Annotated in this window: 48 protein-coding genes and 2 other annotated features (1 of these 50 running past the window's edge); all 48 genes read left to right on the plus strand. The window is 48.6% G+C overall.

Translation table 11 applies throughout. The annotated features are described in order from the left end of the window. Nucleotides 1–1,059 precede the first annotated feature (1,059 nt). Nucleotides 1,060–1,800 carry a VanZ family protein gene (locus ACFWUL_RS00005; protein WP_416177410.1) on the plus strand — a complete coding sequence of 247 codons (741 nt, stop codon included), beginning with the start codon at nucleotides 1,060–1,062 and terminating at the stop codon, nucleotides 1,798–1,800. Between the two features lie 126 nt (nucleotides 1,801–1,926). After that, a complete protein-coding gene (locus ACFWUL_RS00010) occupies nucleotides 1,927–2,721 on the plus strand; it encodes a tyrosine-protein phosphatase (protein ID WP_416177411.1) in 795 nt (264 codons plus the stop codon). 1,083 nt (nucleotides 2,722–3,804) lie between these two features. Further along, a complete protein-coding gene (locus tag ACFWUL_RS00015; protein ID WP_416177412.1) occupies nucleotides 3,805–5,322 on the plus strand; it encodes a capsule assembly Wzi family protein in 1,518 nt (505 codons plus the stop codon). A 921-nt stretch (nucleotides 5,323–6,243) separates the two neighbouring features. Next, on the plus strand, nucleotides 6,244–7,566 hold the full coding sequence (locus ACFWUL_RS00020) for an IS4 family transposase (protein ID WP_416176962.1): 1,323 nt from the start codon (nucleotides 6,244–6,246) through the stop codon (nucleotides 7,564–7,566). Nucleotides 7,567–8,745: 1,179 nt separating this feature from the next. Next, nucleotides 8,746–9,381, plus strand: a complete 636-nt coding sequence (locus ACFWUL_RS00025) for a polysaccharide biosynthesis/export family protein (RefSeq protein WP_416178129.1) — start codon at nucleotides 8,746–8,748, stop codon at nucleotides 9,379–9,381. A 144-nt stretch (nucleotides 9,382–9,525) separates the two neighbouring features. Continuing rightward, complete coding sequence (locus ACFWUL_RS00030) at nucleotides 9,526–9,936, plus strand: four helix bundle protein (protein WP_416177413.1); 411 nt, start codon at nucleotides 9,526–9,528, stop codon at nucleotides 9,934–9,936. A gap of 66 nt (nucleotides 9,937–10,002) precedes the next feature. Beyond that, on the plus strand, nucleotides 10,003–11,463 hold the full coding sequence (locus ACFWUL_RS00035) for a GumC family protein (RefSeq protein ID WP_416177414.1): 1,461 nt from the start codon (nucleotides 10,003–10,005) through the stop codon (nucleotides 11,461–11,463). Continuing rightward, nucleotides 11,460–12,329, plus strand: a complete 870-nt coding sequence (locus ACFWUL_RS00040) for a CpsD/CapB family tyrosine-protein kinase (RefSeq protein WP_416177415.1) — start codon at nucleotides 11,460–11,462, stop codon at nucleotides 12,327–12,329. The genes ACFWUL_RS00035 and ACFWUL_RS00040 overlap by 4 nt, the downstream gene beginning before the upstream one ends. A 509-nt stretch (nucleotides 12,330–12,838) precedes the next feature. Beyond that, nucleotides 12,839–13,228, plus strand: coding sequence for an endonuclease domain-containing protein (locus ACFWUL_RS00045; RefSeq protein WP_416177416.1), 390 nt, complete (start codon nucleotides 12,839–12,841; stop codon nucleotides 13,226–13,228). Between the two features lie 269 nt (nucleotides 13,229–13,497). Then, nucleotides 13,498–13,887 carry an endonuclease domain-containing protein gene (locus ACFWUL_RS00050; protein WP_416177416.1) on the plus strand — a complete coding sequence of 130 codons (390 nt, stop codon included), beginning with the start codon at nucleotides 13,498–13,500 and terminating at the stop codon, nucleotides 13,885–13,887. Between the two features lie 752 nt (nucleotides 13,888–14,639). Then, the gene (locus tag ACFWUL_RS00055; RefSeq protein WP_416177417.1) at nucleotides 14,640–16,013 is read left to right on the plus strand and encodes an exopolysaccharide biosynthesis polyprenyl glycosylphosphotransferase; all 1,374 of its coding nucleotides are present in this window, start codon (nucleotides 14,640–14,642) and stop codon (nucleotides 16,011–16,013) included. 256 nt (nucleotides 16,014–16,269) lie between these two features. Continuing rightward, complete coding sequence (locus ACFWUL_RS00060) at nucleotides 16,270–17,454, plus strand: glycosyltransferase family 4 protein (protein WP_416177418.1); 1,185 nt, start codon at nucleotides 16,270–16,272, stop codon at nucleotides 17,452–17,454. A 25-nt stretch (nucleotides 17,455–17,479) separates the two neighbouring features. Next, entirely contained in the window at nucleotides 17,480–18,526 is a 1,047-nt protein-coding gene (locus tag ACFWUL_RS00065) for a polysaccharide biosynthesis protein (protein WP_416177419.1), read from the plus strand. After that, on the plus strand, nucleotides 18,519–19,085 hold the full coding sequence (locus ACFWUL_RS00070) for a hypothetical protein (protein ID WP_416177420.1): 567 nt from the start codon (nucleotides 18,519–18,521) through the stop codon (nucleotides 19,083–19,085). The genes ACFWUL_RS00065 and ACFWUL_RS00070 overlap by 8 nt, the downstream gene beginning before the upstream one ends. A gap of 13 nt (nucleotides 19,086–19,098) precedes the next feature. Further along, nucleotides 19,099–20,295: an NAD-dependent epimerase/dehydratase family protein gene (locus tag ACFWUL_RS00075; RefSeq protein WP_416177421.1), complete on the plus strand. Its 1,197-nt coding sequence runs from the start codon at nucleotides 19,099–19,101 to the stop codon at nucleotides 20,293–20,295. Between the two features lie 190 nt (nucleotides 20,296–20,485). Next, entirely contained in the window at nucleotides 20,486–21,661 is a 1,176-nt protein-coding gene (wecB, locus tag ACFWUL_RS00080) for a non-hydrolyzing UDP-N-acetylglucosamine 2-epimerase (RefSeq protein WP_416177422.1), read from the plus strand. Between the two features lie 123 nt (nucleotides 21,662–21,784). Further along, a complete protein-coding gene (locus tag ACFWUL_RS00085) occupies nucleotides 21,785–22,804 on the plus strand; it encodes a glycosyltransferase (protein WP_416177423.1) in 1,020 nt (339 codons plus the stop codon). A gap of 152 nt (nucleotides 22,805–22,956) precedes the next feature. Then, the gene (locus ACFWUL_RS00090; protein ID WP_416177424.1) at nucleotides 22,957–23,961 is read left to right on the plus strand and encodes a glycosyltransferase; all 1,005 of its coding nucleotides are present in this window, start codon (nucleotides 22,957–22,959) and stop codon (nucleotides 23,959–23,961) included. Between the two features lie 28 nt (nucleotides 23,962–23,989). Further along, complete coding sequence (locus tag ACFWUL_RS00095) at nucleotides 23,990–25,078, plus strand: hypothetical protein (protein WP_416177425.1); 1,089 nt, start codon at nucleotides 23,990–23,992, stop codon at nucleotides 25,076–25,078. A gap of 699 nt (nucleotides 25,079–25,777) precedes the next feature. Next, nucleotides 25,778–26,113, plus strand: a complete 336-nt coding sequence (locus ACFWUL_RS00100) for a hypothetical protein (protein WP_416178130.1) — start codon at nucleotides 25,778–25,780, stop codon at nucleotides 26,111–26,113. A gap of 26 nt (nucleotides 26,114–26,139) precedes the next feature. Next, nucleotides 26,140–26,937, plus strand: a complete 798-nt coding sequence (locus ACFWUL_RS00105; protein WP_416177427.1) for a LicD family protein — start codon at nucleotides 26,140–26,142, stop codon at nucleotides 26,935–26,937. A gap of 4 nt (nucleotides 26,938–26,941) precedes the next feature. After that, nucleotides 26,942–27,664, plus strand: coding sequence for an IspD/TarI family cytidylyltransferase (locus tag ACFWUL_RS00110; RefSeq protein ID WP_416177428.1), 723 nt, complete (start codon nucleotides 26,942–26,944; stop codon nucleotides 27,662–27,664). Then, complete coding sequence (locus ACFWUL_RS00115; protein WP_416177429.1) at nucleotides 27,654–28,721, plus strand: NAD-dependent epimerase/dehydratase family protein; 1,068 nt, start codon at nucleotides 27,654–27,656, stop codon at nucleotides 28,719–28,721. Before ACFWUL_RS00110 ends, ACFWUL_RS00115 begins: the two co-directional genes overlap by 11 nt. A gap of 42 nt (nucleotides 28,722–28,763) precedes the next feature. After that, entirely contained in the window at nucleotides 28,764–29,687 is a 924-nt protein-coding gene (locus ACFWUL_RS00120) for a glycosyltransferase family 2 protein (protein WP_416177430.1), read from the plus strand. Nucleotides 29,688–29,810: 123 nt separating this feature from the next. Beyond that, nucleotides 29,811–30,941 (plus strand): glycosyltransferase family 4 protein, encoded by a 1,131-nt coding sequence (locus ACFWUL_RS00125; RefSeq protein WP_416177431.1) that lies wholly within the window; start codon nucleotides 29,811–29,813, stop codon nucleotides 30,939–30,941. 54 nt (nucleotides 30,942–30,995) lie between these two features. Further along, nucleotides 30,996–31,970 carry a glycosyltransferase gene (locus tag ACFWUL_RS00130; protein ID WP_416177432.1) on the plus strand — a complete coding sequence of 325 codons (975 nt, stop codon included), beginning with the start codon at nucleotides 30,996–30,998 and terminating at the stop codon, nucleotides 31,968–31,970. 51 nt (nucleotides 31,971–32,021) lie between these two features. Continuing rightward, entirely contained in the window at nucleotides 32,022–32,975 is a 954-nt protein-coding gene (locus tag ACFWUL_RS00135; RefSeq protein WP_416177433.1) for a glycosyltransferase family 2 protein, read from the plus strand. A gap of 78 nt (nucleotides 32,976–33,053) precedes the next feature. Beyond that, nucleotides 33,054–33,575: a glycosyltransferase family 2 protein gene (locus ACFWUL_RS00140; RefSeq protein ID WP_416177434.1), complete on the plus strand. Its 522-nt coding sequence runs from the start codon at nucleotides 33,054–33,056 to the stop codon at nucleotides 33,573–33,575. After that, on the plus strand, nucleotides 33,499–34,353 hold the full coding sequence (locus tag ACFWUL_RS00145) for an O-antigen ligase family protein (protein ID WP_416177435.1): 855 nt from the start codon (nucleotides 33,499–33,501) through the stop codon (nucleotides 34,351–34,353). The genes ACFWUL_RS00140 and ACFWUL_RS00145 overlap by 77 nt, the downstream gene beginning before the upstream one ends. After that, nucleotides 34,346–35,857, plus strand: coding sequence for an oligosaccharide flippase family protein (locus tag ACFWUL_RS00150; protein ID WP_416177436.1), 1,512 nt, complete (start codon nucleotides 34,346–34,348; stop codon nucleotides 35,855–35,857). Before ACFWUL_RS00145 ends, ACFWUL_RS00150 begins: the two co-directional genes overlap by 8 nt. A gap of 14 nt (nucleotides 35,858–35,871) precedes the next feature. After that, a complete protein-coding gene (locus ACFWUL_RS00155; protein ID WP_416177437.1) occupies nucleotides 35,872–36,192 on the plus strand; it encodes an acyltransferase family protein in 321 nt (106 codons plus the stop codon). Between the two features lie 680 nt (nucleotides 36,193–36,872). Beyond that, nucleotides 36,873–38,267, plus strand: coding sequence for an AAA family ATPase (locus ACFWUL_RS00160; RefSeq protein WP_416178131.1), 1,395 nt, complete (start codon nucleotides 36,873–36,875; stop codon nucleotides 38,265–38,267). Further along, nucleotides 38,254–39,003 (plus strand): hypothetical protein, encoded by a 750-nt coding sequence (locus ACFWUL_RS00165; RefSeq protein ID WP_416177438.1) that lies wholly within the window; start codon nucleotides 38,254–38,256, stop codon nucleotides 39,001–39,003. Before ACFWUL_RS00160 ends, ACFWUL_RS00165 begins: the two co-directional genes overlap by 14 nt. Before the next feature lie 876 nt (nucleotides 39,004–39,879). Next, entirely contained in the window at nucleotides 39,880–41,343 is a 1,464-nt protein-coding gene (locus tag ACFWUL_RS00170; protein WP_416177439.1) for an ISLre2 family transposase, read from the plus strand. Nucleotides 41,344–41,763: 420 nt separating this feature from the next. Next, nucleotides 41,764–42,708, plus strand: a complete 945-nt coding sequence (locus ACFWUL_RS00175; protein WP_416177440.1) for a homoserine O-succinyltransferase — start codon at nucleotides 41,764–41,766, stop codon at nucleotides 42,706–42,708. A gap of 174 nt (nucleotides 42,709–42,882) precedes the next feature. Then, nucleotides 42,883–43,659 (plus strand): basic amino acid ABC transporter substrate-binding protein, encoded by a 777-nt coding sequence (locus tag ACFWUL_RS00180; RefSeq protein ID WP_416177441.1) that lies wholly within the window; start codon nucleotides 42,883–42,885, stop codon nucleotides 43,657–43,659. 1,033 nt (nucleotides 43,660–44,692) lie between these two features. Next, nucleotides 44,693–45,634 carry a homocysteine S-methyltransferase gene (gene mmuM, locus ACFWUL_RS00185; RefSeq protein ID WP_416177442.1) on the plus strand — a complete coding sequence of 314 codons (942 nt, stop codon included), beginning with the start codon at nucleotides 44,693–44,695 and terminating at the stop codon, nucleotides 45,632–45,634. Between the two features lie 732 nt (nucleotides 45,635–46,366). Continuing rightward, nucleotides 46,367–46,669, plus strand: coding sequence for a hypothetical protein (locus tag ACFWUL_RS00190; protein ID WP_008860572.1), 303 nt, complete (start codon nucleotides 46,367–46,369; stop codon nucleotides 46,667–46,669). Nucleotides 46,670–46,721: 52 nt separating this feature from the next. Beyond that, nucleotides 46,722–46,962 (plus strand) — a binding site (T-box leader). 58 nt (nucleotides 46,963–47,020) lie between these two features. Further along, nucleotides 47,021–47,845, plus strand: coding sequence for a MetQ/NlpA family ABC transporter substrate-binding protein (locus ACFWUL_RS00195; RefSeq protein ID WP_008860573.1), 825 nt, complete (start codon nucleotides 47,021–47,023; stop codon nucleotides 47,843–47,845). A 405-nt stretch (nucleotides 47,846–48,250) separates the two neighbouring features. After that, nucleotides 48,251–48,883, plus strand: coding sequence for a YigZ family protein (locus ACFWUL_RS00200; RefSeq protein ID WP_416177443.1), 633 nt, complete (start codon nucleotides 48,251–48,253; stop codon nucleotides 48,881–48,883). A 379-nt stretch (nucleotides 48,884–49,262) separates the two neighbouring features. Further along, nucleotides 49,263–49,802: a hypothetical protein gene (locus tag ACFWUL_RS00205; RefSeq protein WP_297023665.1), complete on the plus strand. Its 540-nt coding sequence runs from the start codon at nucleotides 49,263–49,265 to the stop codon at nucleotides 49,800–49,802. 180 nt (nucleotides 49,803–49,982) lie between these two features. Beyond that, nucleotides 49,983–50,209 (plus strand) — a binding site (T-box leader). Between the two features lie 78 nt (nucleotides 50,210–50,287). Next, nucleotides 50,288–51,469, plus strand: a complete 1,182-nt coding sequence (locus ACFWUL_RS00210; RefSeq protein ID WP_416177444.1) for a hypothetical protein — start codon at nucleotides 50,288–50,290, stop codon at nucleotides 51,467–51,469. A 279-nt stretch (nucleotides 51,470–51,748) separates the two neighbouring features. Further along, nucleotides 51,749–53,650 carry an NADH-quinone oxidoreductase subunit L gene (locus ACFWUL_RS00215; RefSeq protein WP_416177445.1) on the plus strand — a complete coding sequence of 634 codons (1,902 nt, stop codon included), beginning with the start codon at nucleotides 51,749–51,751 and terminating at the stop codon, nucleotides 53,648–53,650. Further along, nucleotides 53,643–54,518 (plus strand): respiratory chain complex I subunit 1 family protein, encoded by an 876-nt coding sequence (locus tag ACFWUL_RS00220; protein ID WP_297023671.1) that lies wholly within the window; start codon nucleotides 53,643–53,645, stop codon nucleotides 54,516–54,518. The genes ACFWUL_RS00215 and ACFWUL_RS00220 overlap by 8 nt, the downstream gene beginning before the upstream one ends. A gap of 10 nt (nucleotides 54,519–54,528) precedes the next feature. Continuing rightward, nucleotides 54,529–55,029: an NADH-quinone oxidoreductase subunit B family protein gene (locus ACFWUL_RS00225; protein ID WP_297023673.1), complete on the plus strand. Its 501-nt coding sequence runs from the start codon at nucleotides 54,529–54,531 to the stop codon at nucleotides 55,027–55,029. Then, nucleotides 55,026–55,466 (plus strand): hydrogenase, encoded by a 441-nt coding sequence (locus ACFWUL_RS00230; RefSeq protein WP_297023677.1) that lies wholly within the window; start codon nucleotides 55,026–55,028, stop codon nucleotides 55,464–55,466. Before ACFWUL_RS00225 ends, ACFWUL_RS00230 begins: the two co-directional genes overlap by 4 nt. Further along, complete coding sequence (locus tag ACFWUL_RS00235) at nucleotides 55,466–56,551, plus strand: nickel-dependent hydrogenase large subunit (protein ID WP_297023680.1); 1,086 nt, start codon at nucleotides 55,466–55,468, stop codon at nucleotides 56,549–56,551. Before ACFWUL_RS00230 ends, ACFWUL_RS00235 begins: the two co-directional genes overlap by 1 nt. A 352-nt stretch (nucleotides 56,552–56,903) precedes the next feature. Further along, a protein-coding gene (locus tag ACFWUL_RS00240; RefSeq protein WP_416177446.1) for a 4Fe-4S binding protein crosses the window boundary here: on the plus strand, nucleotides 56,904–57,671 show its 5' portion. The gene runs 1,257 nt beyond the window's last position; 768 of the gene's 2,025 nt are visible here — the first part of the coding sequence; the start codon lies at nucleotides 56,904–56,906; its stop codon lies beyond the right edge, outside the window.

The following is a 57,671-nucleotide window of genomic DNA, read 5'->3' on the forward strand; positions in this document are numbered from 1 at the left end:
CCCCCCGCTCGCGGGGGGAGGGGGACCACGAAGTGGTGGAAGGGGGTTTCTCCAAGCGGTCGATGCCTGCGAAGCGGGCATAAGAACTCTGTCAAAGGAAAGGGTGCCATCAAACATAAAGGGGTACCCACCATCATTTACCATTGCACTGATGCCCCCTTCCGTCTCGCTGCGCTCGCCACCCACCCCCTAAATGGGGGTGGGCAAGAAAAAGATGGATTCCCCCTTCCGTCTCGCTCCGCTCGCCACCCACCCCCAAGTGGGGGTGGGCAAGAAAAAGATGGATTCCCCCTTCCGTCTCGCTCCGCTCGCCACCCACCCCCTAAGTGGGGGTGGGCAAGAAAAATGGAGGAGAGGAACGGTTAACTCAAACCCTTGCTTTCCTTAAGCTTGCGGGGTGGTGAGGTGAACCACGTTCCCAAAACTTGCCTCCCCCTGCTTGCAGGGGGAGGGGGACCACGAAGTGGTGGAAGGGGGTGCCTTAAAGCGGTCGATGCCTGCGAAGCGGGCATAAGAACTCTGTCAAAGGAAAGGGGGCCATCAAACATAAAGGGGCACCCACCATCATTTACCATTGCACTGATTCCCCCTTCCGTCTCGCTCCGCTCGCCACCCACCCCCAAGTGGGGGTGGGCAAGAAAAAGATGGATTCCCCCTTCCGTCTCGCTCCGCTCGCCACCCACCCTAAGTGGGGGTGGGCAAGAAAAAGATGGATGCCCCCTTCCGTCTCGCTCCGCTCGCCACCCACCCCCTAAGTGGGGGTGGGCAAGAAAAATGGAGGAGAGGAACGGTTAACTCAAACCCTTGCTTTCCTTAAGCTTGCGGGGTGGTGAGGTGAACCATGTTCCCAAAACTTGCCTCCCCCCGCTCGCGGGGGGAGGGGGACCACGAAGTGGTGGAAGGGGGTTGCTCCAAGCGGTCGATGCCTGCGAAGCGGGCATAAGAACTCTGTCAAAGGAAAGGGTGCCATCAAACATAAAGGGGTACCCACCATCATTTACCATTGCACTGATGCCCCCTTCCGTCTCGCTGCGCTCGCCACCCACCCCCTAAATGGGGGTGGGCAAGAAAAAGATGGATGCCCCCTTCCGTCTCGCTCTGCTCGCCACCCACCCCCAAGTGGGGGTGGGCAAGAAAAAGATGGATGCCCCCTTCCGCGCCACCCACCCCCCTAAATGGGGGTGGGCAAGAAAAAGATGGATGCCCCTTTCCATCTCGCACTGCTCGCCACCCATCCCCCGAAGCGGGAATGGGCAGGTAAAATCAGGAGGAGACTTCCCAGGGAGGCCGGTGGCCGCAAAGCGGACACAATATGAGCTCATCAGTACTCACCATAGCCTTCCTTTGTCCTTACTCATACACATGAAAAAATATTTACTTACAGTTCTTTCTCTTTTTATTATTTGTTTTATATGGCATAATTCTATGGCAGATGCGCCCCATTCCAGCAGGGAAAGCATATATGTTCTTCATCTGATTCAGCATTATCTGTATATGCTTCCTGACGTAGGGCATTTAACCAATGGCGTTTTGCGGAAACTGGCACATCTTACAGAATACTCCTGGCTGGGGATCGCTTTATACAGCGCTTTCAGAGTGTTTCGTATTTCCCATGGGGGAAAATGTACGCTGGTGATTTCTTTTCTTGTCGCATCTGTAGACGAATGTATCCAGCTCTTTTCTCCTGGAAGAAGTGCGGAGTTTAAAGATGTACTGATTGATACCACCGGTGCAGGTCTTGGAATCCTTTTAGTGGCTGTTTTGACAGGGATATGGAATCGATTTGTTTTGAGCAGGTAAAATGCGAAGATCCTTTCTGTTTCGCTGCTCTTGTCCCCCCTTCCTGTGCCCGTAAGGGAAGACAGGAAAAAATCAGAACAAAGAGCTAAGAACCATAAAACATAACCTTGAAAAGGAGAATCGCCTATGATCGATATACATTCTCACATACTTTATGATATAGAAGGGGATGACGGCTCCCGATCCGAGACCATGTCCCTGGGCATGCTCAGGCAGGCAGCTGCATCCGGCACTACCCATATTTTTGCTACTCCCCATATGCATCGCCATGAGGTGGTGCCTTCCTGGTCTTCCATTGAGGAGAGAGTGGCGGAGCTGCAGCAAAAGGCTGATGCAGAGGGGATTCCCATCACCATTCATACCGGGGCAGAAGTCAGTCTCGATTACGATACGCTGCAGTACTTGCCTGGCGGAGAGAATACAGATTACTGCCTGGGTGGTACCCATTATCTGCTAGTAGAACTCACGCCACAGAGCGAACCGGAAATGGTGTCTAAGCTTTTTTATGAGCTCCAGCTTCGAGGATATATATTGATACTGGCTCATCCGGAGAGGTACCACCGTATTATGCGTCATCCGGAAACGGTTTTTCGCTGGATGCAGGATGGGCTTCTCACGCAGAGCAATGTAGGAAGCTTTGACGGACTTTTTGGCGAAGATGCGCAGAAAAATGTAGAGAATCTATACCGCCATCATATGATCTGTTTTCTGGGAAGTGATGGGCATAGGACAGATTGGAGAAATCCTGATACTCGCAAGGCCCATGAGGCGATTAACCGATTCACCGGAAGCGGAGAATTTTGGGAAACCTGCAGCAGGAATGCTGAAATGATTTTAAAAAATCGCGTTTTTTATCCGAAAATTCCTGATGCCTATGAAATGAAAAAGAAGGGATTCTTTGCCCGCCTTTTTGGGAAATAATTGGAATAAAGGACGAGCTTGGAATGGGGGCTGTGAAAAATGCATGAATGACACAGTGACCACTATCATTTCGGCACGTACCCCCCGTTCGAGATGACCCGGGGGCTTCAGCTTTCCGTCAGGAAAAACATAGAAAAAGGGCTATGAAGAAATGATGACCATTTTTTCACAGCCCTTTTTATGTAATCTTTATTTCATGCCATCTATCCTTTGCATCCCCAATCATGAAAAATCAGAATCCGGAGTATAGAAAACAGGCAGTGCTTCTATAAAACGGATGGCATCCATATATTTTTGGCATAATGTTAAATCTGTGCTTTAACATAAGCTATAGGGTGCTATAATATGAATATAAAAAAATCTTCAATAACAGCGAGTAAAGAAAGGGCATCCCGAATAGAAAGGGGCACCATTGCACTGATGCCCCCTTCCGTCTCGCTCCGCTCGCCACCCACCCCCTAAGTGGGGGTGGGCAAGAAAAAGATGGATGCCCCCTTCCGTCTCGCTCCGCTCGCCACCCACCCCCCAAGTGGGGGTGGGCAAGAAAACATGGAGGCCCCCTTCCGTCTCGCTGCGCTCGCCACTCACCCCCTAAGTGGGGGTGGGCAAGAAAAACATGGAGGAGAGGGGCGATTAACCCAAAACCTTGCCTCCCCCTGCTTGCAGGGGGAGGGGGGACCACGTCTCTACCTCAAATCTTGCCTCCCCCCCTGCTCGCGGTGGCAAGGGACCACGTTCCCAAAACCTTGCCTCCCCCCGCTCGCGGGGGGAGGGGGACCGCGTTCCCAAAACCTTGCCTCCCCCCGCTCGCGGGGGGAGGGGGACCACGAAGTGGTGGAAGGGGGTGGCCGCTCCAAGCGGTCGATGCCTGCGAAGCGGGCATAAGAACTCTGTCAAAGGAAAGGGTGCCATCAAACATAAAGGGGCAGGTGAATCAGACCACTCATCTTGCGGGAAGACAGCCTGCGGCTTCTTGTCCGATGCAGATATAGAGTCTGCCTTTTTAAGAATCCTCATGCACTGCTGCGTCATGGGGCTCGACATGAATGAATCATCACTTGCCTAAGGAGGAAAAGATAGAATATGCAAATCGTAAAGAAAACCCTTGCTGCGGCGGTTATACTGGCATTAACCGGCCCGGCTTTTGTTATGGCCGCAGACAGAACCACTGCCAACGTGTCCGTAGACAGTGTTTACTATTCCTATATTGATAAATTATCCGGCATGGGATACCTGAAGACGCTTCCGAATGGCGCCCGCCCCTACAGCCGTATGCAGATGGCCCGCTGGTGCCTGGAAGCTGAAGAAAAATCAGCAGAAAAACCTATGCCGGCCTATCTGGCTGATGAGCTGAAAGCACTGGAAAACTACCTGGCCCCGGAAATGGCCTCCCTTAAGGGCAATCCCACGGAAGACACTCTGCGCCTTAGAAGCGTGGCAGTCGAAGGGGACTACCTGAAAGCTGACCGGTTCAGCTACAGCGATGCCACCGATTCCGGCAGCTGGGCTCCCTTTGGAGCAAACAGGAATGGTCACAAGTATGGAAGAAATGGAAATCTGGCCCTTTCGGCTGAAGTATCCGGTAACATTGGGCATGAAACGGCTATTTCCATCAAAGGGCGCACATCCTGGGATAAGGATAACGACGGCACTGCTTCCCTGGAAGAAGCCTACATCAAGACCAGGGCAGGTTCTTTTGCCTTCGAAGCAGGCCGACAGGCTCTCACCTGGGGCGAAGGGTACAGCGGACATCTCCTTCTGGGAAATCAGATGAAACCTCTTACCACACTGCAGGCCCACCTTGCCAATCCGGTCAAAATCGGCGGTTTCTTCCATTTTCTGGGAGACTTTGATTTCCATGCCTTCTACGGGCAGCTGGATAAAGATAGAGCGTCCGATGCGCAGGGCAGAGGCGTCACCGATTATGATCATCCCGGTATCCTGGGCCTTCGCGTCGACCTGACACCGGCAGACTGGGTCACCCTTGGCGCTTCCCGCGTATCCATGATGGGCGGGAAACACCACAGTCTGGACCGGTCAGACTGGCGGAAATGGACATTTGGATCCAATGAAGACAATAACGACAAATGGGATGACATCGGCGGCTTTGATTTCAAACTCCGCTTCCCCGCATTTCAGCTCTATGGTGAATTCATGGGCGAAGACCAGGCCGGAGGCCTCCCAAGCAAATGGGGCTGGCGCCTGGGCACCTATATCCCGAAATTGAATGCGGATGGATCCTGGGACATGATTCTGGAAACCGCTAAAACCACAGACGTATGGTACAGCCACTGGGTATTCCAGAATGGATGGACCTACAGCGGAGACATTATGGGCGATGATATGGGAAATGATGCAAGAAAGTACTACGCCCGCATTAACCATTACCTGCCTGGAGAAAAAACACTCTCTTTCTACGGCCTTCGCACAGAACGTCAGAAAAACCGGGACGGCGCCACCGTGAATGAAGCCGGAATTACAGGCCGCATGAAACTTCATGGCAATATGTACCTTGACGGCACCCTGGGCTATGCCGGAGTTAAAAACCACGGCACTGACCATGACTACTTCGGCGGAGTCAAAGTGGAGTGGGATTTTTGAGAAGTTCTACTTTCTGATGCCCCCTTCCGTCTCGCTCCGCTCGCCACCCACCCCCTAAGTGGGGGTGGGCAAGAAACATGGAGGAGAGGGGCGATTAACCCAAAACCTTGCCTCCCCCTGCTTGCAGGGGGAGGGGGACCGCGTCTCTACCTTAAATCTTGCCTCCCCCCTGCTCGCGGTGGCAAGGGACCACGTTCCCAAACCCTTGCCTCCCCCCGCTCGCGGGGGGAGGGGGACCGTGTTTCCAAAAACTTGCCTCCCCCTGCTTGCAGGGGGAGGGGGACCGTGTTTCCAAAAACTTGCCTCCCCCCGCTCGCGGGGGGAGGGGGACCGCGAAGTGGTGGAGGGGGTTGCTCCAAGCGGTCGATGCCTGCGAAGCGGGCATAAGAACTCTGTCAAAGGAAAGGGGGCCATCAAACATAAAGGGGCACCCACCATCATTTACCATTGCACTGATGCCCCCTTCCGTTTCGCTCCGCTCGCCACCCACCCCCAAAATGGGGGTGGGCAAGAAAAACATGGATGCCCCCTTCCGTCTCGCTCCGCTCGCCACCCACCCCCCTAAGTGGGGTGGGCAAGAAAAATGGAGGAGAGGAACAGTTAACTCAAACCCTTGCTTTCCTTAAGCTTGCGGGGTGGTGAGGTGCACCACGTTCCCAAAACTTGCCTCCCCCCTGCTCGCGGTGGCAAGGGACCACGTTCCCAAAACTTGCCTCCCCCCGCTCGCGGGCAATGCTATTCAGTTAAGCGTTTTACACAAGCATACGTTATAACGACGTGTGCTTTTTTTGTGTCTAAAAAAAGCTTAGGTTTACAAAAAAATATAAAAACATCAAAAAAAGGCTTGACAAATCCTCAAAAATTTGAGGCTCCGCCTGTTAGTAAGGGAACCACCCCAATTGTTAACAAGGAGGATTTGTTATGATCAATTTTGAAAAGCAAGTCAGAAAAATTTTTAGGAGCCACGTTCAACATGTTATTGACAATCCCAAGTTGTATGGGATTAACCCCAGATTTTTTACCCGGGTACGGAAATGGCCTATTGCACGTATTCTTTTAGTTATGTATAAGATGCAGACCGGCACCTTGCCAGATATCCTTTTCAAGAATTTCATTGAGATGGATGAATTTGGTGACTCAACTCCTTCTGCGTTCATTCAGCAGCGGCAGAAACTCACGACGGAAGTTTTTACCACCATTTTCAGGAATGTCCTCAAGGACCTGCACCGGTTACTTGAGCTTAAGAGATACCATGGCAAATTCCTTATCGCCTGCGATGGCTCAGATTCGCCCATGCCTACTCCAGTGTTACCTGTTCCAGATGACTGCAGTCCATTTGGGAGGCCACAGTACCATATGGATCATGTAAATGCTTTTTATGACGTTCTAAACCATCTCTATCTGGCAATTACGACTAAACCAAAGCTGTCATGCAATGAGCAGCGCGAACTTCTGGAGCTGGCCCAAATACTGTCCCAAGAGCATCCTATCTATAAACCCGAGGATACGGTCATCATCAGTGACCGTGGTTATGAAGGCTATCAGGTCCTGTGTCTGCTTACTCAAATGGGTTTTGGATACGTCATCCGGGCAAAAGGTCCGAGTGCAGGCATTCTTTCAGCCAAAGGGCTTAATCTCCCGGATGGCATCACCAACAAAGAAATAACAATCACTGTCCATGTAAGGCGCAGTGCCAAAGGAATCTATCATAAGGAATCCAGTGAAAAGTTCCGGCCTGAGACAGATATGATGCTGAGAATCCGCATCGTGTCCTCGGTTTCGCCAAGTGGGGATGTCCAGTATTACCTTACCAACCTGGATATCCGGTCATTTTCTGCCTCAGAGATTGGATGTATTTACAGAAAGCGCTGGCAGGTTGAAACAGCTTTCCGCCATTTGAAATATGGAGTAGGAGCCATCGTATTTCACTCCAAGTTCCTGCTCTATCAGGAAATGGAACTGTATGCGGCACTTACGTTGTATAACTGTGTTGCAGCCATCATAAACCATATTCCTATTCAGGAAATTGATGCACACCACAAGTACCGGTACAAGGTTAATTTCAAAGCAGGAGTTCTGCCCTGCCTGCACTATTTATTCTGTACGGAAGAGCAGGCGAATTCTTTCAATTTGACTAAGCGACTCGAGGCCTACAAAGTAGCTATCATTCACAACAGGCATTACGACCGTGGAAGAATTGAAAAGAAGGTCCATGCCTTCGAGGGAAAACCTACCGGATTCTAAGGAATATTGTCAACTAAGATATCCAAGCTATTAACACGGATAAATCCGAAAAAAATCTGCAATTTTCGGTTCTTTTCGCATGCAATAATCTAACTTGTAAAAATAACTGATGTAAAAAAGATTGTTTAGGCAAAGCAAAAATGGCGAATTTATGGCAAGTTCACAATAATATTGCATCCCTAAAAGACATATTTTGCTCGTTTTTCTCTTAACTTAATAGCATTGCGCTCGCGGGGGGAGGGGGGACCACGTCCTCTACCTCAAATCTTGCCTCCCCCTGCTTGCAGGGGGAGGGGGACCACGAAGTGGTGGAAGGGGGCCGCTCCAAGCGGTCGATGCCTGCGAAGCGGGCATAAGAACTCTGTCAAAGGAAAGGGTGCCATCAAACATAAAGGGGCACCCACCATCATTTACCATTGCACTGATGCCCCCTTCCGTCTCGCTCCGCTCGCCACCCACCCCCAAAATGGGGGTGGGCAAGAAAAACATGGATGCCCCCTTCCGTCTCGCTCCGCTCGCCACCCACCCCCCTAAGTGGGGTGGGCGAGAAAAACATGGAGGAGAGGGGCGATTAACCCAGAACCTTGCCTCCCCCCGCTTGCAGGGGGGAGGGGACCGTGTTTTCCAAAAACTTGCCTCCCCCCGCTCGCGGGGGGAGGGGGACCACGAAGTGGTGGAAGGGGGGTGCCTTAAAGCGGTCGATGCCTGCGAAGCGGGCATAAGAACTCTGTCAAAGGAAAGGGGGCCATCAAACATAAAGGGGCACCCACCATCATTTACCATTGCACTGATGCCCCCTTCCGTCTCGCTTTGCTCGCCACCCATCCACTAAGTGGGGGTGGGCAAGAAAAACATGGAGGAGAGGGGCGATTAACCCAAAACCTTGCCTCCCCCTGCTTGTCAGGCGGACATTCTGCATAGGATGTCCGAGTCAGCCTAAGTTGGCCTCTAGACTGCCCATTAAGAGGCCTTCCTTTTGCAAGGCTGACCGGTGGAGGGGAGACCACGAAGTGGTGGAAGGGGTGGCCGTAGGCCACTATGACAAGAACCAAGAAACTTTTATTTCTTTCCTTTTATCTGATATAATAGAATTAACATTTAGTTATAAGTTTTAACCTATAGTTATACATGAACGGAAGTTTTCACGGGGGATTACAAATGAAAAAGACACTCCTTGTTATGGCAGCTGCTTTGGGGCTGGCGGGCGGACTGGTCCTGTCAGCTCAAGCGGAGGACTATACCCTTCGCTCCGGAGACCAGCTGTCTATTATTGTGGCGCAGGACGAAACCATCAGCACCAGCCCTACTGCCAATTTCACGCCCTACGTTGTACGCCCTGACGGGAAGGTGGCCATCCCCTATGTGGGAGAAATCTATGCCAGCGGCATGACCGTAGCCCAGTTCACCGACACCGTTAAAGCAGGACTTTCCAAATACATCGTTGATCCCGACGTAGCGGTGAACATCGTCAAATGGGGCTCCGTCCGCGTCTACGTATTCGGCGAAGTCCACAAGCCCGGTGCCTATGAACTCACCAAAGGTCACACTGTCATGGACGCCATCGGTGCCGCGGAAGGCTTTACATGGGATACGGCCAAGAAGAAAATTTTCCTTATCCATCAGGACGACACAAATAAGGCCATTCCTGTCCACCTGAACGACATGCTGAAAACAGGCAATATGAAAGAAAACTATACCCTGCGGGAAGGCGACATTCTCTACCTTACCAAGAACAGCAAGATTAACTTCGCCAGAGACATAGCTCCATTCCTTAGCGGTGCCTACATGGTTTCTGAAATTAAGGATAATAACTGATAGAGTTTCTGGTTTCTAGTTTCTGGTTTCTAGTTTCTGGTTTCTAGTTTTTAGTTTTTAGTTTCTGATTCGTGTGGGTTCGTGAACCGGAAAATCAGATAGGAATCTACAAAGAAAGTGTATTTTATAGATGGGAGCCATGCTATGCAGAGCTATAAAGATTTGTGGATATGGCAGGAATCAAAAAGGCTGGTCAAGGCTGTCTATGTTCTTACTGCTTCATTTCCTCCCGCAGAAATATATGCCATGACATCTCAGCTTCGGCGGGCGGCTGTTTCTATCAGCTCAAATATTGCTGAGGGAGCCGGCCGTGGGACATTAAAGGAATATATTCATTTTCTCTATAATGCACGAGGTTCTGCTTATGAAGTAGAAACACAACTGCTCATCTGCATGGATTTGGGGCTTGCACCTAAAGAGAAAATAGAGCCTCTGCTGCAAATGGAAGCAAATACAGCCGGAGGAATCAATCGATTGATTGACCGGCTTGAATCTTCATTACAAATATCAAAAAAGCAAATATCAAGAAACAAGAAGCAAGAAACTAGAAACTAGAAACTATTCCCCTTCTAACCCTCCCATATGATTCAAAAGTAATCCCTCACATAAAGGAGCAAACAATTGCAAGATCAGGAAATTGACTTGAAAGAGCTATGGCAGATCATAGATGACAACAAGAAGACCATAGCAAAGGTGACAGCTGGATTTCTTGCTGTGGCTGCGGCGTACCTGATCGTGGTGCCGCCCACGTACCAGTCCACCTCACTTCTCCGCATAAAGCAGGATAAGGGACTGTCCAGTTCTATTCTGAGTGCCCTGCCTACCGGAAGCGACCAGATGATCAAACAGGAAATGAATACCGATGCGGAAATCCTCAAAAGCCGCAACGTAGTCATTCCTGTGATTAAACAGACGGAAGAACTGAAAGACGGAAAATATCCGGACTACGAAGGCTACGTGAAAGGCCGTATTACCACCAAGCCCTACAAGGATACCCAGATACTGGAAGTCGATGTGACAGGCAGGACACCGGAAAAAGCACAGGAAGCCAATTCCCTTCTGGTGAAAGGATTTCTGAACCGTTTGACCGAGCTCTCCCATGCTGAATCTCAGGCCACCAGGAAATTTCTGGAACAGCGTGTCGCTTCCGCCAAAACAGAACTGGCAGGAGCAGAAGATCGGCTGAAAGCCTACCAGGTAGCCCACAAGATTTACTCCACCACGGACCAGATGAAAGGCCTGGCGGACCAGCTCACCGAACTTGACAAAGCGAAAGCCCAGAACCAGCTGGATCTGGAAACGGCGCAGGCAGCTTTGGGAAGCATCAAAGGACAGCTCTCCGACGCCGGAGCAGGAATCGCCGACAGCCCGGCTATTCAGCAGTACAAGACACAGCTGGCCCAGCTGGAAGCCACCAAAGCATCCTACACCGGCAAATATACCGATGAACATCCGAAAATGCAGGAAATCAACCAGCAGATTGCCCAGACCAGACAGGCCCTCAATGATGAAATTTCCAAAATCGTAGCCCAGCAGGCCCCATCCTCCAGTGCCGTTCAGCAGAAACTGCTGTCCGATAAATTCTCCAGCGAAGCAGCCATTGCCGTAGCCCAGAGCAAAAATGCAGCCATTGCTGCCCTGGAAAAGAAAAACGATGCAGAAATCGCCAAGCTGCCGGAAGACCAGCAGGGATACATCCGCGTGAAACGAGACGCCGACGTGGCCCAGGAAATCTACGTCATGCTGGCCAAGAGACTGGAAGAAGCGAAAGTTGCCGAAGTCATGGTACCGAATGAAGTCCAGGTCATCGACGAAGCCACACTTCCGGAGCGTCCTATCAAGCCGAGAAAAGCGCTGACCCTTGCCCTCGCGGCCATCCTCGGCATCCTTGCCGGATCCGGCTACACTGTGGCGAAAGCCCTCATGTACCGTAAAATCCGCTCCTCCGAAGACGTGGAACAGTACCTTCAGCTCCCCGTACTGGGATCTATTCCTGATGCAGACAGCCTGAAAGAGCAGGACAATCAAAAAGAAACAGGATTCAAAGCACTCATTCACAGCCTGCGGGGAGGTAAAAAATGAACGAAGACATCCAACTGATTACAGAAATTGACAAACGCTCTCCCATAGCGGAAGCCTACCGCTCCATCCGCACCAACCTTCAATTTGCCGGAGCCCTGCCGGTAAGGAACACCGTTGAGTGTCATATCAGTAGCCGCTCCATCCGCACCAACCTTCAATTTGCCGGAGCCGGTAAAGAACTGAAATACATCAGCTTCACCTCCGCCATCCCCAGCGAAGGGAAATCCACCACCATCTCCAACGTGGCGATCACCATGGGACAGGACGGGAAAAAAGTCCTCCTCATTGACTGCGATATGAGAAAACCGGTGCAGCATAAGATCTTTGGCCTCCGGAACATCGGCCTTTCCAATATCATCGCTATGGGAAAAACCTTTGACGAAGTGGTGCAGAAAGACGTCTACCACAACCTGGACGTCCTTGTCTGCGGTCCTATTCCGCCCAACCCCTCCGAACTTCTGGGCTCCAAACGAATGCAGGACCTGCTGGATGAAGTCAAAGACAAATACGACTACATCCTTCTGGATATGCCTCCTATCCTTGCCGTCACCGATGCCGCCGTCATGGCCAGCAAAGTGGACGGAGTGGTCTTAATTATCCGCTCCGGATTCGTTTCTCCTGAAGAAGCCAAAGAAGCTAAAAAGAGACTCCTCCAGGGCAGAGCCAACATCCTTGGCGTCATCCTCAACGCCGTTCCCCAGGCCAGACACAATGGCTACGGCTATGGATATTACTATTACTACTACGATAATGACCATGTAAAACACAAAAAAGAAGGCTACCACCAGGGAAAACAGAACCCCATAGAGATGGTAAGACAAGGAGCAGAAAAACTCGTCCTCCACCTCAAGAGCATGAGAGGATAAAAGCAGTGCCATAACCCTTGCCTCCCCCTGCTTGCAGGGGGAGGGGGACCGCGTTCCCCAAAACTTGCCTCCCCCCGCTCGCGGGGGGAGGGGGACCACGAAGTGGTGGAAGGGGGCTGCTCCAAGCGGCCGATGCCTGCGAAGCGGGCATAAGAACTCTGTCAAAGGAAAGGGTGCCATCAAACATAAAGGGGCACCCACCATCATTTACCATTGCACTGATGCCCCCTTCCGTCTCGCTCCGCTCGCCACCCACCCCCTAAGTGGGGGTGGGCAAGAAAAATGGAGGAGAGGAACAGTTAACTCAAACCCTTGCTTTCCTTAAGCTTGCGGGGTGGTGAGGTGAACCATGTTCCCAAACCCTTGCCTCCCCCTGCTTGCAGGGGGAGGGGGACCACGAAGTGGTGGAAGGGGGTTGCTCCGAAGGGGGCTGCTCCAGCTGTTAACTGCTATTATCTCTACACTGCAGAGTTCCCCCTTACTTTCTCGTTGCTATTCCGGAGGCCCCTATGGACAGGAAATACATGATGCCCGAAGACTGCACCCTATTGGAAAGGGCGAAAGAACTTCGAAGAAACATGACACAGGAAGAAAGAAAACTGTGGTACCTCTTCCTTCGAAAACACCGCTTCCGCTTCTACCGGCAGAAAATCATAGGCCACTATATCTGCGATTTCTACTGTCCGCAGGTCCGCCTGGTTATAGAACTGGACGGCAGCCAGCATTACACCGAAAAAGAAGAAGCTTACGACAGGAAGAGGACAGTCTTTCTCGAAAGCTATCACATCCAGGTCATCCGCTTCTATAATGGTAAGATCAACCTCCACTTCAAAGAAGTCTGTATGGAAATCGAAAGGGTTATAGATGAGAGGATAAAGCAGCTGGAAACCGACTCCTAGAGGCCCCCTTCCGTCTCGCTCCGCTCGCCACCCACCCCCTAAGTGGGGGTGGGCAAGAAAAATGGAGGAGAGGAACAGTTAACTCAAACCCTTGCCTCCCCCCGCTCGCGGGGGGAGGGGAGCCACGTTCCCAAAATCTTGCCTCCCCCCGCTCGCGGGGGGAGGGGGACCACGAAGTGGTGGAAGGGGGCTGCTCCAACTGTTAACTGCTATTATCTCTACGCTGCAGAGTTCCCCCTTACTTTCTCGCTGTTATTCCGGAGGCCCCTATGGACAGGAAATACATGATGCCCGAAGACTGCACCCTATTGGAAAGGGCGAAAGAACTTCGAAGAAACATGACACAGGAAGAAAGAAAACTGTGGTACCTCTTCCTTCGAAAACACCGCTTCCGCTTCTACCGGCAGAAAATCATAGGCCACTATATCTGCGATTTCTACTGTCCGCAGGTCCGCCTGGTTATAGAACTGGACGGCAGCCAGCATTACACCGAAAAAGAAGAAGCTTACGACAGGAAGAGGACAGTCTTTCTCGAAAGCTATCACATCCAGGTCATCCGCTTCTATAATGGTAAGATCAACCTCCACTTCAAAGAAGTCTGTATGGAAATCGAAAGGGTTATAGATGAGAGGATAAAGCAGCTGGAAACCGACTCCTAGATGCCCCCTTCCGTCTCGCTCCGCTCGCCACCCACCCCCTAAGTGGGGGTGGGCAAGAAAAACATGGAGGAGAGGAACAGTTAACCCAAAACCTTGCCTCCCCCTGCTTGCAGGGGGAGGGGGACCGCGTCTCTACCTCAAACCTTGCCTCTTCTGCTTGTCAGGGGCGGGGGACCGCGTTCCCCAAAACTTGCCTCCCTCCGCTTGCAGGGGGGAGGGGGACCACGTCTCTAACCCAAAACTTGCCTCCCCCTGCTTGCAGGGGGAGGGGGACCACGTCTCTACCTCAAATCTTGCCTCCCCCTGCTTGCAGGGGGAGGGGGACCACGAAGTGGTGGAAGGGGGCCTTAAAGCGGTCGATGCCTGCGAAGCGGGCATAAGAACTCTGTCAAAGGAAAGGGTGCCATCAAACATAAAGGGGCACCCACCATCATTTACCATTGCACTGATTCCCCCTTCCGTCTCGCTCCGCTCGCCACCCACCCCCTAAGTGGGGGTGGGCAAGAAAAACGTGGATTCCCCCTTCCGTCTCGCTCCGCTTGCCACCCACCCCCCCAAGTGGGGGTGGGCAAGAAAAAGATGGACGCCCCCTTCCGTCTCGCTCCGCTCGCCACCCACCCCCTAAGTGGGGGTGGGCAAGAAAAACATGGAGGCAAGGAAGAATTAACGCAAACCCTTGTCTCCCCCGCTGAGCTGTAAAACGGATTCTTGGTTCACAATTTTCATTATTCATATGCAAAGAAGGTACATTCATGATTTTAGACAGCAATACACACCAGCGACTGAACATCCGCATCGTGAAGCTCTTTGACCTGCTCCTGCTGACTGCGGTATTTTCCTTGACCTGGGGACTGTACTATGCTGACAAAATGACCTATCCCTTTTATAATTTGGGCAATTATATGATGGTAGGTCTCTTCTTTATCATCGATTACCTGATTACCCGACTCTATCGCGGTTATGCCATCCACCTTTTCCGGGTATCCGATCTGGTATACAGCCAGGCATTGGCCGTTTTCATCACCGATGGTCTTCTCTATATAGTGATGACCATGGTAAACCGTCATTTCATGAATCCCCTTCCCCTGATAGGGGCTTTTGTAGTACAGAATCTCATCATAGTCGCTTGGTCCATCGCTGCCCACCGCTGGTATCTCCATACCCATCCGCCGGTGCCGGCAGTACTGGTATGCGATGAATATCGCATGAACGTGGATCATATCATGAAAAACTATGACATGGACGCCCACTTCAAAGTGACCGATATCATCCTGGCAAAAGACGTCGTAGAAGACATTCCCTCATCCATTATTAAAGATGCCGGCGTCGTTTTCATCTGCGGTCTCCACAGCCATGAAAGAAATATCATTGTGAAATACTGCCTGGCCCATAACATCCCCAGTTATGTCATTCCCCGGGTAGGGGATATCATCATGAGCGGTGCAGAGAAGATACACCTTTTCCATCTGCCCATGCTCATGGTTCATCGTTACGATCCTACACCGGAGTATCTTTTCCTCAAACGGCTCATGGACATTGTTCTCTCCCTTATCGCTGTAGTTATATTTTCGCCTTTCATGATTGTTACTGCTATTGCCATCAAGGCTACCGACGGCGGCAGCATCTTCTACCGCCAGCGGCGGCTGACCAAGGATGGGAAAGAGTTTGACGTACTGAAATTCAGAAGCATGCGCATGGATGCTGAAAAAGACGGCGTGGCCCGCCTCTCCACAGGAGAAAACGACCCCCGCATTACAAAAGTGGGGCGCATTATCAGGGCCATCCGCTTCGACGAACTTCCCCAGCTTCTGAACATTCTCCAGGGAGACATGACCATTGTAGGTCCCCGGCCGGAACGTCCGGAAATCTCTGCCCAGTATGAAAAAGACATCCCCGAATGGCCCCTCCGCCTTCAATGTAAATGCGGCCTTACCGGCTATGCCCAGGTCTATGGCCAGTACAACACCACCCCCTATGACAAACTCCTGATGGATCTCATGTATATAGCCAGACCCAGCCTGGTCGAAGATATCAAAATCATCTTCGCAACCGTGAAGATCCTTTTCATGAAGGAGAGCACCGCCGGCGTAGCCGAAGGCCAGACCACCGCCATGGGGAAGAAATGACTGGGATCGGGGCCGGGATCGGGATTGGGATCGTGGCATTACAGATGTCCTCTTCTTAAACCTTGCCTCCTCATCTATGGGGGGAGGGGGACCGCGTCTCTCCATAACCCTTGCCTCCCCCATCTATGGGGGAGGGGGACCGCAAAGCGGTGGAGGGGGTAGGCCGCTGAAGACAGCAAGGAAGTCTAAAGTCATCGGAAATAAGCATATTAAGTATTAATTAACAACATTATTAAACAGAGGAATATAAAAGCACATGAAAGTTGCAGTAGTATCTATTGGAAGTTTTGATACACAGTATTCTGACTATCACATAATGCGAGACATTATTCTTGGAATGCTGGAACGCGGATTTGATGTAACCTTAATTCAAAAACAATACCTCGACATTCCCCGATACCCGGAATCGTTTCGGAAATATTTGGGAACGAAATTGAAGGTTAAAAATATTCGTTTCGAGAAAAAGGCAAAGGCAGATTTGAAGGCAAGATATCTTGCTGATTTGTTTTATTATCATAAAGCATGCAAGCTGATGAAAAAGGATTTGCCAGATAAGATATTTCTTCAGTCTAATAATACTGCTTTTATTACAGTCTGGTATGCAAAGCATATTTTGAAGCGTCCGATCCTTTATAATGAACAAGATATTTTTCCGGAAAATGCCTTATTTGCGGGGATATTAAACAGTAATAGTTTGATATATAAAGTGGCTCATGCTTTACAGAAATATGCTTATAAAAATGCAAATGCTCTGAGTACCATTTCTGATGATATGAAAAAAACAATTGTCAATCGTTTTGGAATAGATAAAGATAAAATAAAGGTAATATATAACTGGGGACACGAAGAGCTGAGAGCAAATCCCTTGTCGGAAAATGTTTTTTTGAAACGGTTCCCTAAGAAAGATGAAGAAACCAGAGTTGTGTATGCCGGAAATCTTGGTAAGATGCAAAATGTGGAACTTATTTTACAGACAGCGGCCAGGATGAAAGAGTATAAAGATATATCATTTTATATTGTTGGCAGTGGTGTTAATGAAGAAAATTTAAAAAAATATGCTCGGGAACATGAACTTGGTAATATGAAGTTTGTTGGTATGCAACCACCGGAAGATGTGGCAGATTTATATCAGGCGGCGGACATTAATGTGATTCCTTTACAGGGAGGATTGATCTATGCTGCACTTCCCAGCAAGACTGCAGATTGCCTCATTGCTCATAAACCAATTATTACCTGTGTAGATGAAGAATCGGGATTTGCTGATATTGTAAAAAAGTTTGGCTTTATTAATACTTCACCTGAAAATCCGGATGCTTTAAAAAATGCAATCATTCAAGTAGCTGAAAAGAAAAGGAAAATGGGTGATTTTAGTTTACTACATGCCTTGTTTGACAGGGATAAAAACGTTACTAAATATTGTGATATGATCGAAAAAATGTGATACTTGCAAGAAAGGAATGGAATTCATGTCTGCATTTGAAAACGCAACACTTATGATAACCGGAGGAACTGGCTCCTTCGGGTCGACAGTTCTTAAACATTTTTTGGACTCTGATCTGAAGGAAATTCGTATATTCTCAAGAGATGAGAAGAAGCAGGATGATATGCGTCATATCCTGCAGGCCACTCATCCAGACACAGCAGGAAAAGTGAAATTCTACATTGGCGATGTACGGGATCCACAATCTATTCGTGATGCCATGCCTGGAGTTGACTTTCTATTTCATGCAGCTGCATTAAAGCAGGTACCATCGTGTGAATTCTTTCCTATGCAGGCAGTGAAGACAAATATTATTGGTACGGATAATGTGCTTCATGCTGCTATTGATGCAGGAGTTAAGAGAGTGGTGTGCCTTTCCACAGACAAGGCGGCATACCCGATTAATGCCATGGGTATATCAAAAGCAATGATGGAACATGTCATCTACGCCAACGCCCGTGTGGCCGCTGAAAGAGGGGGCACTACAATCTGCTGCACCCGATATGGCAATGTTATGTGCAGCCGCGGCAGTGTAATTCCTCTTTTTATAGAACAAATAAAAGATGGCAATCCTATTACCATCACAAATCCGGAAATGACTCGCTTTCTGATGAACCTGGATGAAGCTGTGGATCTGGTTATGTTTGCTTTTCAGCATGCCAACCCTGGAGACCTTTTTATTCAGAAGGCTGATGCTTCCACTATTGGAGATCTGGCAAAAGCAGTACAGAAATTATTTGGTGATACGGGAACCAGAATTATTGGTACACGTCATGGTGAGAAGTTATTTGAAACACTGATGACAAGAGAAGAACGTTTACGCAGTACTGATATGGGGAAATACTTCAGAGTAGCTGCTGATAACCGTGACTTGAACTATGATAAATTTGTTGTCAAAGGTGAAGTTCACACTATGGCAGATGAAGCCTATACCAGTCATAATACAAATCGACTGGATGTGGAAGGGACAGTAAAAAAGCTCCTGACCACGGAGTACGTGCAAAATGAACTGAAAGGAATTCCCAATGTCTAAAGAAAAACTTTTACTGGTAGGTGCAGGCGGATTTGGCAGAGTCGTACTGGAACATGCTTCACTGCGATACGACTGCTCCTTTGTAGATGATGGCTATAACCCGGGGGATATGGTCTGCGGAGCTCCAGTAGTTGGGCATATTTCCGACATAGCAGCGCTGCGGAAGGAATTTTCCCATCTTCTGGTGGTGATTGGAAATAACAAACTCCGCCAGTCTGTCTATGAAAAAGCCCAGGCTCTGGGGTACGATTTTCCAAATATAGTCTGCTCCAGCGTTTATATCAGTCCCTTTGCCAAGGTGGGTTGGGGCTGTGTTTTCCTTAACAATGCGGTTATTCAGAATGGCTCAGCTGTAGGAAATGGTGTACTCCTGAACCCGGGAGTAGAAATCCACCATGGGTGCGCAGTTGATGATTTTGCCTTAATTTACACCAATTCTGTTATTCGTACCTATGCGAAAGTAGGGAAACGTGCCCGCATCGGGAGCACCGTCACCGTCAGCAACAGCGTCAACGTTCCGGATGATGCGGATATTCCCAATGGTTCCACTTTATTCTAAGGAGGAAACCTCATTGCGTATACTGGTAACCGGTGCCAAAGGTATGGTGGGCACTGCTTTAGTCAATAATTTGAAAAACATCAGAGACGGTAAGAACAGAACAAGACCGGACCTTACAATTGATGAAATCTATGAATATGATAGAGACTCCACCCGGGATGAACTGGAATCATACTGCCGCCATGCAGATTTCGTATTTAACCTGGCCGGAGTCAATCGCCCGGAGAACCCGGATGATTTCATGAAAGGGAATTTTGGTTTTGCTTCTGTCCTGCTGGATACATTAAAAAAATTTCATAATACCTGCCCCGTGATGTTGTCTTCCTCTATCCAGGCTACCCTTGCCGGACGCTTTGGAAATAGTGAATACGGACGGAGCAAAAAAGCAGGAGAAGAACTCTTCTTTGCCTATGGAAAAGAAACCGGGGCCAAAGTGGCGGTATACCGTTTCCCGAATCTCATGGGTCACAGCCGCCCCAACTACAACAGCGCCGTTAGCACCTTCTGCTGGGCCGTGGCCAACGACCGGCCTTTTACAGTGAATGACCGCAGCACCGAACTGGAACTCCTCTACATTGATGACCTTATTGAAGGCATGTATGACCTCCTGGAAGGCAGAGAAGAACATTGTGAATTTGATGGTGTTGACACGGTACTTAAGGAAGATGGCCGCTATTGCTGCGTCCCGGTGACCCATAAAGTGACTCTGGGTGAAATCGTGGACCTTCTGGAAATCTTCAAAAACCAGCCGGCCACCCTTATGATGCCTCGTATGCCGGACGGATCCTTTGCAAAAAAACTATTTTCTCTGTACCTTACCTATCTGCCACCGGCAAAATTTAAATATCCATTTAAAATGAATGTAGATGACCGAGGCTCGTTCACCGAACTTCTCCACACAGAAGACTGCGGACAAGTCTCTGTCAACATAAGTCGTCCGGGTATTACTAAAGGACAGCATTGGCATAACAGCAAATGGGAAATCTTCATCGTAGTGTCCGGACATGGACTCATTCAGGAAAGAAATATCAATACCGGAGAAAAAATTGAATTCGAAGTCTCCGGCGATAAGATAGAGGCAGTCTACATGATTCCCGGATGGACACATAACATCATCAACCTGTCAGAAACAGAAAACCTGGTGACCGTGATGACCTGCAATGAAATCTTTAATCCGGCGCATCCGGACACCTTTGCAGAGAAAGTGTAGAAAGAGAGCCTTGAGCATTGAGACTTCCGCCTCAATCTCCGATATGGCTCACTGCGGCATGGAGCATCGCTCTCATAGCTCCCGGGCTCCTGTCACAAATGGGAAGGAAGCTTAGCGCCGGGCTGCTAAAAGTCTCAAAGCAGAAGCTAAAAATGAAGGCTCATTACATAATAATAAGGAGGTTCCACCAATGGAACAAACTCTTCCACATATATCTTTCAAAAATAACGGAAAACTCAAACTTCTCATCATCGTCGGTACCCGTCCTGAGATTATCCGTCTCTCTGCTGTAATCAAAAAATGCCGCAACTACTTTGACACTATCCTGGCTCATACCGGCCAGAATTACGACTACAACCTGAACGGCATATTCTTCCATGACCTGGGCCTGGCGGATCCTGAGGTATACATGAATGCCGTAGGCAAATATCTGGGCGAAACCATGGGAAATATTATTGCTAGGTCCTATGAACTCATGGTACAGCTTAAGCCGGATGCTATCCTTGTTCTGGGCGATACAAACAGCTGCCTTTCTGTTATCGGAGCCAAAAGGCTTCACATTCCCATTTTCCATATGGAAGCCGGCAACCGCTGCAAAGATGAATGTCTGCCTGAAGAAACGAATCGCCGCATTGTGGATATCATCAGTGACGTGAACTTGGCCTACTCCGAACATGCCAGAAGGTATCTGGCTGACTGCGGCCTGCCCCGGGAAAGAACCTATGTTACCGGATCACCAATGGCCGAAGTTCTTCATGCAAATCTTGCACAGATTGAAGCCAGCGATGTTCATCAGCGCCTTGGTCTGACGAAGGGAAAGTACATTCTTTTATCCGCCCATAGGGAAGAAAATATTGATACCGATAAAAACTTCTATTCTCTTTTCAATGCAGTCAATAAAATGGCGGAAAAATATGACATGCCCGTACTCTACTCCTGCCATCCAAGAAGCCGCAAGCGGCTGGAGGAAACCGGATTCAAACTGGACGCACGAGTCATTCAGCATGAACCCATGGGGTTCCATGATTATAACTGTCTGCAGATGAATGCCTTTGCCGTAGTATCCGACTCCGGAACACTTCCCGAAGAAAGCAGCTTCTTCACATCTATAGGTCATCCTTTCCCTGCTGTCTGCATTCGTACATCCACAGAACGCCCGGAAGCCATGGAAAAAGGCTGCTTCATCCTGGCCGGAATCGATGACCATTCCCTCCTGCAGGCCGTGGACACCGCTGTGGAAATGAACAAAAACGGCGACTACGGCACTCCGGTTCCTGACTACCTGGAAGAGAACGTGTCGACCAAAGTAGTGAAAATTATCCAGAGCTATATGGAAATCGTGAATAAGATGGTGTGGAGGAAATAGCGGGAAGAAGAAAATCTCACCTTGAGTCCTCAGGATTGAGGTGAAATGAGCCACATGGCAGTTTGAAGTATCGATTTCAAGGCTCCCAAGCCCCGTCACAAATGAGCAGAATGGAGATTTATAATGAACATCCTTGTATACAGCGTAGCTGCTGAATCCGGCGGCGCACTCAGCGTGCTGATGGATTTCTATAAACAATTCCGGGAACATAAAGAAAACCACTATTACTTTCTGGTTAGCACGCCACATCTGGAGGAACAGGACAATATCACTGTACTCCGGTTTCCTGAAATAAAAAAAGGATGGGGACATAGACTCTGGTTTGAATATGTGAAAGCGCCGCAGCTTGTGAAACAGCTCAAAATCGACGAAGTTTTTTCTACGACGAATACGGTACTGCCCTTTGTGCAGGTTTCTCAGACTCTCTATCTTCACAACTCTCTTCCCTTCTCCACGTATCGATTCAAATGGAATGAAAACAGGCTTTTCTGGGTGTATCAGCATATCATTGCCCGGTTGATCTTTCATTCACTAAAGAGAGCAGATCATATCATTACCCAGACCCACTGGATGAAGAATGCGGTTATAGATCAATGCGGGATACCGGAAGGAAAGATAGAGGTGCAGACACCGCCTATTGATGATTCCATGGTGAAACTATACCATCCCACCGGAAGAGAAACCATTTTCTTCTATCCGGCGGCGCCGTTCAGCTATAAGAATCACCGACTTATCATCGAAGCTTGCAAAATATTGAAATCGAGAGAAATCACAGATTGGCAGGTACTTCTGACACTGAATGCAAATGGTTCGCCCTATGAAAGAGAACTGGCAGCCGTAGCGAAGGATTTCCGGCTTCCTGTTAAGTTTATCGGTTTTTTATCAAGAGAAGAAGTATTCGACTGGTATAGTAAATCAATTCTTCTCTTTCCTTCGTATATTGAATCGTTTGCCCTCCCTTTGGCTGAGGCACGTTTGGCAGAAAGTCCGATACTTGCTGCAGATACATCACTTTCAAGGGAAGTGCTGCAGGGATATAAAAATTGTCAATTTTATGGAATACAAGAAGCTGAAAAACTAGCTGAAGAGATGGCGTATGAGGTAGACATGAATAAAGAACGAGTTTTAAACAATGGGGGGTAGGATTACTACCCTGATTGTTATTATCCCTAAATCATTATTTTTTAAACCCGCACTGTACTTTCCATGACAAACAGTTTCAATAGTTGATGTATTACTGAATATGACTTGATGGTCACTATTATTTATAAAATGGAAAAGTGGAGAGCGGGATTATGAATATTTTGGTTTATGGTGTAGCGGCAACATCAGGTGGTGCATTAAGTGTTTTAAAGGAATGTTATAGGAAGTTCGAACAGCAAAAAGATAATCACTATATTTTTATAGTTAGCACACCTCAATTACCGGATACAAAAAATATCACTGTGCTTAGGTATCCGAATATAAAAAAAAGCTGGTTCCATCGGCTTTGGTTTGAATATTTGGAAGCGCCCAACTTAGTGAGAAAATATGGGATTGAAGAAATATTTTCACTTACTAATACAACTATTCCAAGAACAGATGTGAGGCAAATTTTGTATTTGCACCAACCTTTGCCATTTATTAGTCAGAGATTTAAGTTAAGCGAAAATCTACTGTTCTGGGTTTACCAAAATGTAATAGGTAAGTTAATAATCTATTCAGTTCGTAGGGCGGATAAAGTAATCGTGCAGACAGAATGGATCCGGGATTCAGCAGCAAAGATATGTAATGTAAGTTTAGATAAATTTACTATTCAAGTTCCATCTGTTGATACAAGCTTAATTGTTCCATATCGAGGCCAAAAGACAGAGGTTACTTTTTTCTTTCCTGCGGCTCCGCTCTCATATAAAAATCATTCATTAATCATAAAGGCGTGTCAGGTGCTTAAGAAAAAACATATTTGTAACTATAAAGTTTTATTCACACTCACTGGACGAGAAAATAAATATGCAGTATCGTTAAAAAGAAGTGTTGAAAATCATGCACTGCCAATATATTTTATTGGCATGTTATCACATAAACAGGTGTTTGAAATGTACGGGCAATCTATCTTGGTATTTCCATCATATATAGAAACTTTTGGATTGCCATTACTTGAAGCTAAACTATCGAATGCTCCAATTCTTGCGTCAAATATGCCCTTTTGCAGAGAGGTATTGAATGGATATGAATCTTGTAAATTTTATGACAAAGATGACTTTGTTGCATTGTCCAACTATATGGAAGAGTGCATAACTAAGCATGGCAATTTTGAATAGGTTAGCATTTGTATTAAGGAGGTTTATTGTGGAAAATTGCATCAGAATGAATAATAAGATGCTTGCCTTTATAACAATTGATTTTCCTGTTCTTTTATTGGGTTTGAATTTTATTTTATATAATGCCGTCGGAATAGAAGATTATAAAAATATATTAAGAGTTATAGCTTTTATATTTCTTTTGATAGGTGGATTCATTAGAAAAAAGAGTATAACCTTACTTCAGCTTTTTTCTGTTCTTATAATTGGAATAGAATTATTATTTCAAGGAACCTTTGCATTAAATATCTTGGCAGCTTTTTTATTTGCCTGGTGTACAACAAATAATTTTAAAGAACTATCACTTAGAATTTTTAAAGTAGATTTACTTTTAATCATTATTGTATTCATTTTATTGACAACAGGGCTTTTAGACTTCAAGACATATATTTCTGGAGTTCGGTTGAGAGGAACATTAGGATTCATAAATCCTAATGCCGGCGCTTTATTTTTTACAAGTTTGGTATATTTATTTATATTAAGTAGAGAAGATATTTCTTTATGGCAAATAATTTTATCAATTATTTATTCGTCTGTTATCTATAGTATAACGGATAGCAGAACTGTTTTTATATCTGCATGCATATTTTTACTAGCGATTCCTCTCTTCAAATTCTCGTTGTTTTCGTATGCTTTCGCTCTATTTTCTAAATCTATTATTATAATTCTATGGATAGGTAGTGCTATAAGTATTTTATTTATTAATTCGTTTATTGGATTTGATGAGCTTTTAAGTTTTAGAATTTCTTATTTTATTGAGCTAACGAATCGTGCGGATTTAATCAATTATCTTTGGGGCGGAACTAATTTTGATAATCTTACAGTTGATAATTTCTACTATACCTTTATTTTCCATTATGGAATAATTTTTTATTGTTTTATGTTTTATTTGGTTAACAAGGCAATTAATTTTTGCATTAAGAATAGGATCTTTGTAGTTTTGGATTTTCTATTATCAGTTTGTATGATGGGCCTTATGGAAAGCAGTTTTATACGGCCAGAGCTCATTTTTGCTTTGCTTGTCTGGAAGATTATCTTTGATCCTGAGTGCCTTAAAGCTTTAAAGACTGGAGCTTAGTTTTTATATGTATTTTTGTGTATACATTGTAATAACAATTTTGAGGCCTAAATGAGTAAGTCAAGAATTTCATCTAATATCATTTACTTATATTTTTTAACGATAGCAAAGATACTATTTCCGCTGCTTACGTTTCCATACCTGACCAGGGTTGGGTATTTAGTTAAATATAGAAAATACTTTGTGAATTAGAAATAGGACGCTACTTTACCATAGTTCTGGATAAGGATGTGACAAGATGCAATGAGTGATAAAATTGAAGTTGATATAAAATGTGCCCATTGCAGCAGGCAGCTGCAAAGTGATGAACAGCCATGTTCTTATTGTGGCCTTACTGGTCGGATTATAGATGTCTGGACTTCCGAAGCTAGAGAGATGATGAATCGGTGAGAGGAAAAATGAAAAATACGGAAGCCAAAGTGAAAAAGCATATACTGCAGGAGTTCGTAAAGGAGATTCCTACTATCGGGACGGTAAAAAGAAGGTTGAGCGGATGATAATGATTGGCTGAGGAAACAACTTTTATAAGGAAGATATCAGGGATAAGGATACGGGGCAGGTAATCCATTATGTTGAAGAACTGCTGAACAAACATGTTGGGCACGGGAGTGCCAGGAAGAAAAAATGGCTGATGCTTGTAGGATTAACTTTTATATCTAATACTCGGTAGACATTGGCATCCTGTACTTTAAGGAAATTATATATAGATGGAGAGACAGGCATATGAGTTTTGCGTTGCATCCGTATTATAATTGCTATGAATTGCAGATGGTCGAAATTATGGATGTACAATTGGATGATTGTCAAATTAGTAAACTCAGGAATCTGATGAAAGCAAAGAATAAAGAGATTAGATTTGCATCTGGAAAAGGAATCAGAAGCCGAGGAATTCTCGCGAGAACCAAAATACAAAATGAAATTATTGCGAGCCATTCATTTAAAATCTTGTGCCCAAAAAGTGAGCTAATGCCTGTATTAGATAATGGAGAAATAGGTAAGGTAAAGATTGCTGATAAAAATGAAATAATTTCTTGAATTTAAACTTGGAGGATTTGGATCTTATGAAAAGGCTTACTAAACGTGACATTCAAAGAAATGAATTGAATATATTAATTGCGGTGAAAAAAATATGTAATTCCAACAATCTTAAGTTTTATTTATCGGGCGGGACTTTACTTGGTGCTATAAGGCATAGAGGTTTTATTCCATGGGATGATGATATTGATATTTGTATGCCAAGGCCGGATTATGAAAAATTTATTTCATTATGGCCTATGATGAATCAGATTTATGTGCTTAAATCAGATAGATTAAATAATTGGGATGCACCATTCACAAAGGTAATAGATCCCACAACCCAAATTGAATCTGTGTATGATGAAAGGAAAGGAAGCCTATGGATTGATGTGTTTCCAGTGGATGGTCTTCCTTCTGATGTAAAGAAAGTAGAAAATATTTATAAGCAGTGCGATTTTTACCGTAAGTTACTTATGATAGCCCATGCACGTCTAGGAGGAGGATCAAGCCAAATCCATAAATATGGCAAGTATATTTTGAAACCTATTGCTAAATTAATTGGTACTGATTATTTTAGCAAAAAATTAGAAAAAATTGCTTGTCAGATTCCGTATGAATCGGCCGACTATGTAGGAGCTATTACCTGGGGACTTTATGGTGCAGGTGAGCGCATGTTGAAGAGTGAGTTTGAAAAAGAAGTTGAAGTAGAATTTGAAGGTTATAAAATGCCGGCTTTCTCTTGCTGGGATTCCTATCTTCATGGACTCTATGGTGATTACATGCAACTGCCTCCTATTGACAAAAGACGGACTCATAACATGACAGTTTATATAAAGGAATGAGATTATGAACATTGCAGTAATTTTTGCCGGTGGCACAGGGAAAAGAATGAATACAAAATCCAAACCTAAGCAGTTTTTGGAGATGCATGGGAAACCGGTACTGATTTACACACTGGAAAATTTTCAGAATCATCCATTGATTGATCATATTATCCTTGTATGTCTGGAAACATGGATAGATTATGCCGCAGGTCTCATGAAGAAGTTCGGCATTACAAAGGTAGCAAAGATTGTTCCTGGTGGTAAAACAGGGCAGGAATCGATTTATCATGGTATCGCGACTGCAGAGAAACTGTATGGAGACGATAATGTTGTCCTTATCCATGATGGGGTACGGCCTTTGATTAACGAAGAAACAATTACAAATTGCATAAGGACTGTCAAGCAGTATGGGAATGCAATTACTGTTTCTCCGGCCATTGAGACTATATTCTTGAAAAATGAGGAAAATGATTTCGTAGGACAGATTTTTAACAGGTCCCGCTGTGAAATGGCCAAGGCGCCGCAATGTTTCGTTTTGGGAGATATCTATAAGGCACACTTGAGGGCCATAGAAGAAGGAAATTGCGATTTTATAGATTCGGCTTCACTGATGCAGCATTATGGGATGAAGTTGTATACGGTTGATGGACCTTCAGAAAATATAAAGATAACAACACCTTCTGATTTTTATATTTTCCGTGCTATCATGGATGCGAAAGAGAATCTGCAGATTCTTGGATTGTGAGGAAGTCATGTGGATAGAAAATACCATTTTTAAAGAAGATCTGGAACGAATCAATCGGGCCTCTTTTATTGACTGGGCGAAGTTTGATGGGAAGACATTCTTCGTTACGGGCGGCACAGGATTGATCGGATATACTTTCATTTGTGCGCTTTTGTACAGGAATCTGATTCACCATAGCAGGATTCATGTCATTGCACTTGTAAGAGATATGAAGAATGCACAGGAACAGTTCAAATCTGTGCTTTCAGATAGTGAGGGGGCATTGAAGTTCGTCTCAGGAAGTATAGAGGCAATGCCCCATGTGGGTGAACATATCGATTTTATACTCCATGGTGCCAGCCCGACCGATAGCCGGTACTTTGTAGAACATCCTTTAGAGACGCTGGAAACGGCGATACAGGGGACATCGAATATGCTGCATCTGGCTGAGGAAAAACAAGTGAAGAAGATGGTCTATCTCTCCAGTATGGAAGTGTATGGTGACCATCAGTCGGAAGACAAGATTTCCGAGGAGGAGGTTGTCTGCTTACATCCGATGAATCTGCGTGATAGCTATCCGATCGGGAAGTGTGCCTCAGAGAATCTTTGCCAGGCCTACTGTCATGAACGGGGAATTTCTGTCGACGTTTTGCGCCTTTCTCAGGTCATTGGGACTACGTGCCCTGTCAGAAAATCTCATGATACACGAATCGTGATGGAGATAGCACGGGATATTCTAAGCGGAAGTGATATCGTCTTGAAAACAAAAGGCGAGAGTAAGCGAACCTATGTTTATGTGGCAGATGCTGTGACAGCGATCCTGAAGGTGCTGACATGCGAGGGTTCTGATGTGTATAATGTAGCTAATGAGGGAACGTACTGCTCGATCTATGACATGTGCCAGCTCGCCGCAGAAAAGGTGGCTGGCGGGAAGATCAAGGTAGTGGTACAGGAAAAAGATGAGGGCATCTATCCGGCAGCAAACTGTTTGAATTTGTCAAATGAGAAACTGCGGGCATGTGGATGGAAGAGCAATACGGGACTGGAAAAGATGTTCCAAAGATTAATACATTATTAAGCGGTTTTGTTAGAAAACGAATATGGGAATAGGAGAAGTGAAATGCGGCTAAGTATCATCATCCCCACTTACAACAACCATATATCCGACATGATTCGTTGCCTCGACAGCGTCTACGATACAGCGTATCAGGACTTCGAGGTGCTGATTATCGATGATGGCAGCAAGGCGTCATACCAAGTGGAGCTGGATCAGGTAGAGACGCGGTATGAGAGGCTCATGGTCTTGCACAAGGCGCATGCCGGGGTCTCGGCCGCAAGGAATTTTGGCGTGCAGAAAGCGCAGGGAGATTATATTCTCTTCGTTGATGCAGATGATGTGGTGACGAAGCAGTTTTGGCGGGATGTGTGGAAAATCGCAGAAGACAGGACACTTCAGGCGGATATCGTGTATGGTCTGGTCAATGATGGCAGAGCAGATGGAGTGTCTGTATGTAATAGTCCGGAACATCTTGACGAAGAAGGAAAGAAAGAGCTCTACCGTCATTTTTTTGCTTTAGGATGTTCAGCTTTTTGGACGCGTGAGGGGCATGTGGGACGCGGGCCGTGTGCACGAATGATTCGAAAAAAGCTGGCTCTGATATATCCATTTGATGAAAAGCTGGCGCACGGTGAAGATGCAATCTGGAATCTGGATTTGCTCAGCAAGAATCCGAGTGTTGTAATCATTAGGCATATCTGGTATCAGGTCATCGGGGACCCTCGTTCGGCGACACGCGGGTATCATGCAGATTTCATTGAGCGTTTGCGGGCTTACCTCTCGGTTCTTAAATCTTATGAGCAGCCGGGAATGGAGCGGGATTATCACCAGCGGTTGTTTGAAGCGCTCGGTGAAATCGGACGGACGTATTTCTTATCCCCGCAGAACCCACTGCCTTGGAATGAAAAAGTAAAGGAGTTCAACAAGATGTCCTATAGTTATCCATTCAATGGATTATTAGAAAATGATGTGAAAATGGGGGGGTAAAACCTCTGCTTAAGCTCGCACTCTACAGGGCGGGCCTTTTGTTGTATGTGTATAAGTTGAAAATGATGCTGCACCGATAAGGGGCATTCTCCCTCTTTTCGATGCGGGAAGAGGGAGGCATAGATGCATAAAATTGCATTAATGGTTTCAAATCTTTGTACCTTAGGGGGGACAGAGCGTGTTACCGCCAATTTAAGCCAAGCACTTTCGAAATGGTATGAGTGTCATGTGATTACGCTATGGAATGATGGGACATATGCATATCAGCTGGATCCAGCGGTTCATCTGTTTAATCTGTATCAACAGAAGCGCAGATTGAGGGCGATGGCAGTGGATGGGACCTTACGAATCCGGAAGTATTTGAAGGAGCAGGGGATTGAGGTATTGATTGTGGTGGGAAGAAATAATGGACTTCTTCCACTTTTTGTCGGTCTGTGTTCTTCTACGAGGCTTATTTACTGTGAGCATAATTCTGTTTCGTCCTGGCGATTTTATAAAGAGACTTTGAAACAGCGAGTGCATAGGCATCTACTTCAATTTCTGCTATATCATGTGCCGGACTGCGTGGTGACCTTGACGGAGAAGGATCTGGCATTTTACAAAGATGCATCTGTCAGGTCGGAGCGTATCTATAATGCTTTGGATGATAAACTTTTGGCAGAGAAGGCAGTATATCATCCGGAGGCTAAGAAGTTGCTGACCATTGCCCGAATTGACTATCAGAAAGGGCTCGAGTACATGGTAAAGGTGGCGAAACGAGTATTGGTAAGGCATCCAGACTGGATATGGGATGTATGGGGAGGCGGGGATGATGCGCCTTATGAAAGAAAGATAAAGAGTCTCATTCATGAAAACGGTCTGGATGGACGTTTGCAGCTCAAAGGGGCAAGTTCCTGTGCCTATGATCTATATGATCAGTATGGGGTGTTTGTTTTGACATCCCGCTATGAAGGATTACCCATGGTCTTATTGGAAGCCAAGGCGAAGAAGCTACCGAGCGTGAGCTTCGATATTCATTCCGGTCCATCCGACATCATCCGGGATGGGGTCGATGGTTACCTTGTGAAGCCTTTCGATGTGGATGAGATGGCGGAAAAAATCAGCGATCTGATCGAGCACCCGGCTCTTCGGCAGCAATTTTCTGATGCAGCCTGGGGAAATCTGGATCAGTTCAGAGAAGAAACAATCATTTCACAATGGATCGAATTGATTAATGATACATTAAAAGCGGGGGGGGGTAACCCACTGGATTAAGTCATGCGGTATAACGCGACAGTCTGACTATGCGGGAATGGCAGGTGATCTGCTATGCTGATTAGTGTGATTGTTCCGGTATACAATGTAGAGAAATATTTGAAAAAGTGTCTGGATAGTCTTATCCATCAGACTTGGAAAGAGCTGGAAATCATTTTGGTAGATGATGGAAGTACGGATTCAAGTGGGATGATTTGCGATGCTTATGCAGAAAAGGATACGAGAATCCGAGTGGTTCATCAGTCCAATGGCGGACTGAGCGATGCCAGAAATACGGGGCTTGCTCTTTGCCGAGGAGAGTATCTGGGGTTTGTGGATAGTGATGACTGGATTGCGCCGGATATGTATGAGGTGCTGGCTTGTTTTGCCCAAAAAGAAAGACTGGATGTAGCGATGTGCGGCGTGACGGATGTATGGCCGGACCGGATCGAAGGGACGCCGCGTTTTGCTCCGGTGGTACTGACAGATACGGATGAAATCATTTCAGAAATCTTGGTGAACCGTAGAGGCGGTACAGCGGTGCCGGTGTGGAGCAGGATTTATAGAACCCGGCTTTTCAAGGATTTGATTTTTGAAAAAGGGCGGTATTATGAGGATGGCTATTATCTGCTGAAGTGGATCGGGCGGACTGAACGATTTGGCAGGCTTTCAGACCGGAAGTATTTCTACATGCATCGTGAGGGGTCTATCACGGATATCAGGCGTCATGGGAAACGGGTGGATGATTTTCGTTTTGCCTATGAGCAGAATCTGGCCTGCATCAAGGCATGCTATCCGGAATCCATTCCAGCGGGGGAGTATCGTCTGTATATGACTTATCATGCGATCTTGCTTATGCTGGCAGGACGGGATGATGCGTATTGCCAGGAGTTGGCAGGCTTGATCCGAAAGAATATTTTTAGAATTTGGCGAAATGCCTGCGTCGGATGGAAAGCGAAGATCAGCTATAGTTTGATTGCGCTGAATGTTCATTGGTATTTCTGCATGAGACGCAGGTATAGAGGATGGACAGGAAAGACTGCGGAGTGAGTGCGAGATTTTCTCGTGTATTGATTGTGAAGAGTCAGGTGGGAGTGTTTTATGTTACTTTCTGTAGGGATACCGGTATATAATGCAGCACCTTTTCTGCAGAGATGTCTTTCGTCGATTTTATCGCAAATTGATGACAGGGTAGAGGTCATCTGCGTGGATGACGGAAGCACAGATGGCAGCCTGGAGATTCTGGAAAAAATGAGCCGGAGGAATGATCGTCTGCACGTCATTCTTGCGTCGCATGGTGGTGTGAGTCGGGCAAGAAATCTGATTCTGCAGTGTGCGCAGGGAACGTATATGGCTTGGGTGGATGCAGACGATTTTGTGACAGAAGACTGGTATAGCTCTCTTTTCCCTCTGCTGGAGCAGGGGATGGATCTGATATTCTTTGAACATGACAGGAGGGGAAATGGCGTCTCTCGAAGAATGCAGTATCAGGGAAGTTCAGGAATTTTAGATAAGCAAAGGTTTCTTTATGACCTGGTACTGGATGTGAAGGTACGTAGTTATCTCTGGGATAAGGTCTGCCGGCGGAGCTTATTTCAAGGGATATCTTTTCCTACGGATGTTTTGCTCATGGAGGACTATGCAAGGCTCCATGAGATATGTTATCGGGCACGGTCTATCTATTATCTGGCCAGACCATTGTATGTCTATCTGGAGAGAACGGGAAGCCTTTCTCACACGGTGGATTTCAGCCGGTATTTTAATGCGGTTCATATAGCGAAAGCCAGGTATGAGTGGCTATCAGAGCGGCATGTGGATGTGCCGAGAGCCGGCTATCTGAAGCACTCCCTTTTCTTTGTGACTGCGGCAGTGAAGGAGAATGCTGACAAGGTCTGGCAGAAGGAAGTCGAAGAATGTCGAGGAGAAATCCAGCGGCATATCTTATATATTTTGCGAAGTGGGGATATAACAGTGAAAGATAAAGTGAAATATGCATTGGCAGCGATGCATGCATTAAAAACGATCTATAGTCTAAAGGCTATGATGAAATTTTAGGAGGCAAATATCCGATTGCGATAAGGAATGGCGAAGGAGCCGATCTCAGTATGTACCGGCACATGAAAGTGTGTCGGTATGCTGATCAGTGTTATTGTACCGGTGTATAATGTAGAGAGATATTTGAGACGGTGTGTTTTCTCCTTCATAGAACAGACTTATGGCGAAATCGAAATTATTCTAGTGGATGATGGAAGCTCGAATCGTAGAGGTGCTATCTGCGATGAGCTGACCGAAGAAGATGGGCGTATTCGTGTGGTGCATAAAGCCAATGGCGGCGTAAGCTCAGCGCGTAATGTGGGAATCGACATGGCAAATGGAGAGTATCTCTGCTTTGTAGATAGCGATGACTGGCTGAATGTAGATTATTTTCAGAAAGCAGTCCCTGTTTTGAAAAGAATACAGCCAAAGTTATTGATGAATAATTATGTGAAGGAAAATGGAGAAGGGCATGTGATCTGTAAATTTTCTCCATCGCCTGACCTGTATCTGGATGGAAATCAGACTTTTTATGAAATGGCAAATGGTTGTAAAAGGGTTAGATTTGATGAGAATATCATTTATGGAGACACTAATCTGGTATGGCTATATTCAGCCTGACACAAATAGGAGGGCGGCACTGCCTTTAACGATGGTGATGGCTTTTCTCGTATTTATGACTAAGGCAAGAACAGCCTATGCTATGCTGGCGGGTATGCTGTTGCTTCTGGTGTGTCTGATTCTTTTGGGAAGACAATATGAATTACTGAAGAAGTTCGCTGTACTGATTGTATGTGTGACGATTGGTTTTGTCGGATATGTTTCCTTTGTGAAGACCACTTCGTTAAGCCGCGCCAATCAAACGCAGTCTGTGGTTCAGCGGACCCTTGAGGATAATCTGGTGAGTCTGGCTTCCAATAATAAGCGCAGTAATGGTGCTAGATATGGACTTTTGAAGGCACATTTCCGAACCGGATTGCAGCATCCGCTGTTGGGCGTGGGAAAAGGACTCACTGGTGTTTATGTGGCTGATAATTTCACACCCGAGGAAGCAGCAAATGGGGAAATTTCTTCTTGGATACGGTATCAGGAGGAGCGTGGTCCGATGGCGGCTGGTTACTCTATGCCAGACGCTATGAATGAGTTTGTCAGCCGTTTCTCTAGTACAGGTATTTGGGGCTTGGGTACTTTTTTGTTTCCTTTTGCTTATGTACTCTTGAGACTATTGAAAAAATGGGTGATTCGCAAGGATCTGATGGCTATGATGATGATGCTCGCCTTGATTTCGTCTATGATGGCGGGGTGTAATGGCAGTTTGAATCTGATGTATGCTGTATGGCTGCTTCTGGGGCTCTCTTATGCAGTGGCTTTCGGTAGGGAAAGGTCTATGAATGAATGAACGTAAAATAGGCATCCTTTTAAGTTATGCAAATATTCTCCTTCACGCGGTACTGGGCTTTATTTATGTTCCAATTCTTTTACACTACATTGGGAAAAGTGAGTATGGGCTTTACCAGCTCATGGGCTCACTCATTGCCTATTTTAGTGTGATGGATTTTGGCCTGTCAGCTGCGGTCATCCGTTTTTATGCCAAATATAAGGCATTGAAAGACAGCATTGGCATGGAAAATATCCTTGCCATTTCGGTTCGAGGGTATGGTGCAGTGACTGTGCTGGCACTGGCCATAGGCTTTGTCTGCTATGGCTTTCTTGATGTTATCTTTGCCGGAAGCATGACTGTCTCAGAAGTGAATGAAGCAAAGCAGATTTTTCTCCTTTTGCTTTTGAATATTGTCATTACCTTATCCACCATGGTTTTTCGTTCTGTTATTAATGCACACGAGCGATTTTTCTTTTTAAAAGGAATGGAGACTATACAACTGGTAATGCAGCCTATTCTGGTGGTGCTGGTGTTGCAGCATCATCCCAGTGCATTCTCAGTGGCGGCTGTACAGACTGTACTGAACCTTTTGCTTAGTGCTGCCAGGGTCTATTACTGTTTCCATGATCTTCATGTAAAAATTCATTTTCATTACTGGAACCCTGAACTTTTCTCAGAATTTAAAAAACTGGCTCTTAGTGTTTTTGTAGTAACACTCATTGATCAGGTCTTTTGGAAAACGAATCAGATTATCCTTGGCATTATCAGTGGGACAGCTGCCGTAGCGGTATATTCCATTGCATCCCTGATTTATATGAACTATATGGCTCTTTCCACAGCCATTTCCGGTGTGTATCTTCCTCATGTTACCGGCATGGTGGCTAGGAAGGAGCCCATCAGCAGCCTTTCTGAGCTCTTTATTCAGATAGGCAGATGGCAGTACTATCTTCTGGCCTTGGTGGCGACCGGCTTTATCATTTTCGGAAAGCAGTTTATTGCCTTATGGGCAGGACCAGGGTTTGAAGACTCTTATATCATTACTCTTCTCATTATTTTTCCATTTACAGTAGATTTGATCCAAAACATAGGACTTGCCATTATGCAGGCCATGAACCGTTATGACTTCCGGGCTCGCATTTATTTTCTCACAGGGGTTTTGAATCTTCTCCTCGCTATCCCACTGGGAATCAAATATGGCGGTATTGGCTGTGCGGTGGCTACCGGGATTTCCATGATTGTGGGAAATGGATTTATTATGAACTGGTACTATGCAAAGGAAATCCATTTGGCAATTTCATCATTCTGGAGGCAGATAGGAAAAATATCCATTGTCACATTAGTATGCCTGATGATTGGATACATTACTAATGAGTTCATTTGGCCCCATGGAGGAATGGCAGTCTTTATCATAAAGGCATCGGGATATACTTTGCTTTACCTGGTTATGGTTTATGCGTTTGCTATGAGCCATCCAGAAAAGGAGAAAATTCAAGCAATTTTAAAAAAAGTGGGTATTCGTTGAAAAAGAGAATTGACATGGAGAGAAAACAGGAACATACTTTTACAGACAGACAGACAGACAGACAGACAGACAGACAGACAGACAGACAGACAGACTATTATAATGGTCTGGATTTACTCAAGTTCTTTATGGCGATACTCATCGTTATGCTGCATTCCTTTGCCTCTAAAGATGGGCATCCATTATTAGATTTTGAAATCAGTCAGTGCTTTACTCGGGTTGCTGTACCATTTTTCTTTATTGCGTCTGGCTTTTTATTATTTCGCAAGATGCCGTTGAACCTCAGTGAGGAGGACCAGAAATGGCTGGGGCTGAAGGATACGTTTAAGTTTTAAGTGGGACAGTGGAGGCTTTTGGCTGACGGCTGCTGGCTGACGGCTGCCAGCTTCTGGCTGTCGGCTCCCGGCTGTCGGTTTCCGGCGTGCCTTCGGCAATCCCCCCTCGCCACTGCGTGGCCCTCTCCCCCCTGACAAGCAGTGGGGCGCAAGAGAGTATATAGGCGCTCGCCACCCACCCCTGGACAGGGGTGGGCAAGGGCGTAGTGCAGACTTCCGGCTTCCGGCTGTCGGCTGTCGGCAATCCCCCCTCGCCACTACGTGGCCCTCTCCCCCCTGACAAGCAGTGGGGCGCAAGAGAGTATATAGGCGCTCGCCACCCACCTCTGGACAGGGGGGCAAGGGCGTAGTGCAGACTTCCGGCTTCTGGCTGCCGGCGTGCCTTCGGCAATCCCCCCCTCGCCACTGCGTGGCCCTCTCCCCCCTGACAAGCAGTGGGGCGCAAGAGAGTATATAGGCGCTCGCCACTCATCCCTGGACAGGGGTGGGCAAGGGCGTAGTGCAGACTTCCGGCTGTCGGCTGCTGGCTCCTGACGCTCTATTCCCGAGCCTCTAGCCCCGAGCCCCGAGTCCCCAATCCTGATTCTTTTTTTGGAGTTTTATTTTCAAAATTGATACAAAATGTTACAATATAGAGAATTAATGTCAGAAAATCGATCTCGGAAAGGGGACGTGTGAATATGGTGAATGGCTTTGACAAGAAAAATAATGTCCGAATTATCGAGATGAGCCTACAGGATTTCATGAACGTGGAAGAGGGAACTGTGAAGTTTTCCTGCGCAAGAAATGATGAACGAAATTTCGGAAATGCCGATATTTTAGGTCTTTATGGACAGAATGGCTCGGGTAAGACTGCATTCATTCATGCTTTGTCTGTTATTAAGACGTGTATGATGGGAATGAAGCTGAGGCCGGAGACTTCTGCCTATATAAGGAATGGGGCGGAATCTTTACGTATTCATATTGGCTTTTCGGGAAAAGTTAGAGAGAGGATTGTTGACTTTTTTTATGATGTGGTTATTCATCGTGTCAATGATGAAAACCAGGCTGGCGCACAAATCCGTTCCGAAGCATTGTCTATTCGTGATAGGAGGAGCAGAAAGCATGTGCTCCTCAGCTGTGATGATAAAGCGGTTTTGAGACCTAAAAAGGTCTTTGCGAATTTCTCACTCAAAAACAATATGGAACTTCATGTGACAAGAGGCATTGTCAAGAGTCAGGGAAGGTCCTTTATCTTTTCGAGAGAGCTTTATAATTTCATGAAGTCTATAGGAGATTCAGAATCTGTTCAGCAGATGCAGATATTATTTTCCTTGGATTTATTGAAAAAATTCGCAAGTGAATATCTTTATGTCATTGGGGTCAAGGATATCGGAGTGATTAATCTGAGCATTGCCATGCCCTTTTATTTTCATATCCAGGATGAAGGTATTCATTCTTTTGGAACCATCGGCATACCTATCAATGGACCAGCCACTATCCCTGTTCGAGCCTGTCAGGTGGCGGAACGGTTTATTAATGATATGAACTCGGTGCTGAAATATTTGATTCCAGGCCTGCAGCTGCAGTTGAGAAATATCGGTGATGAGCTTAATGCGAACGGAGAGAAAATGAAGAGGGTGGAGCTTGTTTCTATTAGAAATAATAAAGCTATCCCTCTTAAATATGAATCCGAAGGTATTAAGAAAATTTTGAGTATTCTCCATGTTTTTATTGGAGCTTTTAATGATTCATCTATGACTGTGGTGATTGATGAATTTGATGCCGGTGTATTCGAATATCTGCTTGGTGAGCTCCTGGAGCTTTTTGCAGAATCCGGTAAAGGACAGCTCATTTTTACGTCTCATAATTTACGGCCATTGGAGGTACTCAATAAGGATTTTATTGTTTTTACTACTACAAATCCAAAGAACAGATATGTACGTCTGAAAAACGTGAAGAGTAATAATAATCTGAGAGATTTTTATTATCACACGATTCTGCTGGGAGGGCAGGATGAATATCTCTATAATGAAACCAATCAATATGAGCTGAGTTATGCCATAAGGAAGGTCGGGAAGTATGAGAAAGAGTAGAAAGGTCTGCTTATTTGTGGTAGAAGGTATGGCGGATAAAACATCTCTGGCTCTTCCTTTGCAAAATCTTTTTCGCCATTTTTTTGATCCGGCTTACGTTGAATTTGATATTATGAATGGTGATATTACTGCTGATTACCGAACAAAGCCGGATACAATCATCGGGCAATTGGGAAGTCATATTAAAAAGCATTTGGATAAAAAGAAATTAAAATTTGATGATTTAATTCAGATTATTTTGGTGGTTGACACAGATGGAGCATTTATTCCAGATGATCATGTTATCGTTGGCGCGAGGGCATATAGAAAATATCCCTTTTATTTGGATGATTCCATCGTTACTGCAAACTTAGAGGAACAAGAGAAGATACAAGTAAGAAATCATCGAAAGGTTAGCAATTTGAAAAGGATTATTTTTCTTCCAAAAGTAAGGAAAATACCTTTTTGCGTCTATTATTTTTCTTGTAATATGGACCATGTATTTCATAATGATGCCAATTTGGATGATGATCACAAAGTGTCGATGGCTGAAAATATCGAAGATAAATTTAGAGGAAATTATAAGGGATTTATTGATTATCTTAGAAATTCGTTTCCTAAAGGAGTCAAATGGTCCTATGATTCTTCTTGGAGTTTCATAGAGCAAGGGACCAATTCTCTGAAAAGAAACAGTAATTTTGTACTCTTCCTAGATCTTGACGGACTTTCTCAATTAAAGCAAAACGTGGAGAAGTAGTAGTGAAGTGGTTGGGAATTCTGCCAGCTATCCGCTATCGGCTGTCGGCTATCGGCGTGCCTTCGGCAATCCCCCCTCGCCACTGCGTGGCCCTCTCCCCCCTGACAAGCAGTGGGGCGCAAGAGAGTATATAGGCGCTCGCCACCCACCCTTGGACAGGGGTGGGCAAGGGCGTAGTGCAGACTTCCGGCTTCCGGCTGACGGCTGTCGGCAATCCCCCCTCGCCACTGCGTGGCCCTCTCCCCCCTGACAAGCAGTGGGGCGCAAGAGAGTATATAGGCGCTCGCCACCCACCTCTGGACAGGGGTGGGCAAGGGCGTAGTGCAGACTTCCGGCTTCCGGCTGTCGGCTGTCGGCTGTTAAGGGGCGGCGCGGTCGGGATTGGGATCGGGATTGGGTGGCCGCCACATCGTCATTTCGACCAGAGTGGAGAAATCTCCCGGCAGAATGGGGCTGATGGCTGAGTGCGCCTGACGGTGCGGTAGCTGGTGGCTAGTGGCTAGTGGCTTGTTCCTTGTTCCTTGTTCCTAGCTACAAGCTACTAGCAACTAGCTAATTGCACACCCGCCCTCCAACGTCATCCTGAGCGAAGCGAAGGATCTCGGTAAGAATGATAAGTGAGTGAAATGCCGATAAATACCAGTCAGCGGGGCGCCTTTTTTATTGGCTGTCGCTGGGAGCAGACGATACTCAATGAGTGAAACGAGCTAAATCTGTAGTCGTCAGTGGTCGTATCGGAAGTCCTCGCAGGCCTTAGTGTAAAATTTTACTCGGTAGGGAAATTTTTCCAGAAACAATAAAAGAGGAAAGCCTCCCCTTGAGTGGAAATGTTATAATTTCCGTGGCAAAGAATAAAACAAAGAAAGGGCTTTCCTCATGGATATTATAACAAAAACTGGAGAAATTTGGAGTGAAAATGCAATTGGTGCAGTCATTTCTCTCATTAAGGAATCTGATGACTCTATCGAGGCTGAAAGGAAGCTAACTCATTGGCTCACTGAAATGAACTGTCAGCTTATAGCTATGGCCCTGGCGCGTATTGACACTGAGCTGTATCAGATTTACAAGGTACAGGGGTGGCGTGTGGCGCGCCGGGACTCTAGGACGATTTGCTGCCGCTATGGAGAGCTGACCTATACCCGAAGACTTCTGCAGAAAGAAGGGAAGAGCTTCTATCCCCTGGACTGCAAAATGGGCTTTGAGTCCAGAAAGCACTACAGCCTGGGAATGATTGAGCGGATTGTCGAGGCTGTCGCAATTACCACATCCCGCAGTGCCAGCGAACTCCTGCAAAGCCTGGCAGGGATTACCATCTCCCATCAGTCCGTTATCTCACTCAAGAATTATGCCGGTAAGAAGGCAAAGGCTTACGAAAAAGCATTGGCAGAAGAGGAAAAGGTTGAAAAGCCGACACAGCCGGAAATTATAGCGATTGAAGGAGATGGAATTGTACTCAAGAACAAGGAGAACGGCGGCGTTTCGGAAGTGCACCGCCTCCAGGTATATGAGGGAGTCAGGAAAAATGGCAACAGGACAGAACTAGTAGGACTTCGCTGCTTTGCATCTACCAGCAGGAAAGAACTTTTTGCATTGGTAAGAAGCTATCTGCTTGGGCACTATGACCTGTCTAAGACCACAGTGCTGTCGAATGGGGATGGAGGTTCCGGGTACCAATTTCAGGACTTTGAGCGAATGGTAGAAGGCTGCCTGGATCACCAGCACTTCCGCGACTGCTATCATGTGCATGAAAAGATCCGGACCCGGCTCAGCTTCTGCAACAGGAAACTGATAGACCGTATTATCCGAGAACTTCACCAGAGCGACGATATTATGAAACAGATTCCCGTATGGATGGATACTGTCCGGAACTGCGCCCGAACAGAGGCGGATTTGGAGGAGGTAGACAAGCTGCAGAGCTATCTGGAGAGAAATGCTCCCTATATCCCCAGCCTGAGGCAACGCGGCATCAATACAGAAATTCACCTGGGTACTGCAGAAACAAACCACCGGTTCTACAGTTATCGCATGAAGCGGCAGGGACGGAGCTGGTCCAGCGAGGGAATGGAGTGTATGGTTTGGGTATTAACCGCCCGGAAGAATAAAGCACTTACAGCAGCTCTCCTGTACCATGCTAATGGGAAAAGCTACAAAAAGATGGATAGAGCCATGCACAAGGCTGCGGTGCAGGCAGAGCATAAAATCGCCCAGAATGTCCGGAGTGAGGCGCAGAAGCGTAAAATGAGAAACTATAGGCCAGGATGCCTGGAGGGGCGTATAGGCGTTTATGGAGCTTCTTCTTCACCAATGGGGAGACTGGCCAGAGCTATACAGAAATACTGATAAAACCGAAGCCACGGAGATAGTAATTATCGACAGTCAAATGAATTACCGAGGAAAGCTTGACACTTACCTTCGCAGGCGTATCCTATTGACATTTATTCACGGACAGTTTAAAATAGCTATAATTTCAAAGAAGCAGGGAAGAGAAGAGTACCCGTGCAGGAATGGCAAAGAGAGCTCCCACTGGTGAGAAGGAGCACAGGAAAGCATGGAGAAGATGGCCTCTGAGCTTGATATGCTGAATGGTGAAGCAGTCCGGGAGTCTCCCGTTACAGAGACAGGGTATCAAGGCATGGCCGGCGTACCTGTGAGGTCTTTCCGGTGACGGAAAGATGAAATTGGGTGGTAACACGAGGATCTCGTCCCTTAGGGGACGGGATTTTTTTATTGCATGTATGCTTTTACAAGGAGGTTTTCATTTTGCCGATTAAAATTGCCGACGGTTTGGACGCTGTTTCAGAACTGAAGAAGGAAGGGATCGTAACCATTGGAGAAAAAAGGGCCCGGACCCAGGACATCCGCCCCCTGAAGATTCTCATCCTGAATCTCATGCCCATCAAAAAACCTACGGAGGTGCAGCTGCTCCGGCTCCTGGGAGATACGCCGCTGCAGCTGGATGTGGATTTTGCCCGCATCGCATCCCGGGAAACCACCCACACCGATAAATCTTACCTCGATGAAAATTACCTGACCTTTGATGACATCAAAGACAAACGGTATGACGGTTTCATCATTACCGGGGCACCGGTGGAAAAAATGCCCTACGAACAGGTGGATTACTGGCCGGAGATGCTGAAATACTTCGACTGGGCTGACACCCATGTCTTTTCTACCCTCCATTTCTGCTGGGCCGCCCAGGCCGGACTCTACCGGGATTACGGTGTGCAGAAACGGATTCTGCCGCAGAAGCTCTTTGGCATTTACCAGTACAACCTGACCCTTGCCTACCATCCCCTGCTCCGCGGATTCGATGACCGGTACTTCATCCCCCAGTCCCGGCATACATCCATCGATGACCGGAAGGTGGATGAGACGCCGGAACTTACAGTGCTCTCCCGGTCTGAAGAAAACGGGATCAACATTGTGACAGACAAGGAATCCCGCCGCATCTTCGTGCTGGGCCATTTCGAATACGACCTTCGCACCCTGGAGTGGGAATACAAGAGGGACCGGGAAAAGGGACTGCCCATCCGGCTTCCGGAAAATTACTATCCCTACGACGATCCCCAGGAAAAACCGCGGTTCGTATGGTGCAGCTATGCCCACCTGTTCTACCATAACTGGCTGAATTTCGTGTACCAGGAGACCCCCTACAGCCTGGATGATCTCATGCCCTTCAATGTGCATAACCCGCTGCACGTGTGAAAGAAAAGACGATATCCTGCTGCCCGGGCGGTGTCCTGGCCAGGCATCGGTTCGTTTCGGTTATGGATAAAGACGCTGGTATCCGGAAACTCCCTGACAGTATTTTGATCTGTCAGAAATGAAAAACCCTTTATCCGGTTTCCCTCTTTATCCTATCCTGAAAGGAGGACTTCTATGAAGAAACTGTTACTTTTCTTTGCGTTGCTTTTTGGCCTTACCCTGGGTCTTTCGGGCTGTGGGAGTTCCACTTCCGGCGGAAAGACACTCCGGGTAGGCATGGACGCCGCCTATCCGCCCTTTGGGTTCCAGAATATGGAGACCAAGTCCTATGAAGGCTTCGATGTGGATATCATCAAAGCCATTGCCAAAGAGGAAGGCATGGAGGCGGAAATCCACAATGTGAATTTTGACGGCCTTATTCCGGCCCTTCAGTCCGGGGACCTGGACACCGCTATCAATGACATCACTGTCACCGAAGACCGGAAGAAGTCCGTGGATTTCACGAAACGGTACTATATCGCCGGCCTGGGCGTGGTAGTCAGGGGCGATGATTCTTCCATCCGGACGAAGGAGGACCTGAAAGGAAAGACCCTTGGCGTCACCATCGGATCCACAGGGGAGGAGGCGGCCCGCAAAATCGATGGAGCCCAGGTAAAGGTCTACAATACCCTGAGCGATGCGTTCCTGGACCTGAAACAGGGAGCCGTGGACGCTGTGGTGAATGATATTCCCACCAATGAATACTACGTGGCCAAAACGGCAGACCATTCCGTGAAGACAGCGCCGGTGGCCCTGTCTACGGAGAATCTGGCCATTGCAGTGAAGAAGGGGAATAAGGATCTCCTTGCCAAATTGGATGATGGCCTTGATAAAATAAAGAAAAACGGTGAGTTTGCAGAAATCTACAAAAAGTGGTTTGGCAAAGAACCGCCGGAAGAAATTGTGGACTAGTGGACTAGTGGGCTAGTGGGCTAGTGGGCTAGTGGACTAGTGGGACCTTGACTGCTGTGGGTTGTCCGCTTCCCGCCGGATACTGTCATTCTGAACGCAGTGAAGAATCTTGGTGAGTACCGCTAATGGCTCCTGCTAGCTCACTAGTCCACTAGTCCACTAGTTCACTAAAGAATACCAGTCGGCGGGAAGACATCAGACTATCAGACGACAGACATCAGAAAACAGTATTCTCGAACGCAAGAGGGACAATCCCGCCGCCTTTGGCGGCATACAAAACTTATCGCCCCCTAAAGGGTGGCAAAGGAACTGGATTCGTAGGGGAGCAAAGCGACCTGAGAATCCCGTGACATGCTTTCCCGTGGAGAAACAACTCACTACATTTTGTGCGTCGCTTTGCTCCTACATCCACTGCTGTCACTGACTCACTGGATTTTCAGGTCGCTGACGCTTCCTTACAAATCCAGTTCGCTAGTGCAAAATGTGTTCGCTGTGCACCGTGAGGGCAATCCACCACCCTTTGAACCCTCACACCGAAGGTGTGTCCGATAGTGCCCGCTAGCACCGTCATCTCGAGCGGAGCTGCGTGTCGGTATGGGGCAGATGGAAAATGCATTTATGATACTCTGAGTCGAGAGATCTCCCACCGTAATGCCGCCTGTACCATCAGAGGGGGAGATTTCTCCACTCCGCTTCGGTCGAAATGACGGGAGGGCGCGAGCCGGCTTTTCTGTCATTTGGGGCGTGAGATTTCTCCACTCCGCTCCGCTACGGTCGAAATGACGGGAGGGGGCGGGCCGGCTTTTTTAAAATCTGCGGCGTCAGCCGCCACCACAACCCTCGGGCCAAAGGCCCGTCAAACTTAAGAACCCTCCGGCCCATAGGGCCGGTCCATCTTAAGAACCTTTTTCACAACCTTTCCCTTCACAACCCTTCTACACAACCTGCGGCATCCGCCGCGTCCCTTTGTGCCCAAAGGGCTGAAAAATCCTCTGAACCCGGCCGCGAAGCGGCCTTTGATAAAGGAGCTATTATGATAGAAGACATCTTAAAAAAATATCCATTCATCGTGCTGGACGGCGCATTTTCCACAGAACTGGAAAGGCAGGGCTTTTCTATTAATGATGACCTCTGGAGTGCCATCGCCCTCTATGAAAGACCGGATCTGGTGAAGGCGGTGCATCGTTCCTATTTCGATGCCGGAAGCGACATTGTCACCAGCGCCAGCTACCAGGCCACCCTGGAAGGCTTTGAGAAGAAAGGCTTCTCCCGCAAAGAGGGAAGGGAGCTCCTTATCCGCTCTGTGCAGCTGGTGCAGGAGGCCAGAGATGAGTTCCTGGCAGAGTCATCGCCGGAAAGAAGGCCGGTGCCCCTGGCAGCGGCTTCCGTGGGACCCTATGGTGCTTTCCTGGCCGACGGCAGCGAATACAAGGGCCATTATGGCAAGACAAGGGAAGAGCTGGCCGATTTCCACCGGGAGCGCCTGCATATCCTGGCGGAGGCAGGTCCCGATATCTTTGCCTGTGAAACCATTCCCTGCCTTCTGGAAGCTCTGGCGGAGACAGACGTGCTGTCGGAAATAAAAAACGCTTCCGCCTGGGTTTCCTTTTCCTGCAAAGATGGCCTCCATACCTGCGGCGACGATTACATCGGCGACTGCGCCAAAGCCCTTGACCCCATTCCCTGCGTAAAGGCTATCGGTGTGAACTGCACGGCGCCGGAGTATGTGGAATCCCTGATTCTGGAAATCAGGAAATATACTTCAAAGCCAGTGGTGGTCTATCCCAATTCCGGTGAACATTACGACCCCTCCGGCAAGACCTGGGGAGGGGCGGCAGCGGATTATGCAGACTTTGTGAAAATCTGGCAGAAAGCCGGTGCCCGCCTCATCGGCGGCTGCTGCCGCACCACGCCGGAAGATATAAAGAAAGTGGCAGCTTTCCGGCAGGAACTGATGGGACAGCAGCGGGACTGATACGGCTATCGGCTGGCGGCTATCGGCTGTCCGCTTACGGCTGTCGGCTATCCGCTATCCGCTGTCCGCTGGCTGTATGCCCGAAAGAGGAAGGCCGCCAAAGGGGGCATTATAAAACTTGCGGCGAAGCCGCCACCACCACCCTCGGTCCGAAGGGCCGTCGCCCCCTGAGCGAAGCGGTGCACAACCCTTCTACACAACCTGCGGCGGAGCCGCGCCCCTTTGCGCCCTCCGGGCGCATCCTCTAAACCCTCACACGGAAGGTGTGTCCAAGGGTAAGAAGCAAAAATGACACAGGCCGCCGATTGGCGGTCAGGACCGCGATGGAGCATCTTATCGGTGCTCTGCCCCGTACACCCTTTGCCTCTTCGAGGCGTTCCCCTCAAGGGGAAACGAGGGATCTGAGGAGAAAAACAGCGAGTCATATACTTCACGTACCATTTCGGAGTTTTCCCCCTTTGGTGGTGAACGCAGCGAGCCAGTCAGCAGAATGCTTAACATGCTATATGACATAGAAAGCCAATCCCGTAACGCTGACTTTATACTCATCGCCCTGCGGGCGATACCACAACCCTCGGGCCAAAGGCCCGTCAAACTTAAGAACCCTCCGGCCAAGGGCGGTCAATCCTAAGAACCTTTTCCCATCATGCGGAACCTTTTGAACCTTTTCCCCTCATCATGTATAATAAAGCCAGCATAGCGAGGTCTTAGTATAAAGGAGCAGTGAATCATATGCAGGGCGGCGACGCAGACGAGTTTATTGATTATCTGAATGACGGGGAGGCTTCCGTGAGGCACCGGGGGTATGTGTACCGGTTCTCGGGGCTGAAATTTCATCCCGGAAGAAATACCTACAGTATCAGTGTGGAGAAATACCGGTTTTCCAAAGAGCCCTTTGAGGAGTTCATGGAGCTGGTCTATTACTATGAATCTGACGATGGCGATGATGTGCTGAACCATGTGACGGAAGATATTCTCTGGGACGGGAAGACCTTCTACGAGCTGGAAAAGGCACTGACCTGGATTGACTGGTAGTAAAATTTCTCTTGACTTCATGATTTCCCGATGGTATATTTAATGCAACTTCATAAAGGCAATGAAGAGAAGAGTACATGAAATGGTCCGGCCAAGAGAGCTCCGTTGGGTGAAAGGGAGTGCGGACGGTTTGATGGAAGATGGCCTCTGAGCCTGGTGCGCTGAATGATGAAGCGGCCCGGGAGCTCCCGTTACAGAGACAGGGTATCAAGGCATAGGCCGGCGTACCTTATGAGACCGATGAAGCAATTCATTGGTGAAATTGGGTGGTAACACGGTCCTCCGTCCCTTTCGGGACGGGGGATTTTTGTTTTGTACATTTTTAACATATTATATGCAGGAGGTTTTATTATGAACTGGAAGAAAACATTAGCCCTTTCTCTGGCAGCCCTGGCAGTGGCCGGCGCCATTTCCGGCTGCGGCGGTGACAAGAAGGACGCCAAGGCTCCGGCGGAAAAGAAGGAAATCACCGTAGGTATTACACCGGGGTATTCTGAAAAGGTTATGGAATTTGTGGCCCAGGAAGCAGAAAAACAGGGACTCAAGGTGAATATCAAGTCCTTCTCCGACTACGTGACCCCGGACCAGGCCCTGGCAGCAGGTGATATCGACCTGAACTCCTTCCAGCACGGCCCCTTCCTGGAAGCCTTCAATGAAAAGAATGGTACCAAGCTGGTTTCCATCGGAAATACCTACCTGGCACCGCTCCGCGTTTATTCCAATAAAATCACCGACATCAAAGACGTTCCCGACGGCGCCAAGGTGTCCATCCCCAATGATCCCTCCAACGGCGGCCGCGCCCTGCTTCTCCTGGACCATCAGGGCCTGCTGAAACTGAAGGAAGGAACGGACCCCACCAAGGCCGTGGTAGGCGATATTGCTGAAAATCCGAAGAACCTGCAGATTGTAGAACTGGAAGCAGCCCAGCTGCCCCGCTCCCTGGATGATGTGTCCATTTCTGTCATTAACGCAGGCTATGCGAAATCCGCCGGCCTGGATTCCAAGAAAGCCCTGGCCACCGAAGATAATACATCTCCCTATGTGAACATCATCGCTGCCAGAGAACAGGATAAGGATAATCCCACCTACCAGAAATTCGTGAAGATTTTCCAGAGCGATGCCGTGAAGAAATACATTAATGATAACTTCAGCGACGGACTGATCCCGGCGTTTTAATGGACCGGAGGGTCCAAGGGTTGACAGGCCTTCGGCCTGAGGTTTGACCGGCCCTTTGGGCCCGAGGGGGCTTAAGTTTGACGGGCCCTATGGTATCGCCGCTTCGCGGCGATGAGCATATGCCGCCAAAGGCGGCAATAGAATGGCGCCTTTGGCGCCGTACCTCGCTAACGCAGTGATACTATATAACTACCCTGGGCGGAGCCCTCAACCTGTCCGGGAGGCGAAGCCGGTCCCGGACAGAACCCTTGGGGCCAAGGGCGTAAGCCCGGCGGCCCCATCAACCCTCACGCCCGTAAGGGCGTGTCAACCTTCGGGAATACAGCTGCCCATAACATATGACTCAAAAAACAGCACCGACCGGCGCTGTTTTTTCGTGTTACAATGAAGAAAAAGGAGGTCATCATGCTTATTCCCTACGCGGCTCCGGCGGAGCCATTTCATAAAGAAACGGAAATTAAAAAATCCATTTTCATTGCCCACCTGGTGCCGGTGAATTCGGAAGAAGAGGCCCAAAAGACGCTGGAAGGCTTCCGGAAACAGTACAAAGATGCCACCCATAACTGCTACGCCTGGCGCATCGGTACGGAAAGGGTGATGGAAAAATCGGGGGATGACGGCGAACCGTCGGGCACCGCCGGCCATCCCATGCTCCATGTGCTGCAGATGCAGAAGCTCACCAACCTTCTGGCCGTGGTGACAAGGTACTTCGGCGGTATCAAACTGGGAGCCGGCGGCCTCACCAGGGCCTACAGCTCTTCACTCTCGGAAGCGGTGAAGGAAGCGCCTATTGTCCGCTATACACCCCATGTGCACCTGCAGCTTACTATCCCCTACAGTGCGATTGGCGGATTTGAAAATTACATCAAAGATACGGATATCATCGTGAAAGATCGATCCTTTACGGATAAGGCAGTCATGGACTTTCTCTGCCTTCCGGAAAAGGAGGCTGCCCACCGCCGTTTCTTCACGGACCTCACCGCCGGCAAAGCGGACATGGAGGAACTGGGAGAAGAGTATGTGAAGATGGAGAGATAGGGGAATGGATCACCAATAAGCCGGTAATGGAGTGGGTCAAAAAGTGAGGAATGAGGAGTTAGGAGTGGTGGTGCGGCGCACAAATAATATAGCGCCGCGAAGTATTTATTTTCTGACATCACTGCTGCTGCAGCTGTTAGACAGGTGATGGGACGGCTTGGATAGGTTGATAAGGTTGATTTGAACCATGCAGCCATCGGTTCATCGGACTGTTTATTGAAACCGGCCAAGTCCCCCAGGCCAATCAAGCCATCCAAGCCCATCCCGTCCCTGCGCAAGATAAAAAACTGTAAGCCGTAAGCTGATAGCTGTAAACTGTAAGCCCTGATCTGTCATCCGTAAGCCGATGAATAACAATAAGTAACCATGGGAGGAACCTATGAAAAGCACACAGGAAATTGTTATGTCCTATGCCCGCCATATCGAGGAACTGGAGGAAAAGGCTTCAGCCCTGGCGGCGGAAAATGAAGCACTGAAGAAGATGCTGCAGGAAGCCCGGCATAATGGGGCCTCCGGAAGCTCCACCATACTGAATGAGGGGAAGGAAAAGGATTTCTATCCCAGCGAGCGCCATGAGATCCTGGTGGATGTGCTGCAGGAGGCCAGGAAAGGTCTCAAGAATGGTTCGAGGAGAGCCGATGTGATCGATGACCTTCTGGCGGCAAATCCGGTAAGTGGGGAGCCAAAAAAACGGGCGTCCCAGGTCAAGGTGATTTTGAAGGGGTACCGGGGTATGGACGAGGGAATCCGGAAGAAGCTCCGGGCCCTGGGTATCACGGGCAATGAGCAGCACAGGAAACACTTCCTCCTTACCTACTTTGATGATCCCCGGTATACGGTTACCATGACTGCCACCGGCAGTGATTCCGGCAGGGGCGGGAAGAACCTGGCAGGAGATATGGTTCGACTTTTTTTCTAGCTGTTTAAGGAAAATGATGATGAAGCAGTGCATAAAAATCCTTATGTAATCTGACTCTGTGAATGAATCAGGGCTTCTTTGGTCCAATTATTTGATTCGCAAGTAAAATTTTTGCCTGCTTCGCCAATTTCCTGTTGACAAGTACCGCAGATAAGTATATACTGCTTCATAACTAAAGAATTACCTGCATGGAACGAGACAGAAATGATGGAAAACCTTTCAGAGAGCCGGTGGATGGTGAAAACCGGCAGGAGCTGTCGTTTTACTCACTCGCGAGCATCCCGGCCGAACCGAGTAGGACGGGCGGACATCTCCGTTATGGATAAGCCGAAGTCATTGGTTTTCCAATCATTGATGCGGCGGAGTGATAAGTACAAGGTGGTACCGCGCGAAGATGCGCCCTTCAGAAATGAGTTTTCTGATGGGCGCTTTTATTTTTCCCGGTGCCGGTGCAGGATGTGTTTCACGCAAAGGAGTGAAGAAGTATGGAAGAGAAAAAAGGGTTTTTCAGTGGAGCCCTGGGACGGCTTGTCCTCCCGGGAATTATCCTGCAGTCCGTCCTCATCGGCGGCGGCTATGCCACGGGCCGTGAAATCGTGGAGTACGGCGCCAAGTACGGTGCCATGGGCTGGCTTTCGGGGCTGGCCACGTTTGTGGGATTTGCCCTGGTGGCGATCCTGTCCTTTGAACTGATCCGTCTCTACAAAGTGTATGATTTCAAGTCCTTTTTGAAGCAGCTCATCGGACCCCTGTACCATGTGTTTGATGTGGTGTACCTGCTGTTCATGGTCATCATTATTGCCGTCATGTCATCGGCCACAGGTGCCGTGGTGGAGCAGATGACAGGGCTCAATTACTGGTACGGCGTCGGTGCCATCACCATTATCGTGGGAATCCTCAATTACTACGGGGAAAAGATTATTTCCTATTTTGAAACCATCGGTACTGTGCTGCTCTATATCGGCTATATTTCCTTCTCCATCCTGGTCATCAGCCACGGGGGCTCTAACATTTCTGAAGTCATGGCGGCCGGGGACCATTCCTTCGTTCCCGATGCTACCGTAGGGGCTGCTCTGTGGACCGGTATCCTTTATATGGCTTATAACCTGGTCGTATTCCCGGCGTCCTTCTTCACCATCAAAGCCCAGAAGAGCCGGAAAGATACCATTATCAGCGGTATCATCGCCGGTCTTCTCATGATTATTCCCTGGTTTATGACTTACTACGCGGTCATGGCCTTCTATCCGGACAAGGCGGTTCTGGCTTCCCCGGTACCCTGGGTGGCCATGATGCAGGCGGACAATGCGCCGGGCTGGCTGCTGCTCCTCTTCAGTATCGTCATGGGTTGGACCCTGATTGAAACGGCTACCGGCATCATCCATGCCATGCTGGAACGAATCGATACGGGCCTCAAGGATACGGGCCGCCGGCCGCTTCCAAGAAAATACCGCGGCATGCTGACCATTGCCATCCTGGTTGTTTCTGTAGCCTTTGCCAAAATCGGGATTATCGACCTCATTGCTAAAGGCTATAACGCTTTGGCCTATGCCTTCATCCTGCTGTACCTTGTACCACTTCTCACAGTAGGGGTCTATAAGATTTACAAGAAATCAAAAGAAGAAAAAACGGTGGAAGAAACAGCATCGGATATGGTGATTGCAAAATAAATGGTATCGCCAGCCAAAAGCCTCCCCCGGAAATTTATTTCCGGCGGGAGGCTTTTCGTATGGGAACCGGGTTTCGGGATCAGGTTGGCTCCACCTGTTCCTCTTATGCATTATTTTTACTTATATTTATACCAAAAATCGATGATTGCCGGTTTCTTCATTTTGTATCTTGCGGGAATCCAACTTTTGCGATAAAGTATATATTAATACACAAAAAATCTGCAATATAATGTATACTTAATGTATACGTTAAAGGAAAGAGAGAAGGGAAGGAAGCATATGGCTATACCGGCATTGCTCTTTGCACTGCCCCTGGTGACGGCGGTGATTCTTCTGGTGAACCGGAATCCGGCCATCCGGAATATGGTGGTCCGGGTATCGGCGGTGCTGATCATGGCCCTGTCCGTGGCGGCGGGGTTCCTGTACTTCGGCCACCCCTACAAGATCAGTATTGACTCCCCCCTGGTGCGGCTGGTGATGATGGGGGTAGACGGCCTGGCGGCGCTGACGGTGCTCTATTACTGCGCCCGGTACCGGCGGTACCTGACGGCCCTCCTTGGCATCCTCCAGTTCGGCCTCATCGTGGCCTTTGAGTTCCACGCCGGCAGCTACGCCCGGTCGGTGTGGGATTTCAATATCGATAACCTGGCCATCATCATGATTCTCATCGCCGGTATCATCGGCGGCCTCATTGCCATTTACTCTCTGGGATACATGGCCGTATTCCATCGGAAGCACCTGGACGTGAAGGATCGGCGGTCCTTCTTCTTCTTCGTGGTGTTCCTCTTCCTTTCCGCCATGTTCGGCCTGGTCATGTCGAACAATCTCCTTTATATGTATACGTTCTGGGAAATCACATCCCTCTGCTCTTTCCTCCTCATCGGCTATACGGGAACCAATGAGGCTGTCCATAATTCCTTCAAGGCCCTGTGGATGAACCTTCTGGGCGGCCTGGCCTTTGCTATGGCCATCGCTTACCTGGGCACCCATTTCTATACGCTGGAACTGTCGCAGCTCCTGTCCCTGGGCATGCAGCAGATGCCGGTGGAACCGGTGGTGGCGCTCCTCGTATTCTGCGGTTTCACGAAATCCGCCATGATGCCCTTCTCCGGCTGGCTTCTGGGAGCCATGGTGGCACCGACCCCTACGTCGGCGCTGCTCCATTCCTCCACCATGGTGAAGGCCGGGGTATTTCTCATCATCAAGCTGGCGCCTATCCTTGGCAATAACCATGCCGGCATCATGGCCATGCTGGTAGGAGGCATTACGTTCTTCTTTGCCTCCTGCGCTGCCATTTCTCAGTCCGACGGGAAAAAGGTGCTGGCCTATTCGACGATTTCCAACCTGGGCCTCATCGTGTGCTGCGCCGGCACCGGGTCCTATGAAGCGGCCTGGACGGCGATTATGATCGTCATTTTCCACGCCGTGGCCAAGAGCCTTCTCTTCCTCACCGTCGGTACGGCGGAACAGCAGCTGGGCAGCCGGAACCTGGAAAGCTTCGACGGCATTTTCAATTCCATGCCCCGTCTGTCCCTTTGCATGGTGATCGGCATCTGCGGCATGTTCCTGGCCCCCTTCGGCATGCTCATTTCCAAGTGGGCCGCCATGAAGGCCTTCGTAGATGCGGGACAGCCCCTGCTCCTCCTGGCCCTGGTCTACGGTTCTGCCACCACCCTGTTCTACTGGACGAAATGGCTGGGCAAGATTACCACCTATATACCGACCAATGAAAACCGGGAGAAGGGCATTCTGGGAGTGGAGTGGACGGCGCTGAAGACCTTGGCGGCTCTGACTCTGGTGGTGTGCGTTCTCTTCCCGCTGATTTCCCAGTACATGGTCATTCCTTATTTGGCTTTAATGTATAGAAATATTAATGATGTCATTGCCCAGTCCAACCTATGGATTATGTCGGTGATGGTGTTCCTTATCATTATCCTGCCGCTACGCTTCGGTAAGAGCCGCAGGAAGAAACAGGTCATTACGAACCTGTCCGGCGAAAACCTGGGCAGCGACGTGGCTTACCGCGGCGCCGCCGGCCGCATTGTGCCGGTGCAGCTCCGCAACTGGTATCTGGAATCCTGGTTTGGTGAAAAGAAGATGACCCTCTGGGGCTACACGGCCTGCCTGGCCTGTGTGCTTATGGAGCTGTCACTGGCGGCGGGAGGTATGTTCCATGTCTGATTACACCATCAATGTGGCGGGGGCCCTGCTTTTCCTGGTCCTGGCGCCAATTATCGGAGGCATCCTTTCTGGACTGGATAGGAAGATTTCCGCCCGCATGCAGCGGCGGGTGGGGCCTCCTGTCCTGCAGCCCTTCTACGACTTTGCCAAGCTCTGGGATAAGCAGCCCATTGCGGTCAATAAGGCGGAAGGCTTTTATGTTTTCGGATTTCTCCTCTTCGTCCTTCTCTCGGGAGCCTTCTTCTTCGCAGGAGCCGATATCCTTCTCGTAGTCTTCACGCTCACCATGGCCAGCGTGTGCCTCATCATCGCCGCCTATGCCACCGATTCTCCTTTCAGCCAGGTAGGGGCGGAACGGGAACTGGCCCAGACCATGGCCTACGAGCCCATGCTGCTCATGGTGGCTCTGGGATTCTACCTCTCCTGCGGCAGCTTCACCATCGGCGATATCATGCGCTCCGACACTATGAATATCCTTCGGATGCCCGGTATTTTCCTGGGCTTCTGCTATATTCTCCTCATTAAATTCCGGAAGTCCCCCTTCGATATTTCCATGAGCCATGAGGCCCACCAGGAGCTCATCGGCGGGGTGAAAACGGAAATTTCCGGCCGTACCCTGGGCATGGTGGAACTGGCGGAATGGTATGAAGACGTGTTCCTACTGGGGCTGGTGCTTCTTTTCTTCCTGTCCTCTACTCCCTGGACCCTGGGGCTGGGGCTCTTCGTGTGCGCCCTGGTGTTCTTCCTGGATATCCTGGTGGACAACAGCTGCGCCCGGATGAAATGGGAAAAAATGCTGGCGTCTACCTGGCTCTTTTCCTTCCTGGCAGGATTCATTAATGTAGCATTTCTCATGTATTTCAGATAAGGAGGCCGTTATGGCATTTGAAAAGAAATCGCCCTGGCTCATTCATTATGACGGCTCCTCCTGCAACGGCTGCGATATCGAAGTACTGGCCTGCCTGACGCCGCTGTACGATGTGGAGCGGTTTGGTATCGTGAATACGGGGGATCCGAAACATGCGGATATTTTCCTTGTCACCGGCGGCGTGAACGCGCAGAATCTTCCGGTGGTGCGGCAGATTTACGACCAGATGCCGGAACCGAAGGTGGTGGTGGCTGTGGGCACCTGTGCCTGCACCGGCGGCGTATTCCGGGAATGCTACAACATGCTGGGGGGCATGGATAAGGCCATCCCGGTGGATGTATACGTACCGGGCTGCGCGGCCCGGCCGGAATCCATCATCGCCGGCGTGGTAAAGGGCCTGGCGGTGCTGGAAGAAAAGCATAAGAAGCTGAAGGCCACCGGAAATCACGGGGTGCCGGAAGAAACATCGGATGCCTATGATGGATTTATGGAAGAAGGGGAAAAATCATGAAGCAGCAGATCATCGTCATCGGCACGGAGGACCTGCTGGAACGGACGGCCCGCTTCAAAAAAGAAGGGTGCCGGCTGGTCCAGATCCTCTGTACCCGGGTGGAGGAGGGCTACGAGCTTACCTACACCTTTGATAAGGATTATTTCCTGTACCACCTTCGGCTTATCGTGCCTCTCACGGGGTCCGTCATGAGCATTACCGGCCTCTACTGGTATGCCTTTGTCTGGGAAAATGAAATCCATGACCTCTTCGGCCTGGATATCCGGTTCATTGCGCCGGAAGTGGACTATGGCGGCCATTTCTACCACCTGGCCCAGAAGACTCCCTGGCATGACCTGTCGGGAGCGGTGCATGCGAAGCGGGCGGTGAAGGTCAATCTGCGGAGCGGCCTTGGCATTGATGCGTCCGTATCGAAAAGCGGGAAGGAGGATCACTGATGGCGGAAATAACGACAGTACCCTTCGGCCCCCAGCATCCGGTGCTTCCGGAACCGATCCATCTGGACCTGGAACTGAAAGACGAAACCGTGGTGAGGGCAGTGCCCTCCATCGGCTATGTGCACCGGGGCCTGGAAAAACTGGTGGAAAAGAGAGACTTCAAGCAGTTCATTTACGTAGCGGAGCGGGTGTGCGGCATCTGTTCCTTCGGCCATGGCTGGGGCTACGCCAAGGCGGTGGAAGGGCTCATGGATATCGAAATCCCGAAGCGGGCCAGCTACCTGCGCACCATGTGGCACGAACTGTCCCGCATGCACAGCCATCTCCTCTGGTGCGGCCTGGCGGCGGACGCCATGGGATTTGAAAGCCTTTTCATGAACGCCTGGCGGATCCGGGAAATCGTACTGGACATCTTCGAAGCCACCACCGGGGGCCGGGTCATTTTCTCGGTCTGCAAAATCGGCGGCGTGCGGCGGGATATTACGGACACCATGCGGAAAGAAATCCTGGAAAAAATGAAGGAACTGAAAAAGGAAATCCACAAGATGGCCATCGTATTCCTTTACGACAATACCATCCAGAGCCGCCTGGAGGGGGTAGGAACCCTTTCCATGAACGACGCCATGGAACTGGGCTGCGTGGGCCCTATGGCCCGGGCCAGCGGGCTTCCTGTGGATTACCGCATGGCCGACGATGAAGGAGCCTATAAAGAACTCCACTTCCATCCCATCACGGAGACCGCAGGGGACTGCCTGGCCCGGGTGAAGGTGCGGCTGGGAGAACTGGAACAGTCCATCGATATCATTACGGGGTGCCTGGAGAACCTGCCGGACGGAGCCATCGAAGCACCGGTCCGGGGCCTGCCGCCGGTGGGTGAATTCTTCACCCGGGTGGAACAGCCCCGGGGAGAAGCCCTGTACTACGTGAAGGGCAACGGCACAAAGAACCTGGAGCGCTTCCGCCTCCGTACACCGACGAATGCCAATCTCCCGGCCCTGGTCAAAATGCTGAAGGGCTGTGAACTGGCGGATGTGCCGAATATCATCCTCACCATCGATCCCTGCATCAGCTGTTGTGAACGGTAAGAGTGGCTGTATTGGTACACTATACAGTCGGATGGGGCATAAAGGTTGTAGGTCGGACGCCGCTTCGCTGGTCCGACCGGATTGTGGCTTTAGTAAGGCTGACGCCTTGCTAAAGCAGGGTCATAAGGTGGGCTTGCCGCTTTGCGGCTGATATATAAGCGGCCTTTGGCCGCGTTATATAAGGTTTCCCTTCCACTTAAGCGGAGCACTCCACCCGGTTGGCGAGCGCAGCGATGCCAACCCACCACCCGGCTCACGAGCGTCAGCGAGTGAGCCCACAACCCTTAGCCCCATGTACTCGATTGACTTTACATGTATTCCACTTTCTGATTTCATTCCATAAGGAGGATCTATGAGTTTTCTGATCTATATGAAACAGGCGCTGTCCAACCTTTTCAAGCCGCCTGTCACCACCTCCTATCCCCTGAAGCCGAAGCATTTCCTGCCCGGTGACCGGGGACGGGTGGTGAACGATATCAGCCAGTGCATCCTCTGCGGCCAGTGCATGCGGACCTGTCCTGCCGGTGCCATCACCGTGGACCGGAAGACCGGCACCTGGACCATTAATCCCTTTGCCTGCGTCCAGTGCGCCGGCTGCGTGGAAGTGTGTCCGAAGAAGTGCCTCCACATGGATCCGGAAGCGGCATCGCCGGACGTGAAGAAATCAGAAATCATCCTGTCCGTCCATCAGGAAGAAGGCACCGCTAAGGTAGAACGGAAAGTGGCGGCCATTGCCATGACGAAAAATGCCATGGACGACAGAAGTAAAATCGTTAATAACATCATTAAATGTATTTTCTGCGGCCAGTGCATGCGGAACTGCCCCACCGGTGCCATCACCGTGGACCGCCGGGCCAGGACCTGGCGCATCAATCTCGAAGCCTGCGTGAACTGCGGTACCTGCATCGACAACTGCCCCCGGAAATGTCTGTCCCTGGGCTGCTACCTGGGGAGCCCCAGTGAAATTACGCTGCACGGTTCCATGCCTCCTATAAGGAGAAAAGTGGCTGAGGTGGCTCCGGTGGCTGAGGGGAAGGCAGCGGTGCAGAAGGCAGAAAGCACCGCGGTTAATAAGATTCAGCCAGCCATGGAAGGTGCAGAAGCGTCTCCGGCGGTGGAC

This window comes from Dialister sp. (assembly GCF_047832375.1).
Classification (GTDB): Bacteria; Bacillota; Negativicutes; order Veillonellales; family Dialisteraceae; genus Dialister.

What these genes read in the sequence shown, in the direction of transcription:
- ACFWUL_RS00010 (WP_416177411.1), top strand. Translation starts at nt 1,927, where the DNA reads ATGATCGATATACATTCTCACATACTTTATGATATAGAAGGGGATGAC.
- ACFWUL_RS00015 (WP_416177412.1), top strand. Translation starts at nt 3,805, where the DNA reads ATGCAAATCGTAAAGAAAACCCTTGCTGCGGCGGTTATACTGGCATTA.
- ACFWUL_RS00020 (WP_416176962.1), top strand. Translation starts at nt 6,244, where the DNA reads ATGATCAATTTTGAAAAGCAAGTCAGAAAAATTTTTAGGAGCCACGTT.
- ACFWUL_RS00025 (WP_416178129.1), top strand. Translation starts at nt 8,746, where the DNA reads ATGGCAGCTGCTTTGGGGCTGGCGGGCGGACTGGTCCTGTCAGCTCAA.
- ACFWUL_RS00030 (WP_416177413.1), top strand. Translation starts at nt 9,526, where the DNA reads ATGCAGAGCTATAAAGATTTGTGGATATGGCAGGAATCAAAAAGGCTG.
- ACFWUL_RS00040 (WP_416177415.1), top strand. Translation starts at nt 11,460, where the DNA reads ATGAACGAAGACATCCAACTGATTACAGAAATTGACAAACGCTCTCCC.
- ACFWUL_RS00045 (WP_416177416.1), top strand. Translation starts at nt 12,839, where the DNA reads ATGGACAGGAAATACATGATGCCCGAAGACTGCACCCTATTGGAAAGG.
- ACFWUL_RS00050 (WP_416177416.1), top strand. Translation starts at nt 13,498, where the DNA reads ATGGACAGGAAATACATGATGCCCGAAGACTGCACCCTATTGGAAAGG.
- ACFWUL_RS00055 (WP_416177417.1), top strand. Translation starts at nt 14,640, where the DNA reads ATGATTTTAGACAGCAATACACACCAGCGACTGAACATCCGCATCGTG.
- ACFWUL_RS00060 (WP_416177418.1), top strand. Translation starts at nt 16,270, where the DNA reads ATGAAAGTTGCAGTAGTATCTATTGGAAGTTTTGATACACAGTATTCT.
- ACFWUL_RS00065 (WP_416177419.1), top strand. Translation starts at nt 17,480, where the DNA reads ATGTCTGCATTTGAAAACGCAACACTTATGATAACCGGAGGAACTGGC.
- ACFWUL_RS00070 (WP_416177420.1), top strand. Translation starts at nt 18,519, where the DNA reads ATGTCTAAAGAAAAACTTTTACTGGTAGGTGCAGGCGGATTTGGCAGA.
- wecB (WP_416177422.1), top strand. Translation starts at nt 20,486, where the DNA reads ATGGAACAAACTCTTCCACATATATCTTTCAAAAATAACGGAAAACTC.
- ACFWUL_RS00085 (WP_416177423.1), top strand. Translation starts at nt 21,785, where the DNA reads ATGAACATCCTTGTATACAGCGTAGCTGCTGAATCCGGCGGCGCACTC.
- ACFWUL_RS00090 (WP_416177424.1), top strand. Translation starts at nt 22,957, where the DNA reads ATGAATATTTTGGTTTATGGTGTAGCGGCAACATCAGGTGGTGCATTA.
- ACFWUL_RS00105 (WP_416177427.1), top strand. Translation starts at nt 26,140, where the DNA reads ATGAAAAGGCTTACTAAACGTGACATTCAAAGAAATGAATTGAATATA.
- ACFWUL_RS00110 (WP_416177428.1), top strand. Translation starts at nt 26,942, where the DNA reads ATGAACATTGCAGTAATTTTTGCCGGTGGCACAGGGAAAAGAATGAAT.
- ACFWUL_RS00120 (WP_416177430.1), top strand. Translation starts at nt 28,764, where the DNA reads ATGCGGCTAAGTATCATCATCCCCACTTACAACAACCATATATCCGAC.
- ACFWUL_RS00125 (WP_416177431.1), top strand. Translation starts at nt 29,811, where the DNA reads ATGCATAAAATTGCATTAATGGTTTCAAATCTTTGTACCTTAGGGGGG.
- ACFWUL_RS00130 (WP_416177432.1), top strand. Translation starts at nt 30,996, where the DNA reads ATGCTGATTAGTGTGATTGTTCCGGTATACAATGTAGAGAAATATTTG.
- ACFWUL_RS00135 (WP_416177433.1), top strand. Translation starts at nt 32,022, where the DNA reads ATGTTACTTTCTGTAGGGATACCGGTATATAATGCAGCACCTTTTCTG.
- ACFWUL_RS00140 (WP_416177434.1), top strand. Translation starts at nt 33,054, where the DNA reads ATGCTGATCAGTGTTATTGTACCGGTGTATAATGTAGAGAGATATTTG.
- ACFWUL_RS00145 (WP_416177435.1), top strand. Translation starts at nt 33,499, where the DNA reads ATGGTTGTAAAAGGGTTAGATTTGATGAGAATATCATTTATGGAGACA.
- ACFWUL_RS00150 (WP_416177436.1), top strand. Translation starts at nt 34,346, where the DNA reads ATGAATGAACGTAAAATAGGCATCCTTTTAAGTTATGCAAATATTCTC.
- ACFWUL_RS00155 (WP_416177437.1), top strand. Translation starts at nt 35,872, where the DNA reads ATGGAGAGAAAACAGGAACATACTTTTACAGACAGACAGACAGACAGA.
- ACFWUL_RS00160 (WP_416178131.1), top strand. Translation starts at nt 36,873, where the DNA reads ATGGTGAATGGCTTTGACAAGAAAAATAATGTCCGAATTATCGAGATG.
- ACFWUL_RS00165 (WP_416177438.1), top strand. Translation starts at nt 38,254, where the DNA reads ATGAGAAAGAGTAGAAAGGTCTGCTTATTTGTGGTAGAAGGTATGGCG.
- ACFWUL_RS00170 (WP_416177439.1), top strand. Translation starts at nt 39,880, where the DNA reads ATGGATATTATAACAAAAACTGGAGAAATTTGGAGTGAAAATGCAATT.
- ACFWUL_RS00180 (WP_416177441.1), top strand. Translation starts at nt 42,883, where the DNA reads ATGAAGAAACTGTTACTTTTCTTTGCGTTGCTTTTTGGCCTTACCCTG.
- mmuM (WP_416177442.1), top strand. Translation starts at nt 44,693, where the DNA reads ATGATAGAAGACATCTTAAAAAAATATCCATTCATCGTGCTGGACGGC.
- ACFWUL_RS00190 (WP_008860572.1), top strand. Translation starts at nt 46,367, where the DNA reads ATGCAGGGCGGCGACGCAGACGAGTTTATTGATTATCTGAATGACGGG.
- ACFWUL_RS00195 (WP_008860573.1), top strand. Translation starts at nt 47,021, where the DNA reads ATGAACTGGAAGAAAACATTAGCCCTTTCTCTGGCAGCCCTGGCAGTG.
- ACFWUL_RS00200 (WP_416177443.1), top strand. Translation starts at nt 48,251, where the DNA reads ATGCTTATTCCCTACGCGGCTCCGGCGGAGCCATTTCATAAAGAAACG.
- ACFWUL_RS00205 (WP_297023665.1), top strand. Translation starts at nt 49,263, where the DNA reads ATGAAAAGCACACAGGAAATTGTTATGTCCTATGCCCGCCATATCGAG.
- ACFWUL_RS00210 (WP_416177444.1), top strand. Translation starts at nt 50,288, where the DNA reads ATGGAAGAGAAAAAAGGGTTTTTCAGTGGAGCCCTGGGACGGCTTGTC.
- ACFWUL_RS00215 (WP_416177445.1), top strand. Translation starts at nt 51,749, where the DNA reads ATGGCTATACCGGCATTGCTCTTTGCACTGCCCCTGGTGACGGCGGTG.
- ACFWUL_RS00220 (WP_297023671.1), top strand. Translation starts at nt 53,643, where the DNA reads ATGTCTGATTACACCATCAATGTGGCGGGGGCCCTGCTTTTCCTGGTC.
- ACFWUL_RS00225 (WP_297023673.1), top strand. Translation starts at nt 54,529, where the DNA reads ATGGCATTTGAAAAGAAATCGCCCTGGCTCATTCATTATGACGGCTCC.
- ACFWUL_RS00230 (WP_297023677.1), top strand. Translation starts at nt 55,026, where the DNA reads ATGAAGCAGCAGATCATCGTCATCGGCACGGAGGACCTGCTGGAACGG.
- ACFWUL_RS00235 (WP_297023680.1), top strand. Translation starts at nt 55,466, where the DNA reads ATGGCGGAAATAACGACAGTACCCTTCGGCCCCCAGCATCCGGTGCTT.